General features: G+C 69.6%; 45 protein-coding genes and 2 pseudogenes. 17 read left to right on the top strand and 30 right to left on the bottom strand.

Going from position 1 to position 49,563, the window contains the following annotated elements; all coding sequences use genetic code 11:
* Positions 1 to 47 precede the first annotated feature (47 nt).
* The 3 genes from nusB to ACWFRB_RS17895 are packed head-to-tail and all read right to left on the bottom strand — an operon-like array spanning position 48 to position 2,245.
* Positions 48 to 551 carry a transcription antitermination factor NusB gene (nusB, locus tag ACWFRB_RS17905; protein ID WP_452642444.1) on the bottom strand — a complete coding sequence of 168 codons (504 nt, stop codon included), beginning with the start codon at positions 549 to 551 and terminating at the stop codon, positions 48 to 50.
* A gap of 1 nt (position 552) precedes the next feature.
* The gene (efp, locus tag ACWFRB_RS17900; RefSeq protein WP_136909217.1) at positions 553 to 1,116 is read right to left on the bottom strand and encodes an elongation factor P; all 564 of its coding nucleotides are present in this window, start codon (positions 1,114 to 1,116) and stop codon (positions 553 to 555) included.
* Positions 1,117 to 1,132: 16 nt separating this feature from the next.
* Positions 1,133 to 2,245 (bottom strand): M24 family metallopeptidase, encoded by a 1,113-nt coding sequence (locus tag ACWFRB_RS17895; protein ID WP_452642443.1) that lies wholly within the window; start codon positions 2,243 to 2,245, stop codon positions 1,133 to 1,135.
* Between the two features lie 100 nt (positions 2,246 to 2,345).
* On the opposite strand from ACWFRB_RS17895, the gene ACWFRB_RS17890 reads away from it, so the two are divergent.
* Complete coding sequence (locus tag ACWFRB_RS17890; RefSeq protein ID WP_452642442.1) at positions 2,346 to 3,032, top strand: B-4DMT family transporter; 687 nt, start codon at positions 2,346 to 2,348, stop codon at positions 3,030 to 3,032.
* Between the two features lie 63 nt (positions 3,033 to 3,095).
* On the opposite strand, the gene aroQ is transcribed toward ACWFRB_RS17890, so the two are convergent.
* From aroQ to ACWFRB_RS17865, 5 genes are all read right to left on the bottom strand, one after another.
* Positions 3,096 to 3,521 (bottom strand): type II 3-dehydroquinate dehydratase, encoded by a 426-nt coding sequence (aroQ, locus tag ACWFRB_RS17885; RefSeq protein WP_452642441.1) that lies wholly within the window; start codon positions 3,519 to 3,521, stop codon positions 3,096 to 3,098.
* Positions 3,518 to 4,630, bottom strand: a complete 1,113-nt coding sequence (aroB, locus tag ACWFRB_RS17880; RefSeq protein ID WP_452642440.1) for a 3-dehydroquinate synthase — start codon at positions 4,628 to 4,630, stop codon at positions 3,518 to 3,520. Before aroB ends, aroQ begins: the two co-directional genes overlap by 4 nt.
* A gap of 63 nt (positions 4,631 to 4,693) precedes the next feature.
* On the bottom strand, positions 4,694 to 5,197 hold the full coding sequence (locus ACWFRB_RS17875; RefSeq protein WP_452642439.1) for a shikimate kinase: 504 nt from the start codon (positions 5,195 to 5,197) through the stop codon (positions 4,694 to 4,696).
* Positions 5,194 to 6,393 (bottom strand): chorismate synthase, encoded by a 1,200-nt coding sequence (gene aroC / locus ACWFRB_RS17870; protein ID WP_452642438.1) that lies wholly within the window; start codon positions 6,391 to 6,393, stop codon positions 5,194 to 5,196. Before aroC ends, ACWFRB_RS17875 begins: the two co-directional genes overlap by 4 nt.
* Before the next feature lie 46 nt (positions 6,394 to 6,439).
* Positions 6,440 to 7,024, bottom strand: a complete 585-nt coding sequence (locus ACWFRB_RS17865) for a prepilin peptidase (RefSeq protein ID WP_452642437.1) — start codon at positions 7,022 to 7,024, stop codon at positions 6,440 to 6,442.
* Between the two features lie 192 nt (positions 7,025 to 7,216).
* Between ACWFRB_RS17865 and ACWFRB_RS17860 the strand changes: the two genes are divergently transcribed.
* Positions 7,217 to 7,390, top strand: coding sequence for a hypothetical protein (locus tag ACWFRB_RS17860; protein ID WP_452642436.1), 174 nt, complete (start codon positions 7,217 to 7,219; stop codon positions 7,388 to 7,390).
* Between the two features lie 11 nt (positions 7,391 to 7,401).
* Here ACWFRB_RS17860 and ACWFRB_RS17855 read toward each other — a convergent pair whose 3' ends face one another.
* From ACWFRB_RS17855 to ACWFRB_RS17835, 5 genes and pseudogenes are all read right to left on the bottom strand, one after another.
* Positions 7,402 to 8,226 (bottom strand): shikimate dehydrogenase, encoded by an 825-nt coding sequence (locus ACWFRB_RS17855; protein ID WP_452642435.1) that lies wholly within the window; start codon positions 8,224 to 8,226, stop codon positions 7,402 to 7,404.
* Positions 8,216 to 9,424: pseudogene (locus ACWFRB_RS17850) on the bottom strand (endolytic transglycosylase MltG); the annotation flags it as partial. The gene ACWFRB_RS17855 and the pseudogene ACWFRB_RS17850, both read right to left, overlap by 11 nt.
* 23 nt (positions 9,425 to 9,447) lie before the next feature.
* Positions 9,448 to 9,957 (bottom strand): Holliday junction resolvase RuvX, encoded by a 510-nt coding sequence (ruvX, locus tag ACWFRB_RS17845; protein WP_452642434.1) that lies wholly within the window; start codon positions 9,955 to 9,957, stop codon positions 9,448 to 9,450.
* Positions 9,954 to 12,620 (bottom strand): alanine--tRNA ligase, encoded by a 2,667-nt coding sequence (gene alaS, locus ACWFRB_RS17840; RefSeq protein WP_452642433.1) that lies wholly within the window; start codon positions 12,618 to 12,620, stop codon positions 9,954 to 9,956. The genes ruvX and alaS overlap by 4 nt, the downstream gene beginning before the upstream one ends.
* Before the next feature lie 88 nt (positions 12,621 to 12,708).
* Complete coding sequence (locus tag ACWFRB_RS17835) at positions 12,709 to 14,109, bottom strand: replication-associated recombination protein A (protein ID WP_452642432.1); 1,401 nt, start codon at positions 14,107 to 14,109, stop codon at positions 12,709 to 12,711.
* A gap of 139 nt (positions 14,110 to 14,248) precedes the next feature.
* Between ACWFRB_RS17835 and ACWFRB_RS17830 the strand changes: the two genes are divergently transcribed.
* Both ACWFRB_RS17830 and ACWFRB_RS17825 read left to right on the top strand, forming a co-directional pair.
* Entirely contained in the window at positions 14,249 to 15,967 is a 1,719-nt protein-coding gene (locus tag ACWFRB_RS17830) for an alkaline phosphatase D family protein (RefSeq protein WP_452642431.1), read from the top strand.
* Between the two features lie 143 nt (positions 15,968 to 16,110).
* Positions 16,111 to 17,808 (top strand): alkaline phosphatase D family protein, encoded by a 1,698-nt coding sequence (locus tag ACWFRB_RS17825; protein WP_452642451.1) that lies wholly within the window; start codon positions 16,111 to 16,113, stop codon positions 17,806 to 17,808.
* A gap of 175 nt (positions 17,809 to 17,983) precedes the next feature.
* Here the strand turns inward: ACWFRB_RS17825 and ACWFRB_RS17820 are convergent, their stop codons facing one another.
* Together ACWFRB_RS17820 and aspS are read right to left on the bottom strand one after the other, a co-directional pair.
* On the bottom strand, positions 17,984 to 19,171 hold the full coding sequence (locus tag ACWFRB_RS17820) for a phosphotransferase family protein (RefSeq protein ID WP_452642430.1): 1,188 nt from the start codon (positions 19,169 to 19,171) through the stop codon (positions 17,984 to 17,986).
* Between the two features lie 210 nt (positions 19,172 to 19,381).
* The gene (aspS, locus tag ACWFRB_RS17815; RefSeq protein ID WP_452642429.1) at positions 19,382 to 21,178 is read right to left on the bottom strand and encodes an aspartate--tRNA ligase; all 1,797 of its coding nucleotides are present in this window, start codon (positions 21,176 to 21,178) and stop codon (positions 19,382 to 19,384) included.
* Between the two features lie 152 nt (positions 21,179 to 21,330).
* Here aspS and ypfJ point away from each other — a divergent pair, with 152 nt between their 5' ends.
* Positions 21,331 to 22,272, top strand: coding sequence for a KPN_02809 family neutral zinc metallopeptidase (gene ypfJ, locus ACWFRB_RS17810; RefSeq protein ID WP_452642428.1), 942 nt, complete (start codon positions 21,331 to 21,333; stop codon positions 22,270 to 22,272).
* Between the two features lie 15 nt (positions 22,273 to 22,287).
* Here the strand turns inward: ypfJ and ACWFRB_RS17805 are convergent, their stop codons facing one another.
* The 3 genes from ACWFRB_RS17805 to ACWFRB_RS17795 all read right to left on the bottom strand — a co-directional run bounded on the left by ACWFRB_RS17805 (position 22,288) and on the right by ACWFRB_RS17795 (position 25,511).
* On the bottom strand, positions 22,288 to 23,403 hold the full coding sequence (locus ACWFRB_RS17805) for an AI-2E family transporter (RefSeq protein ID WP_452642427.1): 1,116 nt from the start codon (positions 23,401 to 23,403) through the stop codon (positions 22,288 to 22,290).
* Between the two features lie 83 nt (positions 23,404 to 23,486).
* The gene (locus ACWFRB_RS17800) at positions 23,487 to 24,425 is read right to left on the bottom strand and encodes a hypothetical protein (RefSeq protein ID WP_452642426.1); all 939 of its coding nucleotides are present in this window, start codon (positions 24,423 to 24,425) and stop codon (positions 23,487 to 23,489) included.
* Positions 24,426 to 24,482: 57 nt separating this feature from the next.
* Entirely contained in the window at positions 24,483 to 25,511 is a 1,029-nt protein-coding gene (locus ACWFRB_RS17795; protein WP_452642425.1) for an Rv2578c family radical SAM protein, read from the bottom strand.
* 87 nt (positions 25,512 to 25,598) lie between these two features.
* Between ACWFRB_RS17795 and ACWFRB_RS17790 the strand changes: the two genes are divergently transcribed.
* The 5 genes from ACWFRB_RS17790 (at position 25,599) to ACWFRB_RS17770 (ending at position 31,765) form a co-directional block, all read left to right on the top strand.
* Entirely contained in the window at positions 25,599 to 26,513 is a 915-nt protein-coding gene (locus tag ACWFRB_RS17790; protein WP_452642424.1) for a DUF5995 family protein, read from the top strand.
* 12 nt (positions 26,514 to 26,525) lie between these two features.
* Positions 26,526 to 28,166, top strand: coding sequence for an FAD-dependent monooxygenase (locus tag ACWFRB_RS17785; protein WP_452642423.1), 1,641 nt, complete (start codon positions 26,526 to 26,528; stop codon positions 28,164 to 28,166).
* 155 nt (positions 28,167 to 28,321) lie between these two features.
* On the top strand, positions 28,322 to 29,860 hold the full coding sequence (locus ACWFRB_RS17780; RefSeq protein WP_452642422.1) for an arylsulfatase: 1,539 nt from the start codon (positions 28,322 to 28,324) through the stop codon (positions 29,858 to 29,860).
* Between the two features lie 5 nt (positions 29,861 to 29,865).
* On the top strand, positions 29,866 to 30,807 hold the full coding sequence (locus ACWFRB_RS17775; protein ID WP_452642421.1) for an HAD family hydrolase: 942 nt from the start codon (positions 29,866 to 29,868) through the stop codon (positions 30,805 to 30,807).
* A 22-nt stretch (positions 30,808 to 30,829) separates the two neighbouring features.
* A complete protein-coding gene (locus ACWFRB_RS17770) occupies positions 30,830 to 31,765 on the top strand; it encodes a formylglycine-generating enzyme family protein (protein WP_452642420.1) in 936 nt (311 codons plus the stop codon).
* A gap of 28 nt (positions 31,766 to 31,793) precedes the next feature.
* Here ACWFRB_RS17770 and ACWFRB_RS17765 read toward each other — a convergent pair whose 3' ends face one another.
* The 6 genes from ACWFRB_RS17765 to ACWFRB_RS17740 all read right to left on the bottom strand — a co-directional run bounded on the left by ACWFRB_RS17765 (position 31,794) and on the right by ACWFRB_RS17740 (position 38,840).
* Entirely contained in the window at positions 31,794 to 32,060 is a 267-nt protein-coding gene (locus ACWFRB_RS17765; protein WP_452642450.1) for a DUF1876 domain-containing protein, read from the bottom strand.
* A gap of 78 nt (positions 32,061 to 32,138) precedes the next feature.
* Entirely contained in the window at positions 32,139 to 33,812 is a 1,674-nt protein-coding gene (atzF, locus tag ACWFRB_RS17760) for an allophanate hydrolase (RefSeq protein ID WP_452642449.1), read from the bottom strand.
* A complete protein-coding gene (locus tag ACWFRB_RS17755) occupies positions 33,812 to 35,788 on the bottom strand; it encodes a 5-oxoprolinase/urea amidolyase family protein (protein WP_452642448.1) in 1,977 nt (658 codons plus the stop codon). The genes atzF and ACWFRB_RS17755 overlap by 1 nt, the downstream gene beginning before the upstream one ends.
* Positions 35,789 to 35,814: 26 nt before the next feature.
* Positions 35,815 to 36,471, bottom strand: a complete 657-nt coding sequence (locus ACWFRB_RS17750) for an urea amidolyase associated protein UAAP2 (RefSeq protein WP_452642419.1) — start codon at positions 36,469 to 36,471, stop codon at positions 35,815 to 35,817.
* The gene (locus ACWFRB_RS17745) at positions 36,468 to 37,304 is read right to left on the bottom strand and encodes an urea amidolyase associated protein UAAP1 (RefSeq protein WP_452642447.1); all 837 of its coding nucleotides are present in this window, start codon (positions 37,302 to 37,304) and stop codon (positions 36,468 to 36,470) included. The genes ACWFRB_RS17750 and ACWFRB_RS17745 overlap by 4 nt, the downstream gene beginning before the upstream one ends.
* A gap of 18 nt (positions 37,305 to 37,322) precedes the next feature.
* Complete coding sequence (locus ACWFRB_RS17740; protein ID WP_452642418.1) at positions 37,323 to 38,840, bottom strand: amino acid permease; 1,518 nt, start codon at positions 38,838 to 38,840, stop codon at positions 37,323 to 37,325.
* A 197-nt stretch (positions 38,841 to 39,037) separates the two neighbouring features.
* On the opposite strand from ACWFRB_RS17740, the gene ACWFRB_RS17735 reads away from it, so the two are divergent.
* From ACWFRB_RS17735 to ACWFRB_RS17720, 4 genes are read left to right on the top strand one after another with little or no spacing between them, the layout of a single operon-like run.
* Positions 39,038 to 40,495 (top strand): putative nucleotidyltransferase substrate binding domain-containing protein, encoded by a 1,458-nt coding sequence (locus tag ACWFRB_RS17735; protein WP_452642417.1) that lies wholly within the window; start codon positions 39,038 to 39,040, stop codon positions 40,493 to 40,495.
* On the top strand, positions 40,492 to 41,346 hold the full coding sequence (locus tag ACWFRB_RS17730; protein ID WP_452642416.1) for a Fic/DOC family protein: 855 nt from the start codon (positions 40,492 to 40,494) through the stop codon (positions 41,344 to 41,346). Before ACWFRB_RS17735 ends, ACWFRB_RS17730 begins: the two co-directional genes overlap by 4 nt.
* Positions 41,343 to 42,017 (top strand): TetR/AcrR family transcriptional regulator, encoded by a 675-nt coding sequence (locus tag ACWFRB_RS17725; protein WP_452642415.1) that lies wholly within the window; start codon positions 41,343 to 41,345, stop codon positions 42,015 to 42,017. Before ACWFRB_RS17730 ends, ACWFRB_RS17725 begins: the two co-directional genes overlap by 4 nt.
* Complete coding sequence (locus ACWFRB_RS17720; RefSeq protein ID WP_452642414.1) at positions 42,014 to 42,436, top strand: HIT family protein; 423 nt, start codon at positions 42,014 to 42,016, stop codon at positions 42,434 to 42,436. Before ACWFRB_RS17725 ends, ACWFRB_RS17720 begins: the two co-directional genes overlap by 4 nt.
* Positions 42,437 to 42,865: 429 nt before the next feature.
* Here the strand turns inward: ACWFRB_RS17720 and ACWFRB_RS17715 are convergent, their stop codons facing one another.
* A complete protein-coding gene (locus tag ACWFRB_RS17715) occupies positions 42,866 to 43,141 on the bottom strand; it encodes a hypothetical protein (RefSeq protein ID WP_452642446.1) in 276 nt (91 codons plus the stop codon).
* Between the two features lie 327 nt (positions 43,142 to 43,468).
* Between ACWFRB_RS17715 and ACWFRB_RS17710 the strand changes: the two genes are divergently transcribed.
* Positions 43,469 to 43,819 carry a hypothetical protein gene (locus tag ACWFRB_RS17710; protein WP_452642452.1) on the top strand — a complete coding sequence of 117 codons (351 nt, stop codon included), beginning with the start codon at positions 43,469 to 43,471 and terminating at the stop codon, positions 43,817 to 43,819.
* Between the two features lie 115 nt (positions 43,820 to 43,934).
* On the opposite strand, the pseudogene ACWFRB_RS17705 reads toward ACWFRB_RS17710, so the two are convergent.
* The 5 genes and pseudogenes from ACWFRB_RS17705 to ACWFRB_RS17685 all read right to left on the bottom strand — a co-directional run.
* A pseudogene (locus tag ACWFRB_RS17705) lies at positions 43,935 to 44,320 on the bottom strand (ATP-binding protein); the annotation flags it as partial.
* Between the two features lie 112 nt (positions 44,321 to 44,432).
* Positions 44,433 to 44,993 carry a CHAP domain-containing protein gene (locus ACWFRB_RS17700; RefSeq protein WP_452642445.1) on the bottom strand — a complete coding sequence of 187 codons (561 nt, stop codon included), beginning with the start codon at positions 44,991 to 44,993 and terminating at the stop codon, positions 44,433 to 44,435.
* Positions 44,994 to 45,039: 46 nt separating this feature from the next.
* Complete coding sequence (locus ACWFRB_RS17695) at positions 45,040 to 45,669, bottom strand: hypothetical protein (protein ID WP_452642413.1); 630 nt, start codon at positions 45,667 to 45,669, stop codon at positions 45,040 to 45,042.
* A complete protein-coding gene (hisS, locus tag ACWFRB_RS17690) occupies positions 45,662 to 46,942 on the bottom strand; it encodes a histidine--tRNA ligase (protein WP_452642412.1) in 1,281 nt (426 codons plus the stop codon). Before hisS ends, ACWFRB_RS17695 begins: the two co-directional genes overlap by 8 nt.
* Positions 46,943 to 46,976: 34 nt before the next feature.
* A complete protein-coding gene (locus ACWFRB_RS17685) occupies positions 46,977 to 47,657 on the bottom strand; it encodes an MBL fold metallo-hydrolase (RefSeq protein WP_452642411.1) in 681 nt (226 codons plus the stop codon).
* A gap of 188 nt (positions 47,658 to 47,845) precedes the next feature.
* Between ACWFRB_RS17685 and ACWFRB_RS17680 the strand changes: the two genes are divergently transcribed.
* Positions 47,846 to 48,718 (top strand): peptidylprolyl isomerase, encoded by an 873-nt coding sequence (locus ACWFRB_RS17680; RefSeq protein ID WP_452642410.1) that lies wholly within the window; start codon positions 47,846 to 47,848, stop codon positions 48,716 to 48,718.
* Positions 48,715 to 49,515, top strand: a complete 801-nt coding sequence (locus tag ACWFRB_RS17675; RefSeq protein ID WP_452642409.1) for a peptidylprolyl isomerase — start codon at positions 48,715 to 48,717, stop codon at positions 49,513 to 49,515. Before ACWFRB_RS17680 ends, ACWFRB_RS17675 begins: the two co-directional genes overlap by 4 nt.
* Positions 49,516 to 49,563 lie beyond the last annotated feature (48 nt).

Below are 49,563 nucleotides of genomic sequence, written 5' to 3'. Positions count from 1 at the left end.
GCGGACCGTGATCGGTCCGCGGCGTTCGCGTGTCGTTCTGCTCCGGGTCAGGCGTCGGCGCCCGGCTCTTGCGCGGTCTCCGCGCGCTGCGAGGTGGCGGCCGCGGCGGCCCGCACCTGCGGCGCGACGAGCACCACCTGACCGAGTACCCCGTTGATGAATCCCGGCGACTCGTCGGTGGACAGCTCCTTGGCCAGCTCCACGGCCTCGTCGACCGCAACCACGGGTGGCACGTCGGTGGCATGGAAGAGCTCCCACACGGCGATTCGCAGGATCGCACGGTCCACCGCGGGCAGACGCTCGAGCGTCCAGTCCTGCAGGTGGTCGGTGATGACCCGGTCCAGCCGGTCGAGGTTCTCCGCGACCCCGGTCACCAGGGTGACGGTGTACGGACTCACCGGGGCGACGGCGTCGTCCGTCCCGGCGAGCTCGGCCCGCTCCGTGGCGAGATCGACCGGGTCGAGGTCGCGCGCCTCCGCCTCGAAGAGGAAGTCGACTGCGCGCTTACGGGCCTTGTGCCTGGCCCCGAGCTTCTTCTGACTACCGGACACGCTACGAGTTCACGCGGCCCAGGTAGTTGCCGTCCCGAGAGTCGATCTTGAGCTTGTCGCCGGTGTTGACGAACAGCGGGACCTGCACCTCGGCGTCCGTCTCCAGGATCGCGGGCTTGGTACCACCGGTCGAACGGTCACCCTGCAGGCCCGGATCGGTGTGCTTGACGACGAGCTCGACCGTGACGGGCAGCTCGACGAACAGCGGCGCGTCCTCGTGGGTCGCGACCTGGACCTGCATGTTCTCGAGCAGGAAGCGCGCGCCGTCGCCGACGGTGGCCTCGCTGATCGAGATCTGGTCGTAGGTGTCGCCGTCCATGAAGACGTAGTCGCTACCGTCGTGGTAGAGGTACGTCATGTCGCGACGGTCGACGGTCGCGGTCTCCACCTTGACGCCCGCGTTGAAGGTCTTGTCCACGTTCTTGCCGGAGAGCACGTTCTTGAGCTTGGTCCGCACGAACGCGGGGCCCTTGCCCGGCTTGACGTGCTGGAACTCGATGATCTGCCAGAGCTGGCCCTCGATCTTCAGCACGAGCCCGTTCTTGAAATCACTGGTGTCAGCCACTTACTTCGCGTCTCCTTCAGACGATTACGAGATCTTTGGTGGTGAGGGTGAGGAGCTCGGGCTCCTGCTCGCGAACAACGAGCGTGTCCTCGATCCTGACGCCTCCGCGACCGGAGAAGTACACACCGGGCTCGACCGTCACCGCAGCACCGGCTAGCAGTGTACCGGTGCCGAGCTTGCCGATCCCCGGTGCTTCGTGGATCTCCAACCCGACGCCGTGCCCGAGACCGTGCAGAAACAGTTCCCCGTAGCCCGCGGCCTCGATCACCGAGCGGGCCGCGGCGTCCACCGCGGCGACCTCCGTGCCCGGTGCGAGGGCGGCCCGGCCTGCGGCCTGCGCGGTCGCCACGAGCTCGTACACCTCGCGCTGCCAGTCCGCCGCCGCACCGAGCACGAACGTCCTGGTCATGTCCGAGTGGTACCCCTCGACCGTCGCCCCGAAGTCGAGCTTGACGAAGTCCCCCGCGGCCAGCACGGCGTCCGTCGGGCGGTGGTGCGGGATCGCCGAGTTCGCGCCCGCCGCCACGATCGTCTCGAACGAGATGCCGTCCGCGCCGTGCTCGAGCATCAGGAACTCCAGCTCCCGTCCGACCTCCCGCTCGGTCCGGCCCGGTCGCAATCCCCCGCGCTCGACCAGGACGGCGAGGGCGAGGTCTGCCGCCGCGCACGCTCGCCGCAGCAACCCCACCTCGTGCTCGTCCTTGACCATGCGGAGCCGCTCCACCAGCCGGGGCGCCCTTGTCATCTCCAGTGACGGTGCCAGCTCCTGCCAGGCGGCGAGCTCGTCGACGGTCACCACGTGGCTCTCGAATCCGAGCCGCACCGGGCCGGTATCGGCATCGGCACAGCGGCCGATCAGGTGGCCGGCGCTCGACCGGTCGATCACCGCTTCCAGGTCCGGCACCTGCTCGCCGACCTGGATCAGGTACCGGCCGTCGGTGCAGATGAGGGTCCGCGACTCTGCACCCGGCTCGTCGCGGGCGTCGACGAGCAGCGCCGCATTCGACCCGGTGAACCCCGTGAGGTACCTGATGTTGAGCAGATCGGTCACCAGAAGCGCCTCGACGCCCCAGTCGGTGAGCAGAGTGCGCAGCGCGGCCCGGCGGGACCCGTGATCGACGGTCGACATGAGCTCAACCTACGGCAGCGTCCGGCCCTCGTGAGGGCCATCGCCGCGCCAGGTGTGGGTTAGGCCACAGGTCCCATTGAGCGGTCGTTACGCTGTCGGCATGAACTCGTGGCTTCTTCGTGGTCTGGGTATGGCGTCGGTGCATGTCGTGACGAGGGTGGTGCTCGGACTCGCGGTCACGCAGTGGCCCCTGCACGGATCGTCACTGCGGTGGATCTCGCTCGCGTTCGTGGTGCTGGTCGCACTGTTGTGGGGCGGGCTCGACGGCATCAGGGACGCGCGCTCCGCGGTGGACGAGGAGTCCGGCGCCGATCTGACCATGATGTGGCTCAAGGCCGCCGCCCTCGCTGCCGTGCTGGCAGGCGCGGTGACCTGGCTGGTCGGCGCCATCACCGGCATCGCCGTCGGCGACAACACGCTGTTCTTCGAGCTCACCTCCGGAGCCGCCTTCACCATCCTGCTCGTCTTCCTGCCCGCGATGCTCGCGGTGGCGGTCGGACGCTTCCTGGTGCGGCGCGAGGCCCGCAAGTCCGGGGCGACCGCAGCTCCGGCCGCGGCGGGCGCCGCGGGCGCGTACGCGAGCGAACAGGACTACGACGTGGTCGAGGCCGCGGACGAGAACTACGAGGCCTCCGAATGGGCCTACGAGCACGGCACCGGCCAGGGCTACGACGAGAACGCTCAGGGCTACTACGAGACCGACCAGAACGCGGGCAGCGGCCGCCACTACGTCGACGACGCGCCCACCGAGGTCTTCGAGGCCATCAAGCCCGAGAACGGGAAGTAACAGGCGCTGCGCGAATGTGAGTGGGTTTCACCCCGGCTGGGGTGAAACCCACTCACAGTTCGTCTACCGCTCGGCGAGGAACCTCAGCGCCAGCGGGTATCCCGCGACGCCGCACCCGACGATGACGCCGGTCGCGATCGCGCTCAGGTACGAGTGATGCCGGAAGTCCTCGCGGGCGTGCACATTCGAGATGTGCACCTCGACGAGTCCCGCCTCCAGCTCGACGCAGGCGTCCCGCAGCGCGACCGAGGTGTGGGTGAGGGCTCCCGCGTTGAGCACCACAGGTTCACCCGCGTCGGCGGCGTCGTGGATCCAGCCGAGCAGCTCGGCCTCGCTGTCGGACTGGCGGACCGTCACCTCGATACCCAGCTCCACCGCGGTCGCCTCGCAGAGCGCGACGAGATCTGCGTAGGTGGTGGCGCCGTACACCTCGGGCTGCCGCTTGCCGAGCCGTCCGAGGTTCGGTCCGTTGAGGACCTGCACCCTCACAGCAGCACCGTGCCGCCGGCGCCCGGCTGGTCCTCGCGCGCCACCGCGGAGTAGGCGGCCGCGAGCAGCGTCGGGTCAGGGCCCTCGAGCCGTCCCGGCTTCGCCAGCCCGTCCAGGACGACGAACCGCAGCATGCCCGCCCGGTTCTTCTTGTCCGTCTGCATGCCCTTGACCAGGTCCGCGAAGGCGGACGCGTCGTAGGTGGTGGGCAGGCCGACGCTCTCGAGGATGGTGCGGTGCCGTTCCGCGGTCGCGTCGTCGAGCCGGCCCGCGAGCCGGCCCAGCTCGGCGGCGAACACCAGGCCGACCGACACCGCCGCGCCGTGACGCCAGCGGTACTTCTCGCGGCGCTCGATCGCGTGACCGAGGGTGTGTCCGTAGTTGAGGATCTCGCGCAGGTCCGACTCCTTGAGGTCGGCGGCGACGACCTTCGCCTTCACCTCCACGGACCGGCGGATCAGCTCGGGCAGCACCTCACCGGTCGGGTCGAGGGCCGCCTCGGGGTCCCGCTCGATGAGGTCGAGGATCGTCGGGTCCGCGATGAACCCGGTCTTGATCACCTCGGCCATGCCGGCGACGATCTCGTTGCGCGGCACCGTCTCCAGGGTCGCCAGGTCGATCAGCACCGCGGACGGCTCGTGGAACGAACCGACCAGGTTCTTGCCCGCGTCGGTGTTGATGCCGGTCTTGCCGCCGACGGCCGCGTCCACCATCGCGAGCAGGGTGGTCGGCACGTGCACGATCCGCACACCGCGCATCCAGGTGGCCGCGACGAACCCGGCCAGGTCGGTGGCCGCGCCGCCACCGAGGCTCACCACGGCGTCGCTGCGGGTCAGCCCGATGCGGCCGAGCACCTCCCAGCAGAAGCCCGCGACGGCGAGGTCCTTGCCGTCCTCCGCGTCCGGGATCTCGACGCGATGGGCGTCGATGCCCTTCGCCGCCAGGGCGGCGCGCACCGCCTCCGCGGTCTGGGCGAGCGGCGGCTGGTGGAAGATCGCGACGGTCCTGGTGCCGATCAGTTCGTCCACCAGTTCACCGAGCAGTCCGCGGCCGATGATCACCGGGTAGGGACTGGCGGTCTTGACCTCGACGCGTACGGGTTCGGTCACTGTCTGCTTCTCCGCTTCTGTGCGCTGCTGCTGTGTCGCTTCTGCCTCGGTGCTGCCACCGCTCTACCCCAGTTTGGTGACGAGCTGCTGCACCACCCGGGCCGGACTGCGCCCGTCGGTGCGGACCCGGATGGTGGCCACCTTCCGGTACAGCGGTCGCCGCCGCCGCATCAGGTCCCGGTACTTCTGTCGCGGATCGCCACCGTTGAGGAGGGGTCGTGAGGTGTTGGTACCGGTTCGCTTGAGGCCCTCGGCGACGCTGATCTCCAGGTAGACGACCGTGTGGCCGACCAGCCTGGCGCGAGTGGTGTCGGACAGGATCGCGCCCCCGCCGAGCGAGACGATGCCCGTCTGCTCAATCAGCGCGCGCCGGACCATGTCCTCCTCCAGCGCGCGGAACGCCGGCTCCCCGTCCTGCGCGAAGATCTCCGGGATGGTCTTGCCCGCTTCGCGCTCGATGGCGGCGTCGGTGTCGAAGATGTCGACGTCCAGCGCCCGCGCCAGTCGTTTCCCGATGGTGGACTTACCGGCGCCCGGCGGTCCGATCAGGACTGCCCTTGGAGTCACCTCGACAGGCGTTCCCGGACCGAGGCGAGGTACCCGCCGATGTTGCGCATCGTCTCGTCGACCGAGTCGCCGCCGAACTTCTCGAGCGCGGCCTGCGCGACCACAAGGGCCACCATCGACTCCGCGACGACGCCCGCGGCGGGGACCGCGCACACATCGCTGCGCTGATGGATGGCGACGGCCTCCTCGCCGGTGGACATGTCGACGGTCGCGAGCGCCCGCGGCACGGTGGAGATCGGCTTCATGGCCGCCCGGACCCGCAGCGCCTCGCCGTTGGTCATGCCGCCCTCGAGGCCGCCCGCGCGGTTGGTCGACCGCAGCACGCCGTCCGGGCCGGGCCGCATCTCGTCGTGCGCGGCGCTACCCCGACGACGCGAGGTCTCGAAGCCGTCGCCGACCTCGACACCTTTGATGGCCTGAATGCCCATCAGCGCGGCGGCCAGTCGCGAATCGAGCCGGTTCTCGCCGCTGATGAACGAACCCAGCCCGACGGGCAGACCGTGCACGATCACCTCGACGACACCGCCGAGGGTGTCGCCGTCCCGCTTGGCCGCGTCGATCTCCGCGATCATCGCGGCCTCCGCCTCGGCGCCGAAGGCGCGCACCGGGCTGGCGTCGATGTCCGCGAGGTCGTCGGGACCGGGGACCGGGGAGTCGGCGGGGCCCGAGGCGGTGCCGATGGAGATCACGTGGGAGATCACCTCGACGCCGAAGACCTGACGCAGGAACGCGCGGGCCACGGTTCCTGCGGCGACCCGGGCCGCGGTCTCGCGGGCACTGGCCCGCTCCAGGACGGGACGGGCGTCGTCGAATCCGTACTTGAGCATGCCGGAGTAGTCGGCGTGGCCCGGGCGCGGGCGGGTCAGCGGCGCGTTGCGCGCGAGATCCTTGAGCAGCGCCTCGTCCACCGGGTCGGAGGACATGACCGTCTCCCACTTGGGCCACTCGCTGTTCGCGACCTCGATGGCGACGGGGCCGCCCATCGTGCGGCCGTGCCGGACGCCGCCGACCATCGTCACGACGTCCTTCTCGAAGCTCATGCGGGCACCGCGGCCGTAGCCGAGGCGACGGCGGGCGAGTTGGGAAGCAATGTCCTCGGAGGTCACCTCGACCCCGGCGACCATCCCATCCAGGAGGGCGACGAGGGCGGGACCATGGGATTCTCCGGCAGTTATCCAGCGCAGCACGCCGCCCATCTTTTCACGAAACGTAGTCGTCAACGCACACCGGCCCGGTCCCCGGCTAGCCTCCCCCTGCCAGGCTCAACGCCAGCAGCGTCGACAGGCACATCGACGGCCCGTGCGCGAGCGTGCGGCCACCCCGTCCGAGGGCAAGGGCGCACCCGCCTGCGGCGGCGGTCAGCACCACCGCACCGACCGCCGCCGCCAACCACGCCTGGGCACCGGCCGCACCCGCAGCGGCGCCGAGCCCGAGGGCCAGCTTCACGTCACCGCCGCCCATCGAGGCCGGGGACGCCAGGTGCACGACGAGGTAGAGACCTGCCAGCATTGCCGCCCCCACCAGGGCCGCCATCCCCCGGCCCACCAGCACAGAGGCCAGGAACACCGCACAGGCGCCCGGCAGGGTGAGCTCGTTCGGCAGCCTGCGCTCCCCCAGGTCGACGGCGGAGAGGCAGACGCACCACCAGATCAGCGCACAGCCGGCCGCCGTCACCGCCCAGGACGCCGCCGACGCCCCCGACAGCGCGAACCCCACCCCCAACGCGGCCACGCACCACATCGGCGGGTGCGCGCTGAACCCGGTCAGAAACCGGCGGGTCCACATTCCCACGGCCACGCCTGCGAGCCCCATCACGACCACCACCATGTCCCGAACGGTGCCACCGCCCGCACATCACCGATGCCGTGCCAGCGGCGAAAACGGTTCGCCTGTGGATCGATTCGGGCCTGTGGATCAGGTTCCGGGGTGAGCGGTTTCCTCCCTGCTGGTGATGTCGAGCGCCGCCCGTGGCGAACACACTTGGTTCAGTCGAAAACACACCGACACAAGGAGCACCCGATGCCGTACCTAGACCTCACCTGGCTGACCGAATACCTCGCACTCACCGAACTCGCCTCCTGGCTCGACGACCTGCGGGCACTCTTCGTGGACGACCTGGTTCCGATCGGCCCGATGCCCGATCCGATCCCGCCGCTTCTGGGTCCGGGACTCGAGCCGCCCGGCATCCGGTGATCCAGGCCGCGTCAGCGCGCGACCGCGGCTGCCATCTCCGCGCGCGGCGCCGGACGACCGGTGAACTGCTCGACCTGCCCGAACGCCTGGTTCAGCAGCATCCGCAGGCCGTCGACCACCGTCCCGCCGGCGGCCTGAACCGCGGCGGCGAGCGGAGTAGGCCAGGGATCGTAGATGGCGTCGAACACGACAGGCGCCTTCGCGACCGCGCTCGCGAACGGCGCGATCGCGTCCGCGGGCACGGTGCTGACCACCGTCGCCGCGTCCGCGCACGCCGCGGCCAGCGCGTCGGCATCGAAGTCGAGATGGCGGGCCCGCAGGCCCATCTCCGACGCGCAGGCCAGCGAGGCTGCCGCGCGGTCGGCCGAGCGGGCGACGACAGTCACCGCGTCGACACCGAGGTCCGCCAGCGCCCGCAGCGCAGGCCGCGAGGTCCCGCCCGCTCCGATCACCACCGCGGTCGCGCCGCCCAGATCGGTGACCCCGACCTCGGCAAGGGCGCCGATCACGCCGTCCACGTCGGTGCAGTCCGCCCGCCAGCCGCCCTGCACCCGGACAAGGGTGTTGGCCGAACCGACCTGTACGGCGCGCTCGGTGCGCTCGGTCGCGTACTCGAGGGCGGCGACCTTGCCTGGCATCGTGACCGAGAGCCCGACCCATTCCGGACCGAGCCCGTCGACGAGCCCGGGCAACTGCTCGCCGGTGCACTCGATCCGGTCGTAGGTCCAGTCGGTCAGGCCGAGGGCCCGGTACGCCGCCAGGTGCAGCAGCGGCGACTTGGAGTGGCCGATCGGCTTGCCCAGCACCGCCGCCTTGCGTGGCAGGTCAGCGTCCACTGTCGAGGATCCCGCTCGCCAGCGCCTTCTTGCTGTTCTCGAGGTGCTCGGTGTAGCTCTTGGTGAACAGCGTGGTGCCCTTGCTGTCGATCGTCACGAAGTACAGCCAGTCGCCCGCGGGCGCCTTCTCCACGGCCTCCACGGCGCCGATGCTCGGCGACGAGATCGGGGTCGCGGGCAGTCCGTCCATCGCGTAGGTGTTCCACGGGGTGACCTTCGCGCGGTCGCCGTCGGTGGTCGCGAGCTCGGTGGTGTCGAGGGCGTAGTTGACCGTCGAGTCGAGCTCGAGGCGCTGCGGCGCGGCGAGCCGGTTGACGATCACGCGCGCGACCTTGCCGAAGTCGTCCGGCAGGGACTCCCGTTCCACCAGCGACGCCGCCACGAGCAGGTCGTAGGGGCTCAGGCCGACCGCGTTCCCCGCTCGGTCGATGCCGGTGGCCTCGTACTTGGCCGCGCTCCCGCTGACCAGGGTGGTCAGGATCTCCGCCGCCGACTCCCTCGGGTCGAAATCCCACTTGCCCGCGGCGATCAGGCCCTCGAGCTGACGGGTACGGTCCGGGACCGACTTGACCCGGGCGGCCGCCCAGTCGGGCACCCCGAGCGCGGCGAGGTTCGGGTTGGCGCCCGCCTGCTTGAGGTCCTCGACGCTCACGCACTGCTGCTGACCCGAGGGGGTCGGCAGGCAGCTCGCCTCGGAGATCAGGGTGTAGATGCCGCGCTTGGTGGCACCGGTGTTCACGTCCCTGGTGTCGTGTAGCTGACGGCCCTCGGAGATCACCAGCGCACCGACGCGGGAGTTCGGGTCGACCAGGCCCGCGACGGCCTGCGCGGCCGGGACCTGGGACTTGAGGTTGTAGAAGCCGGGCTGCACCGACGTCATGGCGTCGTTCTGGACGGCCGCGTTGAAGAACGCGGACGCGCTCTTCACGACGTCCTTCTCGGCCATCTCGGTGGCGATCTGGTCGGCGGTGTCCCCTGGGTGCACCTGCACGACGACATCGGCCCCCGACTGACCGGCCGCGTAGTCCTCGGGCGCGTCCACGCCGCCGAGGAGCTTCTTGGCGCCGACGTAGCCGACGCCTGCGATCAGCGCCACGGCGCTCAGTCCGGCGATCGCGACCACGATCTTGCCCCTGCCCTTGCGTCCCGCGGCGGCCTCCCGTGCGCGACGCACTTCCGCGCGAGTCGGCTGCAACTCGGGCCCTCTCGACCGGGTATCGGTCACTCGCCGTCCTCCATCTCTGAGGGCAGGGACTGCTCCGAGTGCAGTTCCCTGCTGCGCTGGTCCAACCATCCTTGCAAGATCGCCACGGCCGCGGCCTGGTCGATCACCGACCGCTGCCCCTTCGCCTTGACCCCGCTCTCACGCAGGGCCCTCGACGCGGTGACCGTCGTGAAGCGTTCATCGGTCATGCGAACCGGGATGGGCGCCAACCGATCCCGGAGCTGGGCAGCGAACTTCGAGGCGAGTCCGGCCGCGGTTCCGCTCTCCCCTCGCAGGGTTCGCGGCAAACCGACGATAACCTCGACGGCCTCGTATTCCGCGACAATCGCGGCGAGTCGCTCGATGTCGGACCTGTCGGCGCGGGACTTGGCCCTCGCCACGGTCTCCACCGGGGTGGCCAGGATCCCGTCCGGATCGCTGGCCGCGACGCCGATCCGGACGCTGCCCACATCGACCCCGATCCGGCGACCCCGCCCCTGGTCGCCGGGCTGATCGGCCTCGCTCACCCGGCCATCTCGGCGACGCGGGCGCGCACCGCCGAGAGCGCGGCGGGGATGCCTGCCGCGTCGGTGCCCGAGCCCTGGGCCATCTCCGGCTTGCCGCCGCCGCGGCCACCGATGCTGGGACCGAACGCGGCGACCAGGTCGCCCGCCTTCACGCCGAGGTCCTGGGCCGCCTTGTTGGCGGTGACCACGAACGGCACCTTGCCGTCGGCATCACCAAGGAGCACGACGACGGCGGGTTCGGTGCCGAACCGTCCGCGGATGTCGGTGACCAGGGTGCGCAGGTCGTTGCCCGCGACACCGGCAGGGGCCGCTTCGGCCACCAGCAGCAGACCACCGATTCGCTCGGCCTTGTCGACGAACGTCCCGGCCGACGCCAGCACGGCCGCAGCCTTGGTCGCCTCGAGTTCCTTCTCCGCGACCTTGAGCCGCTCGACGAGCTGCTCGACGCGCCCGGGCACCTCGTCGGACGGCACCTTCAGCGCGGTCGCGACACCGGCGAGCAGCGCGCGCTCCTTCGCGAGGTAGCGGTAGGAGTCGAGCCCGACGAATGCCTCGACGCGGCGCGCCCCGGAGCCGACCGACGACTCGCCGAGAATGGTGATCTGACCGATCTGTGCCGACGACTGCACGTGGGTGCCGCCGCAGAGCTCCATCGAGAACGGTCCGCCGATCTCGACGACCCGGACCTCGTCGCCGTAGTTCTCGCCGAACAGGGCCATCGCGCCCATCTGCTTGGCCTTGGTCAGGTCGGTGACGAACGTGTTGACGGCGTGGTTGGCGGCGACGGCCTCGTTGGCGACGGCCTCGATGTCGGCGAGCTGATGCGCCGACAGCTGGTTCTGCCACGCGAAGTCGAACCGCAGGTAACCGGGCTTGTTCAGCGAACCCTTCTGAGTGGTGTTCGGGCCGAGCACCTGCCGCAGCGCCGCGTGCACCATGTGCGTGCCGGAGTGGCCCTGGGTGGCGCCCGACCGCCAGTTCGCGTCGACCTGCGCGAGGATCGCGTCACCCTCGGTGAGCTGCCCCTCCTCGACGGTGACCTTGTGCACCCACAGCTTCTTGGCGATCTTCTGCACGTCGCGGACCCGGACCTTCAGGCCCGGTCCGGTGATGGTGCCGATGTCGGCGATCTGACCGCCGGACTCGGCGTACAGCGGGGTGCGGTCGAGGATCACCTCGACCTCCTGACCCGCGGTCGCCGTCGGCACCCGGACACCGCCGGAGATCAGTGCGAGAACCGTTGCCTCGGTGGTCAGTTCGGCGAAGCCGGTGAACTCGGTCTCGCCGCGATCGACGAACTCCTTGTAGATGCTCAGGTCGGCGTGCGCGTGCTTGCGGGACTGGGCGTCCTCCTTGGCGCGCTTGCGCTGCTCGGCCATCAGCGAGCGGAAGCCGTCCTCGTCGACGGACAGGCCGGCCTCGGCTGCCATCTCGAGGGTCAGGTCGATCGGGAAACCGTAGGTGTCGTGCAGGACGAACGCCTCGCTGCCGCCGAAGACCTTCTTGCCCGCGGCCTTGACCTCGTCCGCCTCGGACTCGAACATCTTCGATCCGGACGCGAGGGTGCGCAGGAACGCGGTCTCCTCACCGACCGCGACGCCGAGGATCCGGTCGAAGTCGGTGTCGAGGACCCGGTAGGACGGCGACATGGTGTCGCGGACGACGGTGACGAACTCGCTCATGCTGGGCTTGTCGGCGCCGAGCAGCTTCGCGGAGCGCACGATGCGGCGCAGCAGCCGCCGCAGCACGTAGCCGCGGCCCTCGTTGCCGGGGTTGACGCCGTCCGCGATGAGCATCACGGCGGTGCGGGCGTGGTCGGCGATGACGCGGAACCGGACGTCGGACTCGAGGTCGGTGCCGTAGGCGCGGCCGGTCAGCTCCTCGGCCTTGGTGATCACGGGGCGCACCAGGTCGGTCTCGTACACGTTGTCGACGTCCTGCAGCAGGAACGCGACGCGCTCGACACCCATGCCGGTGTCGATGTTCTGCTTGGGCAGCGGGCCGAGGATCTCGAAGCTGTCCTTACCGGTGCCGTCACCGCGCTCGTTCTGCATGAACACGAGGTTCCAGATCTCGAGGTAGCGGTCCTCGTCGGCCTCCGGGCCGCCCGGGACGCCGTACTCGGGACCGCGGTCGTAGTAGATCTCCGAGCAGGGACCGCACGGGCCGGGCACACCCATCGACCAGTAGTTGTCGGCCATGCCACGGCGCTGGATGCGCTCGTCCGGGATGCCGGCCTCTTCCTTCCAGATGTCGCGGGCCTCGTCGTCGTCGAGGTAGACGGTGACCCACAGGCGCTCGGGATCGAAGCCGTAGCCGCCGTCCTCGACACTGTTCGTCAGCAGCGCCCACGCGTGCTTGATCGCGCCGCGCTTGAAGTAGTCGCCGAAGCTGAAGTTGCCCGCCATCTGGAAGAAGGTGTTGTGCCGGGTGGTGACGCCCACGTTCTCGATGTCGCCGGTGCGCACGCACTTCTGCACGCTGGTCGCGGTGTCGTACGGCGGGGTCTGCTGGCCGAGGAAGTACGGCTTGAACTGCACCATGCCCGCGTTGACGAACAGCAGGTTCGGGTCGTCGAAGATCAGCGAGGCACTGGCCACCTCGGTGTGACCCGCCTTGACGAAGTGGTCGAGGAATCGCCTGCGGATCTCGTGGGTCTGCACTAACCGGTCCTTACTTCATGGGCGTCGCGGATGAATATCCAGCTTAACGTGCCGAGGATGCCGGGGTGCGCAGCGCTCGGGGGCCGCGTCAGCCCCGCACGATCCGCCGCAACTTGCCCACCCGCGCGGCGATCTCGCGCTCGGCGCCGTGCCCGGTCGGCTCGTAGTAGTCGACGCCGACCAACTCGTCCGGCGGGTACTGCTGCGGTAAGACGCCGTCCGTGGCGTTGTGCGGGTAGCGGTACCCGACGGCGTTGCCCAGCTTCTCGGCGCCCGCGTAGTGCCCGTCCCGCAGGTGCGGCGGCACCAGCCCCGACTTCCCAGCGGACACGTCGGCCATGGCCGCGCCGAGGGCGGCGATCACCGCGCCCGACTTCGGCGCGGTCGCCAGGTGGATCGTGGCCTGCGCCAATGCGAGCCGGGCCTCCGGCATGCCGATGAGCTGGACGGCCTGCGCGGCCGCGGTCGCGGTCTGCAGCGCGGTCGGATCGGCCATGCCGATGTCCTCGCTCGCGTGCACCACCAACCGGCGGGCGATGAAGCGCGGGTCCTCGCCCGCGGTGATCATCCTGGCCAGGTAGTGCAGCGCGGCGTCCACGTCCGAGCCGCGGATCGACTTGATGAACGCGCTGATCACGTCGTAGTGCTGGTCGCCGTCCCGGTCGTAGCGCACGGCCGCCTTGTCGACGCTCGCCTCGACGGTCTCGAGGTCGACCACGGCGGAGCCGTCCTCGGCAGGCGAATCGAGCGCCGCACCCGCGGCCGCCTCCAGCGCGGTCAGGGCACGCCTGGCATCGCCCGAGGCCAGCCGCACGAGATGGTCGCGCGCCTCGTCCGTCAGGCTGACCGAACCGCCCAGCCCACGCGGATCCGCGACGGCCCGGTCGAGGAGCGCGCGGATGTCGGCCTCGGTGAGCGAGTGCAACTGCAGGACCAGCGACCGGGACAGCAGCGGCGACACGACCGAGAACGAGGGGTTCTCGGTGGTGGCCGCGACCAACAGCACGATCCGGTTCTCCACCGCGGCGAGCAGCGCGTCCTGCTGGGTCTTGGAGAATCGGTGCACCTCGTCGATGAAGAGCACGGTCTGCTCCCCCGCGGTGAGTCGCCTCCGAGCCAGGTCGATCACCGCACGGACGTCCTTCACACCCGCCGACAGCGCGGACAACGCCTCGAACCGACGGCCGGTCGCCCGCGAGATCAGGGAGGCGAGGGTGGTCTTGCCGGTGCCGGGCGGGCCGTAGAGCATCACCGACGCCGCGCCCGAGCCGTCCACGAGCCTGCGCAGCGGGGCGCCGGGCCCGAGCAGGTGTCCCTGCCCCACCACCTCGTCGAGGCTCACCGGGCGCATCCGAACCGCGAGCGGCGCGTCCGGGCGCACCGGCGGCATTCCCGCGGTCACCGGCCCCGCGTGATCCGCGGGCTCCCCTGGGGCCGCGAACAGCCCCGCGTCCGCGCCACCGTCGGTTGATCCCAGCCAATCGCTCACGGGTCGACGCTACTAAAGGGCACCGACGCGACCACTCTCGACCGCACCAGGACGACGAGGCAGCAAACGTCAGATGAACATCCGGCCGCCCGGGCCGCCACGTGTTGAACGGACGTCCAAGTTCGGCTGTGATCTTCGGGTGTCTGACAACTGGCTTCCCGACCGCACCACCCTGCCGAGCCTGAGCAGGCGGACCCTACTGAAGAGCTCCGCCGTGCTCGCGGGCGCAGGCATCACCGTCGCGGCCGCAGGCACCGCAGGCGCCGCGCCCAACGCGGGCACCATCGGCTTCGCGCACGGCGTCGCCTCCGGCGACCCGCTCCCCGACCGCGTGATCATCTGGACCCGCGTCACCCCCTCCGCCCATGCGCAGCCCGGATCGGGTGTCGGCGAGCAGGTCCCGCTGTCCTGGGAGGTGGCGACCGACCCCGGCTTCACATCCATCGTGCGCAGCGGCAGTATCACCGTCGGCCCCGAGACGGACCACACCGCCAAGGTCGACGTCACCGGGCTGAGCCCCGCGACCGCCTACCACTACCGCTTCACCGCCCGCGGCGGCGCGGTCGCCGGTCAGGTGTCCCCGGTCGGGCGCACCCTCAGCGCACCCGCGAACGACGCGGACATCCAGCGGCTGCGGTTCGGCGTGGTGTCCTGCTCGAACTGGGAGGCCGGTTATTTCTCCGCGTACCGCCACCTGGCGCAGCGCGAAGACCTGGACGCGATCCTGCACCTCGGCGACTACATCTACGAGTACGGCCGCGGTGAGTACGGAGGGCGCAACGGTGCGGTCCGCCCGACCGACCCGGCGCACGAGATCGTCTCCCTCGCCGACTACCGGATCCGGCACGCCCAGTACAAGACCGACCCGGACCTGATGGCCCTGCACGCCCGACTGCCGTTCATCGCGACCTGGGACGACCACGAGTCCGCCGACAACGCCCACAAGGGCGGTGCCGAGAACCACAACCCCGCCACCGAGGGCGACTGGGCCGCCCGCAAGGCCAACTCCACCCGCGCCTACTTCGAGTGGATGCCCGTGCGGGCCACCGGGTCCGGCACCGAGGTGACGCTGTACCGGCGCTTCCGGTTCGGCAACCTCGCGGAGATCTCCATGCTCGACCTGCGCACCTACCGCGACGAGCAGACCACCGCCAGCGACGGGCGCAAGGTGGACTCGCCCGACCGGACCATCACCGGCCGCGCCCAGATGGACTGGCTCACCAAGGGAATCGTGTCCTCACCGACCCGATGGAAGGTGGTCGGCAACCCCGTCATGATCGCGCCCACCCTGGTGCCGCCCCTGGACACCAGGACCACCAAGGCGCTCACCGACCTGATCGGAGTGCCCCAGGCAGGCATTCCGTTCGGCACCGACGCGTGGGACGGCTACGCCGCCGACCGCAGGCGGCTGTACGACGCGATCGCCGCGGCGGGAGTCGACAACACGGTCTTCCTGACCGGCGACGTCCACACCTCCTGGGCTTGCGACCTTCCCCTTGACGCCGCGAACTACCCGGCGGGCCCCACGATCGGCACAGAATTGGTGGTTCCGTCGGTGACCTCCCCGAACATGGACGACTCACTGGGGGTACCGCCCCGCACCGCCAGCCTCGCGGCGGAGGAGGCGTACAAGGCGGTCAACCGGCACGTCCGGTACCTCGACTTCGACTCGCACGGGTACGGAGTGTTCGAGGTCGCGACCTCAGGGGCGCAGATGGACTGGTTCTACATCAGTGACCCGCTCGACCCCAATGCGACCGTGCGCCATGGGGCGAGCTACCGGGTCGCGGACCGCGCCCAACGCACGCTCCCGGTCGGTGCACCTCTCGACCCCACCACCCACCGGACGGGCGCGTGAGCTCCCTGCCGCCCGCACCAGGACGACATGACGGCGAACGTCAGATGAACATCAGGCGATCGGGCCCGTTATCGATTGAACACACGTCCATGTTCGGCTGTGATCCTCGGGTGTCTGACAACTGCCTTCCCGACCACACCACGATGCCGAGCGTGAGCAGGCGCACCCTGCTGAAGAGCTCCGCCGTTCTTGCCGGCGCGGGCCTCACCGTCGCCGCCGCGGGCGCTGCCGCCGCCGCACCCGCCGCACCCGGCGCGCCCGCCGTCGGCTTCGCGCACGGCATCGCCTCCGGAGACCCGCTCCCCGACCGGGTCATCATCTGGACGCGAGTCACCCCGACCGCCGACGCGCTACCCGGATCCGGTGCGGGACCGTCGATCTCGCTGGAATGGCAGGTCGCCACCGACCCCGGCTTCACCTCCGTCGTGCGCAGTGGCACCGTGACCACGGACGCCGATACGGACCACACCGCCAAGGTCGACGTCACCGGACTGAAGCCCTCGACCGCCTACCACTACCGCTTCACCGCCCGCGGCGGCGCGGTCTCCGGCCAGGTCTCCCCCGTCGGCCGCACCCGCACCGCACCGGCCGACGACGCGGACCTGGACCGGCTGCGGTTCGGCGTGGTGTCCTGTTCCAATTGGGAGGCAGGCTATTTCGGGGCCTACCGTCACCTCGCCCAGCGCGAGGACCTGGACGCGATCCTGCACCTCGGCGACTACATCTACGAGTACGGCCGTGGTGAGTACGGAGGGCGCAACGGTGCGGTCCGGCCGCACGAACCGGCACACGAGATCGTCTCCCTCGCCGATTACCGGATCCGGCACGCCCAGTACAAGACCGATCCGGACCTGATGGCCCTGCACGCCCGGATCCCGTTCATCGCGACCTGGGACGACCACGAGTCCGCGGACAACTCCTTCGACGGCGGCGCGGAAAACCACGACCCCGCCACCGAGGGCAACTGGGCCACCCGCAAGGCCGGTTCCGCGCGCGCCTATTTCGAGTGGATGCCGGTGCGGGTCACCGGGTCCGGTACCGAGGTGACGCTGTACCGGCGATTCCGGTTCGGCAATCTGGCGGAGATCTCGATGCTCGACCTGCGCACCTACCGCGACGAGCCTGCCGCGTCGGGGGCCGGTTGGCGCAAGGTGGACTCCCCAGACCGGACCATCACCGGCCGTGCCCAGATGGACTGGCTCACCAAGGGCATCGTGTCCTCACCCACGCAGTGGAAGGTGGTCGGCAACCCGGTGATGATCGCGCCCTGCCTGTTCCCGCCGCTGGACGCCAAGACCACGGCGGCGCTCACCGACATGGTCGGGCTGCCCGATGCGGGTGTTCCGTACAACACCGACCAGTGGGACGGCTACTCCGCCGACCGTCGCCGGCTGTTCGACTCGATCACCAACGCGGGTGTCGACAACACGGTCTTCCTGACCGGTGACATCCACACCTCCTGGGCCTGCGACCTGCCGATCGACGCCGCGAACTACCCGGGCGGCGCCACGGTGGGCACCGAGTTCGTGGTGCCGTCCGTGACCTCCCCGAACATCGACGAGACGCTGGGTGTGCCTGCGCGGACCGTCAGCGTCGCGGCGGAGGAGGGTTTCAAGGCGGTCAACCGGCACGTCCGGTACGTCGAACTCGACTCCCACGGTTACGGCGTGTTCGAGATCGCCACCGCAGGCTCGCAGATGGACTGGTTCTACGTCAGCGACCCGATCGACCCCAACGCGACCGTGCGCCATGCGGCGAGCTACCGGGTCGAGGACGGTGCCCAGCGCACGCTCCCGGTCGGCGCACCGCTCGACCCCGCCTCCTACCGACCGGGCGCATGAGCAACCCGGTCCGCCCCGCGCAGATGACGCAGGGCGGACCGGGCCGCGTTGTACCCGGACATCCCGTGCGGGACATGGGCGTACGCGTACAGGGGATGCACATCGCCCAGTGAGCCGGTCCCCGAGGATCCGGCCAGGTCGCCGAGCTCATGGACCCTCCTCGCGACGGACGTCCTTACGTCCAGTACGTCGCGAGCCGCTCCGCCACCTCGCGGGCATGCGCGGCCACGTCGGGGGCCCCGGCATGGTCGGCGCAGGACGCGAGCGTGTTCCACCGCGCGATCAGCGCCTTCGAACGCGGTAGCGACAGGTGGTGCTCCCTCGCGGCCGCGATCCGCTCGTGGTCGTCGGGCAGGAACCAGTAGGTCGAGAGCCAGACCCAGATCAGCTGGGCCTCGAGCATCCTGGCGCAGAGCACCTCGTCGTCGGCGAGCTGCGGCCACATCCCGACCACCTCGGCGCGCCAGGCCTCGGCCATCGCAGCCGAACGTTCCGGCGACAGTTCGACCCCGCACAGGCAGCCGGGGAACGACACCAGGGCGTAGGCGATGTCGAGCGTCGCATCGCGGAACCCGCCCCACTCGTAGTCCAGGAAGCGCACCCCGGCATCGTTGACGATGATGTTGTCCGGGCAGAGGTCGGACGGGCTGAAGGCGCGGTAGCGGCCGCCGTCGAAGAGACGCGCGGCCTTCCCGACGCGATCGACGATGTCCTGGCCGACCTCGATGCCGAGCTCGCGGCGCAGCAACGCCGGCACCTTCGGGGCCGAGGCGACCACCTGCTCGGAGATGCTGTTGCCGAAGTGCGGCACGTCGGCGCGGCGCAGCAGCGCGGTGAAGTCCTCCTCGCGCCCCACGGTCGCGGCGTGCATCCGGCCGATCGCCTGAGCCAGCGCCATCAGCGAGTTGGTGACCGACGCCTCGTCGGCCTGCTGGAGCAGTTCGGCGATGGGGGTGGCGTCACCGAGGTCGGTGAGCACCAGGAGTCGAGCGTCGAGGTCGTAGGCGATCAGTTCCGGGCCCGGCCTGCTGTCGGTCGCCAGCGCGGTCGCGAACTGGTACGACACGGCCTCGCGGAGGAAGGCGGTGTCCATCACGCGCGGCTCGTCGGCGGGCAGCGCCGCGTAGGCGGCGATGCGCCTGGCCTCGGCCTCCGGGGACAGCTCGCGGACCTGCTTGATCACCAATGTGCGTGGCAGCGAGAAGGGATTCTCGGCGCAGCGGACGCGCAGCACGACCGTGCGGCCGCTGCCGCCCAGATCGATGGGGTCAACGAGGGTGACCGGAGCTCCGGTACGTCGCTCCAGCAGCTGCTCGGCTGCTGCGACTACCTCTGAAACGGGGTCGGCCAATAGTGCGGTCATCGCCGTCCAACCTACCCGTCCCGGGCCCGCAGCGGGCCCCCTCGGTCGCCCGTCCGGTCGGTTACCACTGGACCCGCCATCCGGACCTGCAGAAACAGACCGATCCGTACGAAGAATTGTGGTGGGTGGCGAGCCGACACCCGCCACCACCGACTCCAGCGGTCCGAGGGTGATCGCCCACGAACCGCTGGAGTCCTCAGCGTTGTCCGGTCAGGAAGCCGGCGTATCCGTCTCCGGCTTACCCTTCGGCTCCGGCTTGGCGTCGATGCCCGACTCCTTACGCTGCAGCGGGGTGATCGGCGCAGGCGCGTCGGTGAGCGGGTCGACTCCGCCGCCCGACTTCGGGAAGGCGATGACCTCGCGGATCGAGTCCATCCCGGCGAGCAGCGCGGTGATGCGGTCCCAGCCGAACGCGATGCCGCCATGCGGGGGCGCGCCGTACGAGAAGGCGTCGATGAGGAAGCCGAACTTGTCCTCCGCCTCCTCGTGGTCGATCCCCATCACCTTGAAGACACGTTCCTGAATGTCCTTGCGGTGGATACGAATACTGCCGCCACCGATCTCGTTGCCGTTGCAGACGATGTCGTACGCGTAGGCCAGCGCCGTACCGGGATCGGTGTCGAAGGTGTCCATCGACTCGGGCTTGGGCGAGGTGAAGGCGTGGTGCACCGCAGTCCACGCGCTGTAGCCGAGGGCGACGTCACCGCTGGCGGTGGCGTCGGCGGTCGGCTCGAACATCGGCGCGTCGACGACCCACACGAAGGCCCACGCGTTCGGGTCGATGAGGTCCTGCTTGCGCGCGATCTCGCCGCGGGCGGCACCCAGCAGGGCGCGCATCTGCTTCGTCGGGCCCGCCGCGAAGAAGATGCAGTCGCCCGGCTTGGCACCGACGTGCGCGGCGAGACCCTCGCGCTCCGCGTCGGTCAGGTTCTTGGCGACCGGACCGGTAAGTTCCCCGTCCTCACCGATGAGGACGTACGCCAGGCCCTTGGCGCCGCGCTGCTTCGCCCACTCCTGCCAGCCGTCGAGCTGACGCCTCGGCTGGCTGGCGCCTCCCGGCATCACGACGGCGCCGACGTACTCGGCCTGGAACACCCGGAACGTGGTGTCCTTGAAGAACTCCATGCACTCCACGAGCTCGAGCCCGAAACGCAGGTCCGGCTTGTCGGAACCGAAGCGGCGCATCGCCTCCGCGTAGGTCATCCGCTGGATCGGGGTGCTGATCTGGTGGCCGATCAGCTTCCACACGTTGGTGAGGATCTCTTCGGCGAGGTGGATGACGTCGTCCTGCTCGACGAAGCTCATCTCGATGTCGAGCTGGGTGAACTCCGGCTGCCGGTCGGCACGGAAATCCTCGTCCCGGTAGCAGCGCGCGATCTGGTAGTAGCGCTCGATGCCGCCGACCATCAGGAGCTGCTTGAACAGCTGCGGGCTCTGCGGCAGCGCGTAGAAGCTGCCGGGCTGCAGTCGCGCGGGAACCAGGAAGTCGCGGGCACCCTCGGGGGTGGACCGGGTCAGGGTGGGGGTCTCGACCTCGACGAACTCGTGGTGCGCCAGCACCTCGCGGGCCGCCGCGTTCACCTTCGAGCGAAGCCGGATCGCCTGACCCGGACCCTCGCGACGCAGGTCGAGGTAGCGGTGCTTGAGGCGCGCCTCCTCGCCGACCTGGTCGTCGAGCTGGAACGGCAACGGGGCGCTCTCGTTCAGCACCTCGAGCGCGGTCGCGTTGACCTCGATCGCACCGGTCGGGATCTCGAAGTTCTGATTGCCCTCCGGCCGGACCTCGACGCTGCCGGTGATCTTGACGCAGTACTCGGCGCGCAGGCGATGGGCCTGCTCGGCGACCTCGCCCTCACGGAAGACCACCTGGGAGACCCCGGAGGCGTCGCGCAGATCGATGAAGATCACTCCGCCGTGATCGCGACGCCTGGCAACCCATCCGGTGAGGGTGACGGTTTGATCGGCGTGCTCGGCTCGCAGCGAGCCGGCGAGGTGGGTGCGCAGCACGGGGTTCCTTCCACAGTTATCCAGCGACTTCTCAGTTGGTGCGATCCTACGGAGAGACATGCAGAAGACATAACCGCGCAGTCGGAACTTTGCGCGCGATCGCGTGTAAAGCTGTATCCGCAGTTCCTCGACTTCGAACGAAAGCGATGACGATGACCTTCAACGAGGGTGCGCGGATGGACTCGGGGCGCGTGACGGTCGGCGGCGGCCACCGCGGCGGAGGCGGTCGGGGCGGCAAGGCTGCGCTCGGTGGCGGCCTCGGCGGACTGGTGGTGCTCGTGTTGGCCCTGCTGCTCGGCGGCAACCCGGGTTCGCTGCTCGGCGGACTGACCGGCGCCTCCGATTCCGCCCAACTGGGTACCGGCTCACTGTCGGAAGTACAGAACTGCGAGACCGGAGCGGACGCCAACCGGGACGTGAACTGCCGAGTCAAGTTCACTGTCGGCAGCCTCGACTCGGTATGGGGCGAGGAACTGCGGAAGCAGACGGGTGTCCGCTACGCCGAGCCCGGCGTCATGCTCTTCTCCGGCGCGGTGAACACCGGCTGCGGCAACGCCACCAGCGACGTCGGCCCGTTCTACTGCCCGGCCGATTCCACCGCCTACTTCGACACGAGCTTCTTCCAGCTGCTGGTGGACCAGTTCGGTTCGAGCGCGGGCCCGCTCGCGCAGGAGTACGTCGTCGCGCACGAGATCGGCCACCACATCCAGAATCAGCTCGGCGACATCGGCCGTGCGCAGGCAGACCCGAAGGGCGCCGAGTCCGGGGCGGTGCGAACCGAGCTGCAGGCCGACTGCTACGCGGGAGTCTGGGCGCACTACGCGGACACCAAGCCGGCCCCCGGCGGCGGTGCACCGTTCCTCAACAAGCTGAGCGAGAACGACATCAAGGACGCCCTGTCCGCCGCCTCCTCGGTGGGCGACGACCGGATCCAGCAGGCCTCCAGCGGCCGGGTGAACCCGGAGGGCTGGACGCACGGCTCCTCGCAGCAGCGGATGAAATGGTTCGCCACCGGCTACAAGACCGGGCAGGTCAGCGCCTGCAACACCTACGCGGCCCGCGACCTGAACAACCCCGCCGCGCTGACCCCGTAGTCAGCCCCGACCCGGCTACTCGGCGGGCGGGACGGGTTCGGTCTGCAGATCGTGGATGAGTTCGTAACGGCGACCATAGGTTTCGACCAACGACTGGATCACCGCGACGACAGGGACGGACACCAGCGCGCCGATCGCCCCGAACAGCGACGCCCCGACGATCACCGAACCGAAGGCGACGGCCGGGTGGATCGACACCGTCTTGGACGTGATGCGCGGATGCAGCAGGTAGTTCTCGACCTGCTGGTACGCCGTCCCGAAGACCACCACCCACACGCCGTCCATCGGCTGGGCCGCGGCGGCGATGATCGCGGGCAGCGCGATCGCCAGGTAGGTGCCGAGGGTCGGGATGAACTGCGAGACCACGCCGGTCCAGATGGCCAGCGGGAGCCAGTACGGCACACCGATCGCCATCAGGAAGATGCCGGTGGCGACGGCGCTCACCGCCGCCAGGATCAATCGGGACACCACGTAGCCGCCTGCCTTTTCTACGGAGATCTCCCACACGGTGGAGATGACCTGCTGCTGCCGGGCAGGGAACCAACTCGAGATCGTCCGGCGCAGCGCCGGACCCTGGGCGGACATGTAGAACACGAACAGCAGCAGCGTCATCGCCTGGAACACGACCCCGAGCAATGACGACACCACCCCGAGCACACCAGGCGTGAAGCGTTGCGCGAGTTCGCGAATGGTGTCCGGGGTGAGCTTGATCAGGTCCTCGCCGGTCGAGAAGTTGGTGTCGAAGGTCCGGTTGGCCCACTCCGTCAGCCGCGAGACGGCGCCGGGCAACGCGGTGAGCAACTGGGCGAGCTGCTCCGCCAGCAGCGTGCCGAACACCGCAAGGAACGCGATCGAGAACAGCAGCATGCTGACCAGCACCAGCCCGGTACCCGCGCCGCGGCGCCAGCCACGACGTTCGAACCAGTCGACCACCGGTTCGATGGTGACACTGAACAGCCATGCCAGGAAGAGCATGCCGAGGAACCCCCGCAGGTTGTGCAGCAGCCAGCCGAGCACCTGGTAGCCCGCGACGGCGAGGAGAACGTAGAGGATTGCGGTCCGCAGCCATCGGCGATAGGTGGCCGCGGGTTCGGGCGCCCGCCGTGCGTTCGGTTCGCTGTCGTCGGTCATCGCACACTCCGTGGTCGGATGGTCGTGCCGCTACAGCGGAAATGTACTCGCCGACCATCCACGCGCGGGCACCAAACAGGTCGTCACGGCGCGCTGACGCAGGCGGTGGCCTCGGTGAGGTCCGCGGGCATCGCGGCCTCGACTATCGCGGTGGCCCTGGCACTCGCGTCGGCGTTGACGATGTCGTCCGCGATGGACGGCGACGCGGAGTCGAGGTCCGCGAGCTCCACCAGGACGTACCGGTGGTCACGTCCCCCGAACCCCGTCGAATGTCGGATGGTCCTGTCCCCCGTCGTCATCCAGCCCTGCTTGATCCCGGGTCCACCCCACCGCTCCAGCGTTGCCCAGACCCCGAATTCCTGGTCGAATCCGTCGGCGGCCACGGGCGCGACCGCCTGGAGCCCGGCGATCATGATCTGCCGCGCGGGCTCTTCGAGGCCGCCGCGCCCGGAGAGCAGACCGTCGTAATAGCGGGCGATATCGGCGGCCGTGACGGTGGTGTCCCACCAGGCGCCGTCCGCCGAGGTCGCGGACAACGCGTAGCGCTCGGCTACGCGTTCGACCACCGCGGGGCCGCCGCCGAGCGTCCACAACAGCTCGGCCGCGCCGTCATCGGAGGTGGCGAGCATGGACACGACCCCGGCCAGCATCTCGCCGTCGATCGCCGCCCACCTTGCCGCGCTGCGATGGAGGTAGTCGTCGGCGATGAACAGCTTTGCCAGCGACGCGGCCGGGAAACTCACGGCCCTGTCGCCCGCGCCCAGGTAGACGCCGGTCTCTCGGTCCACGTAGGCGATCCCGACGACGTCACCGTCCGCCGCTGCCGCCTCGACCGTGGTCGCGAGCGCATCGGGGAACGGTTCGCACGGGCCCTCGCCCTCGGATCGCGACGACTGGACCGCAGGCGCGGACGACCATCCGGTCGCTGCTGTCTCACCGGAGGTCAGGCCCGCGCAGATCGCTACCGCGAGAGCGCCGCCCATCGCCCCGCGAACCAATCCCGAGCGGGAGCACCCGGACATATCGCGACCTTTGATGCAAAGTATTTCCCTGCTACCACTATAGGATTCGGCGTTGCCTCAGAACAGCGTCAGCGCAGGCGCAGTACCCGCCCCGACCAGCTCGCGAGCGCGCGGGGGCTCGGACTCCTGGCGTCGCTCCGAGCGACCGCCCAGCCCGTACTTCTCGACGATGGGTCCCACCCGCTCCCGGAGCCACGCCTGATACTCCGGGGTCACGTACGCGCCACGGCCGTAGAGCTGGCGGTACCTACGGATCAGCGCGGGGTGTTCCTCGGCCAGCCAGTTCAGGAACCAGCCCCTGGTACTGCCCCGAAGGTGCATCGGGAACACCGTCACCCCGGTCGCGCCCGCCTCGGCGATCGCGCCGAGCAGCGCATCGAGCTGTCGCGAGGTGTCGGTGAGGTACGGGATCACCGGGGCCACCATCACGTTGCAGTCGAAGCCCGCGTCGGTGATCGCCCTGATCAGTTCCAGCCGGGCCTTCGGCGACGGCGTGCCCGGTTCGATCGCCTTCTGCAGGTCCGGGTCCCCGATCGCGAGCGAGACCCCGATCCCCACCGGAACCTGCCGCGCCGCCAGCGTGAGCAGGGGCAGGTCCCGGCGCAGGAGGGTGCCCTTGGTGAGGATCGAGAACGGCGTGCCCGACTCCGCGAGCGCCCCGATGATCCCCGGCATGAGCCGGTAGCGCCCCTCCGCCCGCTGGTACGGATCCGTGTTGGTGCCGAGCGCGACATGCTCGTGCTTCCACGACCGACGGGCCAGCTCGCGCCTCAGCACGGCGGCCACGTTGGTCTTCACCACGACCTGGCTGTCGAAGTCCTGGCCCGCGTCCAGGTCGAGATACTCGTGGGTCGGCCTGGCGAAGCAGTATCGGCACGCGTGGGAGCAGCCGCGAAACGCATTGACGGTGAAGCGGAATGGCAGCGTGGACTCGTCGGGCATCTTGTTCAGCGCGGACTTGCAAAGCACCTCGTGGAAGGTGATGCCCTCGAACTCGGGCGTCTGTACAGTGCGGACGAGCCCGGCACGGGCGAGTCCGGGAAGGGCGCCGTCGTCGGCGTCGAGAGCCTGCCCCTGCCATCGCATATACAGAGTCGAACATGTGTTCTAGGTGCTGTCAAGTGCGCTCGCGGGCAACCGACATCACCGCACCGCGGTCGTTACACTCCGGCGATGAGCCCGCGCCGGACCACCTCCCGCACGTCCGTCTCCCGCCTCGCCACTCTCACCTCGATCGCGCTCCTCGCCTCGCTCACCCTCACCCAGCCCGCGGCCGCCGATCCCGCCACCGCCGCGGCCTGCGGCGCCCCACTGTCCGCCGCCGAGGCGGGCACCGTCGCCGCGCTGTCCGACACCACCACGATCACCGCGACCGCGTCGATGGACCGACTCGAGGAGGAGGTGGTCCGCCAGCAACGGATCTCCGACATCCTGGTCTCGCACGGCGACCGGCGCGGACTGTTCGGCATCGGACTCGACGCCGTTGTGCAACGGGCCGTCATGCCGTTGCAACGCGACCCGGCCGCCTTCGTCACCCCCGAGTGGGCCCATGCGATCAGCATCGATCTGCTGCGCCGCTACCTGGACAACGTCCACGCCGAGTTCACCGGCGCCCCAACCGAACCCGCCTGGCAGCGCTACTTCGCGCTGAGCAGGGACTGCACCCTGTCCCCCGCCCGAGTCGCCATGATCGGCTACAACGCGCACCTGACGGTCGACCTCGCGCGGGCCGTCGCCGCAACAGGCACCACCGAGCGGAACGTGGCCGACTACTACAAGATCGTCGACTCCATCGCCACCGACGGCGACGCGATCGTCACCAGGACGAAGGCCGTGTACGGCGCCGATCTGGGCCCCCTGTGGCGGTTCTACTTCCTCGGCGAGGGTCTCGATCGGATCGCGGGCGAGGGCGTGGCCTCCGAACTGTTGCTGCGCGCCGCCGACAGCGGCTACAACACCCTCACCCTCGCCAACGGTTTCGCGCTGCAGAATCCGCAGACGGCACCCGCCGCGACCGCGGAGATGGAGGCGCTCTGGGCCACCGCCGACGGCGCGATCGAATTGCTCACCCGACTCGGCGGCCTCTGACAGAATCCAGGGATGACCTCGGCAGTCGAACCGCAGGTGGCGCCCGTGACGACCGATGTACTGATCGTGGGGGCAGGCCCGGTCGGGTTGACGCTGGCGGTGGAGCTGCGCAGGCGCGGCGTCGACGTGATCGTCGTCGACCGCCTCACCGAGCGTGCGCCCTACGCGAAGGCGGTCGGCATCCAGCCGCGCACCGTCGAGGTCTGGGACGCGATGGGGGTGGTCCGGCCCGCACTCGACGCGGCGACCACGATGCGCGGTCAGCTCGTGTACGTCAACGGCGTCAATGTCGCCCAGCTCGACCCCACCCTGCCCGAGGAGATCCCGTACGGGTTCCTCGCGCTCCCGCAGTGCGAGACCGAAAGGGTCCTCGGCGAGGCACTGGAGGGTCTCGGCGGCCAGGTCACCAGGGGCACCGAACTCACCGGGTTCGAACAGGATCCGTCCGGGGTCCACGCGACCGTCAGGGACGGATTCGGGGAGTTCACCGTCGAGTCGCAATACCTGGTCGGCTGCGACGGTGCGCACAGCCTGGTCCGCAAGGGGTTGGGAATCTCCTTCGAGGGCGGCGCCTTCGCCGAGGAGTACATGCTCGCGGACGTCGAGGTGGACTGGACGATGCCCGCCGGGTATGGCGTCCGGGCTACGCATCAGACCGACGGCGTCACCGACGACCTGATGGTCTGCATCCCCCTGCCCGGACACAAGCGCTACCGGATCTCGATGCTCGTCCCCGACGAACTCGCCACTGCGCCTCCTGGTTCCGGCGAGGTCGCACACGGCCTCGAGGGTGGTCGTCGACCCGAGCTGCGGCACGTGCAGGCCGTGCTCGACCGGCTCTCACCCCAGCCGACGACCGCGAGCAGCCTGCGGTGGTCCTCCGTCTTCCGGATCAGCCACCGGCTGGCGGGCCGGTACGGCATCGGCCGGGTGTTCCTGGCGGGCGACGCCGCGCACATCCACCCGCCCACCGGCGCGCAGGGCATGAACACCGGCGTCCAGGACGCGTACAACCTCGGCTGGAAGCTGGCGCTGGCCGTCACCGGTTCGGCGGCGCCATCGCTCCTCGACAGCTATCACGAGGAGCGGCACCCGGTCGGCGAGGAGGTGGTGGGGCGCACCGTCAAGAGCGCGAGGGAGGGCATCGGCGCGGACATGGCCGACCCCGCCGAGGTGATCGTGCGGGAGGCCCAACTCCTCGTCGGATATCCCTCGAGCCCGCTGGTCGGCACCGGGTCGGGAGCGACCGACGTGGTCCCCCGCCCTGGTGACCGCGCACCAGATGCCGCCGGCCTGCGCCAGGACAGCGTCGCGTTCCCGATCCGCCTGCACGAACTGTTCCGTCACCCCGGCCACACGCTGCTGCTGTGGGCATCCGACGCCAGGGACGCCGAGACGCAGCACGCTCTCGCCGCCGAGGTGACCGGCCGTTTCGGCCTGGCGGTGCGCAGCCACGTCATCGTCGCCGGGGATGTCGACCTGCCCACCGTCTCGGGGATCATCCTGCGCGACGCCGACGGCAGGTTCGCCGACGGCTACGGCGCCGGCGACCGAACCGGGTACCTCGTCCGCCCGGACGGCTATATCGGGTACCGCTCGGACGAGATCACCCTCGCCGTTCTCGCCGACAATCTCTCCCGCACGCTGCGCTGACCTTTCGCGCGCGAAGAGGTGCCGCCGACTCTCACCCGATACGGGTGATGCACATCACGGGCACCCCTAGCAGCGTCGGAACCGCGACATTTCCGACGCCGGACTCATATCGGCACCGGGCGAACGCATCCGACCGCACACGCGAGGAGCGAACGATGGCGGACAGCAAACCAAACATCCTGGTGATCTGGGGCGATGACATCGGCATCACCAATCTCAGCTGCTACAGCGACGGGCTGATGGGATACCGGACACCGAACATCGACCGCCTCGCCGACGAGGGCATGAAGTTCACCGACTCCTACGGCGAGCAGAGCTGCACGGCGGGTCGCGCCTCGTTCATCACGGGTCAGAGCGTGTACCGCACCGGCATGAGCAAGGTCGGTATCCCGGGTGTCGACATCGGGCTGTCAGGCGAGGACCCCACCATCGCGGAGCTGCTCAAGCCGCTCGGGTACGCCACCGGGCAGTTCGGGAAGAACCATCTCGGCGACCTCAACAAGTACCTCCCGACCGTGCACGGGTTCGACGAGTTCTTCGGCAACCTCTACCACCTCAACGCCGAGGAGGAACCCGAGCTGCCCGACTTCCCCAGCGCGCTCGACTATCCCAAACTCCACGAGCTCGTCGCCCCGCGCGGTGTCCTGCACTGCTGGGCCACCGAGGAGGACGCAGGCGAGGTCGATCCGCGCTACGGACCGCTCGGGAAGCAACGCATCGAGGACACGGGGCCGCTGAGCAAGAAGCGGATGGAGACCATCGACGACGAGACGGTCTCCGCGGCAATCGACTTCATCACGCGGCAGAAGGAATCGGAGACACCGTTCTTCGTGTGGATGAACACCACGCACATGCACCTGCGGACCCACACGAAACCGGAGAGCGTGGGCCAGGCCGGGCACTGGCAGTCGCCGTACCACGACACCATGATCGACCACGACAAGCATGTCGGCAGGCTGCTCGACGCGGTCGACGAGCTGGGCCTCACCGAGGACACGATCGTCATCTACAGCACCGACAACGGACCACACGCCAATACCTGGCCGGACGGCGCGACCACGCCGTTCCGCAGCGAGAAGGACACCAACTGGGAGGGCGCCTTCCGCATTCCCGAGGTGATCCGCTGGCCGGGCAAGATCCCCGCGGGCAGCGTGTCCAACGAGATCGTCCAGCACCACGACTGGCTGCCGACCTTCCTGGCCGCCGCGGGCGCGCCCGGGGTCGTCGAGCAACTGAAGACCGGGCACACCGCAGGCGAGAAGACGTTCCAGGTGCACATCGACGGCTACAACCTGCTGCCGTATCTCACCGGCGAGGTCGAGACGTCCCCACGCCGGGGGCTGATCTACTTCTCCGACGACTGCGACGTGCTCGGTATTCGTTTCGACAACTGGAAGATCGTGTTCATGGAGCAGCGGGCGCAGGGCACTCTCGGGCTGTGGGCGGAGCCGTTCACTGCGCTGCGGGTACCCAAGGTGTTCAACCTGCGCACCGACCCATTCGAGCGGGCCGACATCACCTCGAACACCTACTGGGACTGGTTCCTCGACCACGACTACATCACCATCTACGGCACCTTCATCACCAGTCAGTTCCTCGAGACCTTCAAGGAGTTCCCCCCGAGGCAGGAACCGGCCAGCTTCACCATCGACCACGCGGTGGCGAAGCTGCACGCCTTCCTGGCGAGGGACTGACCGGCGTGGGGGCAGATCTGAGTTCATGGGCGGACGGATCGACCCGGTCAGCGATCGTCGACTTCGTCGAGCGGGTCACCACCGTTGGCGGCCCCGACTTCGTCGAACCAACGGACCGGGTGGCCGTCTTCGACAACGACGGCACGCTCTGGTGCGAGAAGCCGATGCCCATCCAGCTCGATTTCACCGTCCGGCGCTTCGCCGAGATGGCCGCGGCTGATCCGGCGCTCCAGCAGAAGCAACCCTGGAAGGCGGCCAACGAGCACGACCTCCGGTGGCTCGGCGCGGCGATGGTCAAGCACTACAACGGTGACGACGGCGATCTGAAGCTGCTGATGGGCGCGGTCACCGAGGCCTTCGATTCCGTCACGGTGGAGAACTACGACGCTCGGGTCCGCGCCTTTTTCGCCGGTGCCGACCACCCGACGCTCGGCCGCCCCTACCGGGGCTGCGGATACGCGCCGATGGTCGAGCTCCTGCGCTACCTGGAGGCGAACGGCTTCGTGAACTACATCGCGTCCGGCGGTGATCGGGACTTCATGCGCCCGGTTGCGGGCGAGCTCTACGGGGTGCCGCCGGAACGCATCATCGGCAGCGCCCTCGGCCTCTCGTACCGGGAGGGGGCGGAGGCAACGGACCTGCTCTACAAGGCCGCGATGGACTTCTTCGACGACGGACCGGAGAAACCGATCCGGATCTGGAGCCGGATCGGGCGTCGGCCGATCCTGTCGGTCGGCAACTCCAACGGCGACCTGCCCATGCTCGCCTTCTCGGGGCAGCCCGACCGCCCGTCCCTGCGGGCCCTGATCCTGCACGACGACGCCGAACGCGAATTCGACTACGTCGCAGGAGCCGAGCAGGCCCTCGATCACGCACGAGAGAAGAACTGGACCGTGGTGAGCATGAAGAACGACTGGACGGACGTCTTCTCGTCGGCCGTCACCTGATCAGGCAGTAGGAAAGGCTTCGTTGGAAACCCAGATCGTCTCCGAGGTCCGGCGCGTCCCCGCCCAGACCTTCTCGATGGGCTCGGATCGGCACTACCGGGAAGAAGGCCCGGCGCATCGCGTCGCGGTCGACGCCTTCGCCATCGAGACCCACCAGGTCACCAACGCGCAGTTCGCGCGATTCACGCGGGACACCGGCTACGTCACGGTCGCCGAACGCCCGCTCGATCCCGCCGAGTTCCCAGGGGCTCCCGCCACGAACCTGCAACCGGGCTCGATGGTGTTCACGCCGACGCCGGGTCCCGTCGACCTCCGTCACCTCAGCCAGTGGTGGACCTGGACCGTCGGTGCGTCGTGGCAGCACCCGACCGGCCCCTGCTCGTCGACGGCAGGCCTGGAGCAGCATCCCGTCGTCCATGTCGCGCACGAGGACGCGGAATCGTATGCACGGTGGGCGGGCCGGTCGCTGCCCACCGAGGCGCAATGGGAGGCGGCGGCGCGGGGCGGCCTCGACGGCACCGATTTCACCTGGGGCGACGACCCCGAAACCGGATCCAGTCCGCTGGCGAACTACTGGCACGGGGATTTCCCGTGGCGCGCCGAGCCGGGATACGGCACCACCACCGCCGTCGGCAGCTACCCACCGAACGAGTACGGCCTCTGTGACATGGCGGGCAATGTGTGGGAATGGACCGCGGACTGGTACTCGGACCGGCACCCCGACACGACGGAGTCGTGCTGCGCCCCCCGCAACCCGCGCGGTCCCGGCCGGTCGGAGAGCTTCGACCCCCGCCAGCCACAGTTCCTGGTTCCCCGCAAGGTGATCAAGGGCGGCTCGTTCCTGTGCGCGGACAGCTACTGCCGACGGTATCGGCCCGCGGCCAGGAGGCCGCAGATGATCGACACCGGGATGAGTCACATCGGGTTCCGCTGCGTCGCGGCCGTTCCCGGTTCGTAGCAGGACCGCCACGGCGAGCGGCGCGGGCCTAGCTGTAGAGATTCGACGGCTGCTTGGTGACCTCCTCGATATCGGCCGCGGTGGCCTCGATCAATTGGTGGGACAGGTCCGCCAGTGCACGTGCGGTCGCCAGTTCGTCGCCGATCGCCGGGACATCGGCGTCCTCCGGGTTGAGCCTGGCCAACCCGACGCCGACCATCTCGGGCTTGTCGCCCGCGCCCAGCCGTGCCTTGGCCCGCGTTCGGCCGTCGTGCTCGTCGATGACGACGCTCACCGACCACTGCTTCACGTCCATCATGCTCACCTCCTCGAGTCACACCTCAACCATTGCAGGCGCGCGGCCACCCGTCGAGGGCGCGAGACCAGCGGCCCCTCAGCCGAGCGCCCCCGCAGCCAGCGCCGCCTTCCAACCGCCGTACTCACTGATGTCGCGGCCGCCTGACGCCGCGGCGTGATCGCAACCGAACCCGGTCCCCCAGCTCCCGTCGTCGAACTCGACGGCGCCGAGTTGCATCGGTGTCGGCAGCGCGGCGAGGAAGCGCCCGAGGGCTGCCGGGGAGAGCAGCCACTTCTCCCCCGCGATCGACACCCCGCCGTCGGCCACCCGGATCAGTCCGGGCTTGCGGGGCACGGTGTCCAGGGCCGTGAGCCGGTAGTTCGGCGCTGTCCACACCGGTCCGAGCCAGCGGGCGCCCAGCGCGGTGAGCTGATGCTCGAGCGGCTGGCCGAGCAGGTGGGCGCCGAACACCGCCAGTTCGACCGTCGGCGCGGCCGCCGCCGACCATCCCTCGACCACCGAACCGCTCACCATCCCCGCGATGTCCGCCGCGACCGCGTCCTCGAAGGCCCGCGCCAGCACGGTCACCCCGAAGTGCGCGGGTCCCGCGCTCCCGGCGGGCACCGCCACCGCGCACAGGTCGAAGAGATTGCAGAAGTTGGTGTAGGTCCCCATCCGAGAGTTCACCCCGATCGGGTCGGCCGCGACCTCGGCGATGGTCGGATGCTCCGGCGCGGTGGGGATCATCAGGGCGTCTATGCCCTCCAACCGCGCCATCGCCGTGGCGCGCAGCCGCGTCAGACGGTTTCGATCGGCGATCAGCCGATGCGCCTCGATCTCGCCTGCAGGCGAGACGATCGCCCGCACGGTCGGGTCGACGGCGTCGGGCCGCGAGTCCACGAACTCCCCGACGGCCGCATACCTCTCCGCCACCAGCGCCCCGTCGTAGAGGAGCCTGGCCGCCGCCAGGAACGGGTCGAGGTCGATCTCCACGATCTCGGTGCCGGATTCGGCCAGCGCGCGGACCGCCACGCCGAACGCCGCCGCCCAGTCGGCATCGAGGCCGGGTAGCTCGCGCGGCACGGCCACCCGCGGCCGCGGCGGCGCGGCCAGCCGAACGTCCGCGGGCCAGGCTCGGCCCGGCGCACCCGCGGCGAGCACGGCCATTGCCCGGGTGGCGTCGTGGAGGTCGGGCGCGAAGATCGTCACGCAGTCGTAGGACGCGCACGCCGGCACGACTCCCTCGGCGGAGACGACCCCGTAGGTCGGTTTGATCCCGACGATCCCCTGCAGGGCGGCGGGCACCCGCCCCGATCCGGCGGTGTCGGTGCCGACCGCGAGGTCGACGAGACCGAGCGCGACCGCCACCGCGGAGCCCGAGCTGGAGCCGCCCGAGATGTACTCGGGGCGAAGGGAATCGCGCACCGCGCCGTACGGGCTCCTGGTACCGACGAGACCGGTCGCGAACTGGTCGAGGTTCGTCTTCCCGATCACCACCGCGCCCGCGGCCCGCAGGGCGGCAACCGACTCGGCGTCCGATCCCGGCAAGAAGGCGAACTCCTGGCAGGCGGCGGTGGTCGGCATCCCCGCCACGTCGACGTTGTCCTTGACAGCCAGCACCGTGCCGCGCAAGGGCGGAGCGTCGGCGCGCCGGTCCACCGCCTCCGCCTCCGCCACCGCCTCCTGCTCGGGGCGCAGGTGAATCCAGATCTCCGGCCGGTCGGCCGCCTCGATCGCGCGATACGCCGCCACGACCCGTTCCACCGCCATCATGCGGCCACCTCCTTTGCCTCGGTCTTGGCGAACTCCCCCGCCACGGACCAGGCCTCGCGTTCGGCCCCGAACGCCCTGGCCTGGGTGGCCCGGAACGCGTCGATCGACTCGGCGTTGTCCGCGAGGAAGCTGTCGTGTTCGGCGAGCGAGAAGCTGCCGTCGACGATCTGGACCCCGCCCGCTCCGCCCGCGGCCGTCTCGGCGCGCAACTCCAGCAGCTCATCGGGTTCGACGGGATACCAACTGATCCGGTCGAAGAACCGCAGCAGCCACGGGGTGCCTTCCTCGAACGGTCCCGACCGCTGGGGGTGCCGGTGGTTCCACACCTGGGTGGTGCGGCCGACGAACTGGTAGCCGCCGGGACCCTCCATCCCGTAGATGCAGAGGTAGGCGCCGCCGATCCCGACCGCGTTCTCCGGCGTCCAGGTCCTTGCCGGGTTGTACTTGGTGGTGACCAGCCGGTGCCTCGGGTCGAGCGGGGTGGCCACCGGCGCGCCGAGGTAGACGTCGCCGAGCCCGAGGACCAGGTACTGCGCGCCGAAGACGGTCTCGAAGACGTCGTTCACCGACTCCAGACCGTTCATCCGCCGGATGAACTCGATGTTCCAGGGGCACCAGGGCGCGTCGGCCCGGACGCCGTGCATGTACCGCTTGATCGCCTCGCGGGTGGACGGGTCGTCCCAGGACAGCGGCATCCGGACCTCGCGGCTGGGCACCACCAGTTCGGAGGCCTCGGGGAGCTGGTCCTCGGCCTCGGCGAGCAGGCCCATCAGTTTCGGGACCGGCAGCACGTCGGGGTCGACGCGAACCTGCAGCGACCGGATTCCGGGGGTCAGGTCGAGCAGGCCCGCCGGCTTCTCCGCCTCGAGCCGCTGGTGCAGGGCGTGTGCCCGCGCACGCAGGGCCAGGTCCAGGCTCATGTCGCCGTACTCGACGAGCACGTTGTCGTTACCGGAGCGCCGGTAGGTCACCGGGGTCGCCCCGTCCCGCCTGGCGATCACCCCGTCGTCACCGTCGCCGCCCCGTCCGAAGACAGTCGACAGGCTGGCCCGGCGACCCAGTCCCAGTTCGCCTCTCGACGCGGCGTGGGCCGCGCGGATGGGGACGAACCGGATGGTGTCCCCCGGGCTGAGCTGGCCGAGCTTCCATCGTTCCGCGGCCACCACGGTCACCGGGCAGACGAAACCGCCGAGGCTGGGGCCGTCGGGCCCGAGCAGGATCGGGGTGTCGCCGGTGAAATCGAGCGCGCCGACCGAGTAGGCGTTGTCGTGGATGTTGGACGGGTGCAGTCCCGCCTCGCCGCCGTCGGTGCGTGCCCAGTCCGGCTTCGGCCCGATCAGCCGGACGCCGGTGCGGTCCGAGTTGAAGTGCACCTCGTAGTCGGTGGCCAGCAGGGTGTCGATGTCCTCCCTGGTGAAGAACTCCGGCGCCCCGTGCGGACCCTCGGTGACCGCGATCTCCCAGTGGCCCCCGATCACCGGCCGGTGTTCCATCGGAACGGGTTGGGCGGCAGCCGGGTTCGATGCTCCGCCGCCTGCGACGAGCGCGTCGCCCTCGCGCAGGGTCCTGCCCTCGTGGCCGCCGAACCGCCCCAGGGTGAAGGTCGCGGCGCTGCCCAGGTAGTCCGGCACGGTCAGTCCACCCCGGACCAGGACGTAGATCCGCAGGCCGGGACCGCTGACCGCGCCGACGTCGAGGACGCCGCCCGCGGGCACGGCGACCGCCTGCCAGGACGGGACGGGCCTGCCGTCGACCGTGACGGCCGTCGGCGCGCCGGTCACGCAGACCGTCGTCGCCTCCGCGAACCGCAGGGCTGGGCCTGCCATGGTGCACTCGAGGCCGGGGGCGCCCTCGTCGTTGCCGAGCGCGACGTTGCCGAGCCGGAAGGACAGGTCGTCCATCGGCCCCGACGGCGGCACCCCGATCTGCCAGTACCCCACCCGACCGGGCCAGTCCTGCACTGCCGTCAGCATTCCCGGCCGCTGCACGGTGACGGCGTTCACCGGTTCACCCCAGCAGGCCGGGTGACGATCATCCGGACCTCGGTCGGGTCGAAGCCGTTGCACGGGTTGTTGATCTGCGGGCAGTTCGAGACAAGCACCAGGGTGTCCACCTCGGCCCGCAGGGCGAGCCGCTTGCCGGGCGCGGACAGCCCGTCGACGATCCCGAGGGTGCCGTCGGCGTCGACAGGCACGTTCATGAAGAAATTGATGTTGGAGACCAGATCACGCTTCCCCAGGCCCCATTTCGCGCCCTCGGCCAGGAAGTTCTCCACGCAGGCATGCTGGTGCTTGGTGTGGTGGCCATAGCGCAGCGTGTTCGATTCCTGCGAGCAGGCGCCGCCGACGGTGTCGTGGTTGCCGACCTCGTCCGCGACGATCGTCATGAGCGCGCTCGAATCGTCGGCCCGCAGCACGCTTCCCGTGGTGAGGAAGAGGTTGCGTTGCGCGGCAACGGTCGCGGCGGCCGAGTAGCGGACGGCGTGGTCGGCGGCGGCGTAGAAGAGGCTGTCGACGGCCTGGTTTCCGTGCAGGTCGACGATGGTCAGAACGTCGCCCGCGCGAACGATCGCCGACCACGGTCCGCGGGCGCCGACGGTCTCGTCGAGAACGACGGTGCCAGGGACGAGGGCGGGGATGTCGAGGGTGGAGGTCATGATGCGTCCTTTCCGAACTGTCCGGCGGCCCAGGCGTCTTCGCTGTTGAGAACCGCCCGCCGGTACTCGGGGTCCTCGTTGGTCAGGGCGCCGAGATCGGCCACCGCCTCCCATGCGAGCACCTCGAGGGAGGTGGTCGGGTACGTCGGCGCCGGGTCGAGCGGGTGCGCGGTGTTCGCGATGAGCACGATCACCGGCAGGTGGATCAGCAGCTCGAGTCCCGCTCCGGCCCCTGCATTCCCGGTGCTGGTGAGGGCACCGTCCGCCTCGACCCGGACGCCGTGGAAGAAGCTCAGCGCCGGTGGCAGGTCGCGAGGGGCGAGGCCGTGCTTCGCGGCGGCGAGCGTCAGCAGCTCCCGGCCCGCGGGGGCGCCCGAGTGCGCGGCGCCCTCTCCGTACCGGGCGAGGTTGTCGGCCAGGCTGCTGGTGCCGCAGAAGGCGTCGTGCCGTCCGGAGGTGTCGGCGACGATCGTGGCCAGGACCCGCCCCTGATCGGAGAGCAGCGGGTGCCCGGTACCGAGGTAGGCCTGCCAGGGCACCTTCACCGTGTCGGCCGCGTTGAGCCGTTCCCACGGCGCGTCAGCGCGGTAGAGCAGCAGGTTCGCGCACGCGGACCCGGCGAGGTCACGCAGCCGCAGCCGGGTGCCGCGGGCCAGCACCTTCGAGGTGTAGCGGCCACCCGGTACGGTCTCCGCCCAGGTCAGGTGTTCGGCGGGAACACCATCCGGTGGGCTGGGCCACCGGGATGCAGGCAGCACCGGCATCGAATCGGTGATCTCGCCCGCCTGTGCGCGGGCGTGCGCACGGGCAGCGGTCGTGGTGTTCGTGTTCATGTCAGTGCTGGTCACTGCCTAGGCTCCGATCGTGACGGGGTTCGGTACGGCCTTGCCGCGCGGGTAGCAGAGGGCTCCGATGAGCACCACCGCCGCGACGGTGAGCGGCGCGGCCCATTGCAGGAGGGGGAATTCGCCTGTCGGGTTGAAGATCTCGGCGCGCGGCCAGGACAGGTTGACGACCATGAGCGCGCCGTAGAGGACCGCCGCGATGTTGACGGGGATCCCGAACTTCCCGAGCGAGAACAGCAGGCGTCCCTCGGCGTCCACCTGCGGCCCGCCGCTCGGCCAGCCGCTGAGCCTGCGCACCAGCAACGGCACGGTCACCATGAGGTAGGCCAGATAGATCAGCACGATGCACACGCTCGAGAGGGTGGTGAAGATCGCGGAGTTGCCGACGTTGACGGCCAGCACCGCCACGCACAGCAGGCCGATCAGGACGGAGGGCGCGATCGGGGTCCCGGTGCGGGGGTTGACCCGGGCCAGCACCGTGGAGGCGGGCAGTCGACCGTCGCGGGCCATCGAGAACATCAGCCGCGAGGCCGCGGTCTGGATGGCGAGGGTGCACACGAACACCGCGATGGCGACGTCGATCAGCAGCAGCGTCCCCCACGGCGAGGAGAGGATCGAGGTCAGCACGTACGGCAGGCCCTCGGTGGCGAGTCGGCCGTCGGTGAGGCTCGGCGCGGCCATCAGCGCGCCGACGATCATCAGGCCGCCGCCGATGGCGGAGACCGAGAGCGCGAGCCGGATGGTGCGGGGCGCGACCCGGCGCGGATTGCGGGTCTCCTCCGCGAGCTCGCCCGCGGAGCCGAATCCGACCATCACGTAGGCGGCCATCAGCCCGGAGACGATCCAGGCCCAGATGTACCCCGGCTGGGTGCCTGCCTCGCCCGTGTCGAACACGACGTCGGGCCCGCGCTGGGCGTGGGTGAAGAACATCCCGACCACGGCGATGACGCCGATGATCTCGCAGGTGACGCCGATGTTGTTGATTCGCGACATCCAGTTGACGCCGATGCAGTTGATGGTGGTCGTCAGCACCAGCAGCACCGACCCCAGCAGCACCGCGTTCGCGGCGCCGCTCAGCGAGGTCAGCACGCTGTCCTCGCCGACGATCTGGAATCCGCTCCACACCGTCGGCAACACGACCTGGAGCGCGATGGCCGCGGCGGAGGCCGTGACGATCTGGGCCAGGATCATGAACCAGCCGGCAAACCACCCGACGAGCTCGCCGCCCATTCGCCTCGACCACTGGTAGATCGCGCCGGAGATCGGGTAGCGGGCGGCGAGTTCGGCGAAACAGAGGGCCACCATGAACTGGCCGATGAACACGCACGGCCAGGTCCAGAAGAACGCGGGTCCGGCGAAGCTGAAACCGAGACCGAACAGCTGAAAGATCGTGGTCAGGATCGAGACGAAGGAGAAGCCGGCCGCGAACGAGGCGAATTTGCCCAGCGACCGGTGCAGCTGTTGTTCGTACCCGAATTCCGCCAGGTCGTCGTGGTCCTGGGACTGAGATGCGACGGTCGTCATGGGCTCTCCTGCGAGGCGGGCGGCGGAGTATCTGTCAGTTGATAGTTTTCCGTTCGACCAGCTCGCATGGGTGTCCCGCACGTTTCGAGGTTCGGGCTTTCCGTTGCGTCTCAATGTCATTCGTTACGCCGATATTGCGAACTGCTCACCTCCGCCGCCTGCGGCATCGGAACACCGAGTCCTGGAAGGATGTGGCCATGAAGGCCGTACAGAGCAAGGACGGTGGTGGCGGACCCGCCCCGCTGGTCGTTCGCGATCCGGCGATGCGCCGGGCGGGCGAGCTGCTGCGCGGACCCGCCCTGACCTGTCCCCCGGACAGCACCGCCCGCGAGGCGGCCGAGCTGATGACCAGGGAGAGCAGGCGCTACGTCGTCGTCCCGCTGGCCGGGGGCTCATACGGGATCTTCACCGACGGCGACCTGCGCAGGCGTGTGGTGGCCGCCGGGCTCGGCACCCACACACCGGTTTCGGCCGTGATGACAGCACCCGCACGCACCGTTCCCGCGGACCGTCTCGGCGCGGATGTCCTGATGGACATGCTCGAACGCGGGGTGCGGCATGTGCCGGTGCTGTCCGAGACGGGTGCACTGCTCGGCGTCCTCGAGGACGGTGACCTGCTGGCCACCGCGACCCGCAGCGGGTTCCTGCTCCGGGCCGCCGTGGCCAGGGCCGCCACCCCGGATGCGCTGGTCGCGGCCACCGCGCAGGTACCCGAGCTGGTGCTCGGTCTCTGGCGGGCGAGGGTCGCACCGCTTGACGTCTCCGCGATCCTCTCTGTGATCGTGGACGCCACCGCCGCGCGGGCCCTGCACCTGGAGACCGGGTCCGCGAGGTCCGGCCGGACACCGTTCACGTGGCTCTCGCTCGGCAGCGTCGCCCGCCGCGAGGCGATGCCCGGCTCCGATGTCGACAGTGCCCTGGTGTGGGCGGACGACGACCAGCGGCCGGACACCGAGACGGAACTGATGGCCACCGCCGCGCGGGTGCACCGCCTGCTCGACCGGTGCGGCTTCCCGTCCGACGAGAAGGGGGCCACCGCCGCGCGACCGCGTTTCGCGCGGTCCGCCGGGACCTGGATGCACGCCGCGGACCAGTGGATCGCGGACCCGTACGAGGACAAGGGAGTCCTGATGATCTCCCTGCTCACCGACAGCCGGGTCACCTGGGGAAGCGACGCCCTCGACCTGTCCGCGCAGGTCTCGGCCAGGACGGGGGCGACCGCCTCGGCGATGAAGCTCCTGCTCCGCGAGGCAGTCGAGGACAAGGTCCGCATCCACTCGCTGCGCCAGGTCCTCACCCGACGGACCGATTCGGTGAACCTGAAGTCGCAGGGTGTGATGCCGATCGTCAACATCGCGCGCTGGGCGGGCCTGTCCGCCGGTCTGGGCGCCGGATCGACCCCCGCGCGCCTGCAGGCCGCGGCGGACACCGGGCTCCTACCGGACGACGACGCCCGGATCCTGGCGGAATCCTTCGACGTCCTGCAACAGATCCGGCTGCGCCATCAGTGCGAGCAGCTCGAACAGGGTCTGCCGGTCACCGACGACCTCACCATCGCCTCGCTTACCCCGCTCTACCGCAGTCTGCTCGCGAACGCCGTTCGCGAGATCGCGGGTGTGCAACGCAAACTCGCCTACGCGGGCCCGGGCGCGTGAACCCCTCCGAACGCTGGCCTGCACTGTTCACCCGGCTCGACGAACGGCAGACACGCGCAGTGGACCAGACCGTCGCCGCCGAGTGCCTCGAAGGCTGGGAGCCGCGCCCGGACCAGATCGCTGATCTCGTCGCCGTGTTGCTCAGCGAGCTCACCGTCGGCAGCTACCTGGTGAACTGCCGCGCCGAGGCCGACACCTTTCGCCTCGCCGTGCCGCCACGTCGACGGCTGTTCCTGCGGCGTCACCCGTACCTGGTCCCGGGAACCCGGGTGCTGCGGAACAACTTCGACTACCGAGACGGCGCCGCGCTGCGTTCGATCGAGTTCACCGCGACCGCCGTTCGCATCCTCCAGGTGCACGACGGCCGGCCGGATGTCGGTTCCGGCTTCGACGGCACCCACCTGTGCGAGCTCCACCAGCACGTGTTCGGCGACGTATTCGCGTGGGCTGGTCAGACCCGGATCGTCGACATCACCAAGCGTGGCAACGAGTTCGCACCGGTCCCCGCGATCGACGACTATCTCGGCCTCGTCGCCGGGTATGTCGCCGACGCCGACTGGGCGACACCCGACAGGGGCGCGCTCGCCTTCACGCTCGCGCGGATCTACGCCACCCTCAATCACGCCCACCCGTTCCGCGAGGGCAACGGCCGGACCGCGACGCTGTTCCTGCACCAGTTGGCGGCGCTGACCCCGTTCCGTCTCGATCTGTCCGCTGTGAGCGTCCGCGACTGGACAGATGCCTCGAGCGACTCGGCGCCGTTCCGTCGCTCCGGTGAACCGTCACCCCGGCCCCTGATGCCGATCTTCCACCGCGCGCTCGCCCCGCGAACTGACAGGATGGAGGCGTGACCAACGCAGGCCCAGGACGACCCCGCCTGACGAAACAGCGCAGGCCCGGTCCCACCGCACAGGCCGAGATCCTCGACGCCGCGGCGGAACTGTTCACCACCAAGGGATTCGCGTCGACGTCGACTCGGCAGATCGCCGAGATGGTCGGGATGCGGCAGGCGTCGCTGTACCACCACTTCGCCACCAAGGACGACATCCTGGCGGCCCTCCTCGAGCAGACGGTCACCGCCCCGCTGGAGCTCGCCAACCGGCTCGCGGCGACGTCAGAGCCCGCTGCGGTGCGGTTGTACGCGTTGCTCCTCTTCGACAGCGGCCAGTTGATGGCGGGCAGGTGGAACCTCGGCGCCCTGTACCTGCTGCCCGAGCTGCGCACCGAGCGCTTCTCCCGATTCCGGGAGGAACGCCGGCAGCTGCGCCGCCGATACCGTGACCTCGCGGCCGGAGTCCTCGCGGAGCTCGGTGCCGACGACGAGTCCCGCGCGGGCCTGCCCTTCCGGATCGTGGAAACGGTGATCAACGAGCGCAGCGACACCGAGGGCGGCGGCACCGGCACGGGCGAGCAGTCGCCTGTGCTGCTGGCCGAGGCAGGCCTGCGGGTGCTGGGCTGGCACGATGCCGAATCCCTTCGGGCCCAGGCCGAGCGACTACTGGCCGCGACCAGGTCCGCATGAGCACCGATTGCGCCTTCTGCGACGTGGTCGCCGCCCCGGCCGGGTCCCACGTCGTGTTCGAGAACGCCGACACCGTCGCTTTCCTCGACCACCGCCCGGTGTTCAAGGGTCATGTGCTGCTGGTGCCGCGGCTCCACGTCCCCACCCTGCCCGAGCTCCCCGCCGGGCTGGTCTCCCCACTGTTCACGGTCGCGCAACGTCTTTCGGAGGCCGTGGTCACCGGGCTGGGCGCGCAGGGCTCATTCGTCGCGATGAACAACGTGGTCTCGCAGAGCGTTCCACACCTACACGTGCACATCGTGCCACGCACCAAGGGCGACGGGTTACGCGGCTTCTTCTGGCCCCGCACCAGGTACACCGACGACAGCGAGGCCGTCGACCATGCCACCCGAATTCGTGCCGCGTTGCGATTCCCCTAATCGCGGCCTTCCCCCTAGTTGTTCCCCCCTTTTCGAGAGAATCACTTCCAATCGGCGCGGCGCTGCAGTACCAATGACGTGTGGCGCCGCCGTGACCCCCGACCCCGGCGGCGCCACACTCACGACAAGGTGCGTGGGCTGATCCCGACGATCCCGATCGAGGCCATAAGCTTGGCCGCCTTCTTCTCTGTGACCGTCTCGCCGGGCGCCCGCAGGTCCACGGTGATCTACGGCGAGCCGTAGACGCCCGTAGACGCCACCGGATGCCCGGTGGTGATCGACAATCGTGATCGTCAGCTCCACCCTCCTCCTGTATTGAGAACTCAGTTCTCTTGCAGTGGAACACTTCACGTGCCTGCAGTACCCGGGGTCGATACCTTCATAAGTTGGTCCATCCGATGATCTCAGTGGTCGCACACTCTGCAGCCATCAGCTCGAAACGCTCCACATCTGCTGATTCGCGGCAAAGTTCTCCCAAGGACTTCGTCCAGGGAGATACCCCCAGCCGACGCCCTTTTTCAGAAACGCGATGTCCTTCTCCTGCTCGGCGACCTGCTTGCGCATTCGGGCGAGTTCGGTGCGTTCTGCTGGGCTTAGGGGCTGGTCGTCGTGGGCGGCAGCGGACTGGTTGCGGCGGCGTTCGTCGGCGATCCACCGTCCGAGCATGCCATCGTTGACCCCGAGGTCGCGGGCGACGTCGGCGATCGTGCGACATCGATCACCCGATGGGCCGCGTCAACCTTGCACTCGATCGTCAATGACCCACGGGTACAAGACATCTGAACATCCTTCCAGCGGGATCATCGATCCCGCTATCTCGGTGTCCAACATCCGAAGGAACCTCACGGCACCTGGGCGGCACCCAACTAGGAGCGCTAGCAGTGTCTTTCGCCTTGGACGCTCAGCTCGGAATCGAATCTGGCGATCCGAGGCAATCTGGACTACCGTCCTTACGGTCTGGACGGACGTCCAGGTTGCGTCCCGACTATAGGACGTAGAGGGTTTCACATTCTGACAGTGGGGGTTTAGTTGATGTCGGTATTGAAGTCTCGCTCGCTCACGCGTGCCGCGATGATGGCGTTTGCGGCAGCGAGCATTGGCGGTGGCCTTGCGGTCGCGACACCGAGCGTTGCCGCGGCCCAGGGGAGCAGCGCCACCCCCGCCGTTGCCGTCCGGTGCGGCTACTACACGCAGCTGGATGGGCTGGGCGTCACCTTCGCCTACTATCGCACGTGTGATTTGCTCGCTCACAGGATCAACATCAACACCCTGTTCGCCCCGGACCACCAAATCTGCGTACCGGCAGGCCAGGTTGCAACTATTGGCAACGTGTCAGGACACGCCGGAGCCATCCGAAATGCGGTGAAGATCGGCTACTGCTGATCACATCTCGTAGCTGAAGACTGACCCGCGGCCTATGTTGCCAATTGGTGGCGTAGGTCGCGGGTCCGCCCCCAGTTGGCCAAGGGTTCACATCACATCCACCTGAGTCTCTCGCATGAGCCTTGAGTTGCACCCCATCGAGCTGAGGGAAGTGGGCGCGATGGCCGGCATGCGCGGCATCGCGGGCCAACCCAATTGACAGGTGGGTCTTGCCGACCCCGGGCGGGCCCCGATGAGCAGCACGTTGATCGCGGCCTTGAGGAACCAGCAGGTGCAGAACTCGGTGATCAGCTTGCGGTCGACACCCAGGGCGGCCTCGTGGTCGAAGTCGGCGAGCGACACCAGGGTCGGCAAGCACGCGAACCGCAACCGGCCGGCCAGACGCCGGGCTGCGGTGGTGTCGACCTCGATCGACGGCAACTCCTCGAGGGTGGCGGTCATCGACAGACCCTTCTTCCTGTGCACGTCGAGGACCGACGGCAGCGACCCTGCGGCGTCGTAGGAAAGCACTCTCGATCGGCGCGGCGCTGCAGTACCAATGACGTGTGGCGCCGCCGTGACCCCCGACCCCGGCGGCGCCACACTCACGACTTTCCCCGATGACGTGACGCGGTCAGGAAGCGAGCCGGCCGAACCCGACCACCGCGGAGTCGCCCGACCAGTCGAGCGTGTGCACCCGGATCCGGCCGAACTCGTTGCCGCCCACAGTCGTTGCGGTGTCCCCTTCGACCGCAACCACGATGTTGGTGTGCTGGCCGACCCAGCTGCGGTTGTTGTAGAGCACCACGTCACCGACCGCCGGGCGATAGCCGCCGTCGACCGGCTCGAACCGCCCCTGCGATTCGTAGTAGGCCTGCAGCGTGTAGACCCCGGGAATCCGCCAGTGACCGGAGTTCGGGTTCGACAGCGGCTGCTGGGCCTCCCGCATGATCCAGCTCACGAAATCCGCGCACCAGGGTTCCTCCACGCCCTCGGCGTAGAAGGTCCCCGGCCGCTGGCTCCGGTGCTCGGCCTCGAGGAGGGTGACGACCCGCGCCTGCTCCGGCGACAACGCCGCCAGGTCGACCGCCGGGAATTCGGTGGTGTCCCAGGGCAGATAGCGGGTCGGTGCCGCCCACAACACCCCGACCACGACGACGGCGATTGCCGCGAGGGCGGAAACGACCCAGACCATCGGGCGGCGACGGCGGCGGGTCGACTCGGGAGCGGAGGTCACCGCATCAGTCTGCCAGCCCGGCGACTTCGTGGTCGGTGAGAACGGTCTGCGGAACGCGGCCGGCCTCGCGCGCGGTCTGCACCGCCCGGTAGAGCGGCCGCTCCTCCAGCCCGGCACCGCGCGCCTCGGCGCGCAGCTGCCCGATCAGGACGGAGGCGACGGCCACCGCTGGGGCCAGTTCGCCCGCATCCAGCGCATCGGCCAGCGAGCGCAGCCCGAGCAGGTCGAGTTCGCGACCGCCGTCGTCGGTGTACAGCGCCAGCGGGATCGAGATCAGTGCGTTGCCGTCACTGATCCGGACGCCGACCTGACTGACCCGTGCCGCCCGCACCACCACCTCGGTGCTCACCGCCCGGCTTGCGTCCACCGACCTGGTGCGCACGCCGTGGCGCGCGTGGATCGTGGTGCCCGTCAACCAGATCCGCCGACGCAGGGTCAGCAGCGCCGACAGTGCGGTCGGCACCGCGATGATCGCGCCGACGAGCACCGCGATCCCGACCGAGGCGAAGAGGCCGACGATGACCGCGATGACGACGCCCAGCAGGACGGCGCCGAGCGCGAGCTTGCGCAGCCGGGGCGCGATCAGCGACGACGGAATGAGGTCGAGGGGCACCGACCCGGCGGGGTCACCCATCGGTGAGGATCGCCCCGACCTCGGTGACCACCTCGCCGAGCTGGACCTGGCGCTGGTCGCCCGTCGCGAGGTCCTTGACGCCGATCACGCCGTCCGCGATGTCCCGCTCGCCGAGCACGAGAGCGAGCCTGGCCCCCGAACGATCCGCGGCCTTCATCGCGCCCTTGACGCCGCGACCGCCGTAGGCCATGTCGACCCGGATCCCGGCCGCGCGCAGCCGCGCCGCGATCACGACCATCTGTGCCTTCGCCTCGTCGCCGAGGGGAACCCCGAACACCTCGCAGCGCGCCGGGCTGCCGACGGTCTTACCCTCGGCCGCCAGGGCCAGCACGGTGCGGTCGACGCCGAGCCCGAAACCGATGCCCGACAGCGGCTGCCCGCCGAGCTGCTCCATCAGGCCGTCGTAGCGACCGCCACCGCCGATGCCGGACTGGGCGCCGAGGCCGTCGTGGACGAACTCGAAGGTGGTCTTTGTGTAGTAGTCCAGGCCGCGCACCATCCGCGGGTTCACCACGTATGGCACCCCGAGCGCGTCCAGGTGCGCGAGCACCTCGTCGAAGTGCGCCTTGGCCTCCTCCGAGAGGTGGTCGAGCATCAGCGGGGCGCCCGCGGTCATCTCCTTGATGTGCGGACGCTTGTCGTCGAGCACGCGGAGCGGGTTGATCTCCGCGCGCCGCCGGGTGTCCTCGTCCAGGTCGAGGCCGAACAGGAACTCCTGCAACAGCTCCCGGTACTGGGGGCGGCAGCTGTCGTCGCCGAGGGAGGTGATCTCCAGCCGGAAGCCCTCGAGACCGAGGCTGCGGAAGCCGGCGTCGGCGATGGCGATCACCTCGGCGTCCAGCGCCGGGTCGTCGACACCGATCGCCTCGACGCCCACCTGCTGCAGCTGCCGGTACCGGCCCGCCTGCGGTCGCTCGTAGCGGAAGAACGGCCCGGAGTAGCTGAGCTTGACCGGGAGCTGACCGCGGTCGAGCGCGTGCTCGATCACCGCGCGCATCACGCCCGCGGTGCCCTCCGGTCGCAGCGTCACCGACCGGTCGCCGCGATCGGCGAAGGTGTACATCTCCTTGCTGACCACATCGGTCGACTCGCCGACTCCGCGAGCGAACAGACCGGTGTCCTCGAAGATCGGCAGCTCGATGTGGCCGTAGCCCGCGAGCCGAGCGGCGCGGGTCAGGCCGTCACGGACGGCGACGAACTCCGCGGACGCGGGCGGCACGTAGTCGGGAACGCCCTTGGGGGCGGAAAATGCGGTGTTACTGGGCTTGCTCACGGGTCTAGTTTCTCCTATCAGACAACACGAGCCCCTAATTGGATCCGGCCAGTCCGACCAGGAACGGGTTGGACGCCCGTTCCTGTCCGATCGAGGTCGACCCGCCGTGACCCGGCAGCACCGCCGTCTCGTCGGCGAGCACCAGCAGCTTCGCCGCGATCGACCGCAGCAACTGCTCGTGATCGCCACCCGGCAGGTCACTGCGGCCGATGGACCCGGCGAACAGGGTGTCACCGGTCAGCGCGATCTGCACAGGTCCGTCGTCAGTGTCCGCGACCGTCCTGAGCACCACCGAACCCTGGGTGTGGCCAGGGGTGTGATCGACGGTCAGCGACATTCCTGCCAGCTCGAGGACGTCGCCGTCGGCCAGCTCGATCACCTCCCGCGGCTCGTGGAACTCCGCGTCCCCCAGCATCGCGGCCAGCGCGGGTCCGGTCCCCCGCAGCGGGTCGCTGAGCATGTAGCGGTCCTCCGGGTGGATGTAGGCGGGGATGCCGAACTTCTCGCAGACCGGTTCGACCGACCAGGTGTGGTCGAGGTGGCCGTGGGTGAGCAGCACCGCCGCCGGCGTCAGCGACGACTGCGCGAGGAACTCGATGAGCGGCTCGGCCGCGTTCTGACCTGGATCGACGACGATGCACTCGCTCGCGCCGTCCTGGGCGAGGATGTAACAGTTCGTCTGAAACGCTCCGGCCGGGAATCCGGTGACGAGCACGGCGATCGCTCCTAATGACGTGGGTGTCGGTCCGGGGTGAGGACCGGATACAGCCTATGCGGCCTCTTCTCAGGATCAGATGGCAGACTCACTCAGCGACCAGTCGAAGCCATGTCGCGAGCGAAGAGGCTTCGCCCGAGACCGCGACAATGCCCGAGGCTTCGCCCGAGGAGAAGAGGTATGCAGCAGTGCCGACCAATGAGCAGCGACGCCAAGCCGCCAAGCGAAAGCTGGAACGGCAACTCGAGCACCGAGCCGAGCGGGCCCGCAAGCGCAAGCAGATGACCATCGGGGCCTCCGCCCTCGGGGTCGTACTCGTGGTCGCCGCAGGCGCCTTCATCTACTCCCTGACCAGTGACGAGGATGCGTCCGAGGCGTCGGACACCTCGACGTCCGCCGCGGATTCACCGACTCCCGGTGTGATGCCCGCCGGCCGGTCCCAGGCGCTGCCCGCGACGGTCGACTGCGGCTACACGCCGGACGGCACGCCGCCCGCCAAGCCCGCGAACCTCCCCACCAGGACCGGGGTGCCCGCGGAGGGCACCGTCACGGTGAACCTCGACAGCGACCAGGGCCCGATCCCCCTCACGCTCGACCGCGCGAAGTCGCCCTGCACCGTCAACAGCATGGTCAGCCTCGTGCAGCAGGGCTACCTCAACGACACCCCGTGCCACCGCCTGAGCACCAGCGGGCTGAAGATCCTGCAGTGCGGCGACCCGACCGGAATGGGTACCGGCGGCCCGGGCTACGGCTACGAGAACGAGTTCCCGACCGATCAGTACAACCCCGACGACCCGAACCTCGGCGAGTCCGTCACCTACCCGCGCGGCACCATCGCGATGGCGAACACCGGCCAGCCCGGCAGCAACGGCAGCCAGTTCTTCCTGGTCTACGACGACTCGCCGCTGCCCCCGATGTACACGGTGTTCGGCACCATCTCCGACGAGGGCCTGGCGACGATCGAGAAGGTCGCGTCGGCAGGCGACGACGGTTCGATGCCCGCGGGTGGCGGCAAGCCGAACCTCCCGATCAAGATCACGACCGCGAGCGTGGCGGCATGAGGGCCCCGGTGAGCGTCCGGCGGGGCGTGCTGGCCGCGGCGGGCATCGGCCTGCTGCTGGCGTCGAGCGCCTGCTCGAGCGACGACAGCTCCTCGACCCCACCGACGACGCGCACGTTGGCCAGCCAGCAGAGCAAGGCTCCGGACCTGTCCGGATACCCGCCGTTGCCTGCCCCGGCCGCTCCTGCCTCGGCGACGGTGTCCTGTTCGTACCCGCCTGCGGGCCAGTCGTCCAAGGAGGTCCAACCGCCGAGCACCGAGGGCGTCTCCACCGCGGGCACCGTCTCCCTCGCGATGGCGACCACGCAGGGCCCGATCGGCCTCACCCTGGACCGCGCCGAGGCGCCGTGCACGGTCAACAGCTTCGTCGGCCTGGCCGAGCAGGGCTATTTCGACGACACCCCCTGCCATCGGCTGGTGACCGGCCAGGGCCTGCAGGTGCTGCAGTGCGGCGATCCCTCGGGCGTCGGAAACGGCGGCCCCGGCTACCGCTTCGCGAACGAGTACCCGACCACGGCCTTCGCCGAGGGTGACCCGGCCGCCAAGCGCGGCATGCTCTACCCGCGCGGGACGATCGCGATGGCCAACTCGGGTCCCGGTGGTACCAACGGCAGCCAGTTCTTCCTGGTCTACGCGGACTCGGTGCTGCCCCCGCAGTACACCGTGTTCGGCACCATCTCCGACGAGGGCCTGGCCACCATCGAGAAGATCGCCGCCGAGGGCGACGACGGCTCCATGTCCGCGGGCGGCGGCAAGCCGAACACCCCGGTGCAGATCGAGACCGTCAAGGTCAGCTAGGCGCTCCGCGCCCGTGCGCGGTTGACGAGTCCTCGGACTCGTCAACCG

Source organism: Rhodococcus sp. NPDC055112, from assembly GCF_053607505.1.
The sequence above is the reverse complement of the archived record's forward strand: the minus strand, read 5'-3'. Positions and strand labels throughout refer to the sequence as shown.

What these genes read in the sequence shown, in the direction of transcription:
- ACWFRB_RS17895 (WP_452642443.1), bottom strand. Translation starts at nt 2,245, where the DNA reads ATGTCGACCGTCGATCACGGGTCCCGCCGGGCCGCGCTGCGCACTCTG.
- ACWFRB_RS17890 (WP_452642442.1), top strand. Translation starts at nt 2,346, where the DNA reads ATGAACTCGTGGCTTCTTCGTGGTCTGGGTATGGCGTCGGTGCATGTC.
- aroC (WP_452642438.1), bottom strand. Translation starts at nt 6,393, where the DNA reads ATGGGCGGCGTGCTGCGCTGGATAACTGCCGGAGAATCCCATGGTCCC.
- ACWFRB_RS17865 (WP_452642437.1), bottom strand. Translation starts at nt 7,024, where the DNA reads ATGGTGGTGGTCGTGATGGGGCTCGCAGGCGTGGCCGTGGGAATGTGG.
- ACWFRB_RS17860 (WP_452642436.1), top strand. Translation starts at nt 7,217, where the DNA reads ATGCCGTACCTAGACCTCACCTGGCTGACCGAATACCTCGCACTCACC.
- ACWFRB_RS17825 (WP_452642451.1), top strand. Translation starts at nt 16,111, where the DNA reads ATGCCGAGCGTGAGCAGGCGCACCCTGCTGAAGAGCTCCGCCGTTCTT.
- ACWFRB_RS17820 (WP_452642430.1), bottom strand. Translation starts at nt 19,171, where the DNA reads ATGACCGCACTATTGGCCGACCCCGTTTCAGAGGTAGTCGCAGCAGCC.
- ypfJ (WP_452642428.1), top strand. Translation starts at nt 21,331, where the DNA reads ATGACCTTCAACGAGGGTGCGCGGATGGACTCGGGGCGCGTGACGGTC.
- ACWFRB_RS17805 (WP_452642427.1), bottom strand. Translation starts at nt 23,403, where the DNA reads ATGACCGACGACAGCGAACCGAACGCACGGCGGGCGCCCGAACCCGCG.
- ACWFRB_RS17800 (WP_452642426.1), bottom strand. Translation starts at nt 24,425, where the DNA reads ATGTCCGGGTGCTCCCGCTCGGGATTGGTTCGCGGGGCGATGGGCGGC.
- ACWFRB_RS17795 (WP_452642425.1), bottom strand. Translation starts at nt 25,511, where the DNA reads ATGCGATGGCAGGGGCAGGCTCTCGACGCCGACGACGGCGCCCTTCCC.
- ACWFRB_RS17790 (WP_452642424.1), top strand. Translation starts at nt 25,599, where the DNA reads ATGAGCCCGCGCCGGACCACCTCCCGCACGTCCGTCTCCCGCCTCGCC.
- ACWFRB_RS17785 (WP_452642423.1), top strand. Translation starts at nt 26,526, where the DNA reads ATGACCTCGGCAGTCGAACCGCAGGTGGCGCCCGTGACGACCGATGTA.
- ACWFRB_RS17780 (WP_452642422.1), top strand. Translation starts at nt 28,322, where the DNA reads ATGGCGGACAGCAAACCAAACATCCTGGTGATCTGGGGCGATGACATC.
- ACWFRB_RS17765 (WP_452642450.1), bottom strand. Translation starts at nt 32,060, where the DNA reads ATGGACGTGAAGCAGTGGTCGGTGAGCGTCGTCATCGACGAGCACGAC.
- atzF (WP_452642449.1), bottom strand. Translation starts at nt 33,812, where the DNA reads ATGGCGGTGGAACGGGTCGTGGCGGCGTATCGCGCGATCGAGGCGGCC.
- ACWFRB_RS17755 (WP_452642448.1), bottom strand. Translation starts at nt 35,788, where the DNA reads ATGCTGACGGCAGTGCAGGACTGGCCCGGTCGGGTGGGGTACTGGCAG.
- ACWFRB_RS17750 (WP_452642419.1), bottom strand. Translation starts at nt 36,471, where the DNA reads ATGACCTCCACCCTCGACATCCCCGCCCTCGTCCCTGGCACCGTCGTT.
- ACWFRB_RS17745 (WP_452642447.1), bottom strand. Translation starts at nt 37,304, where the DNA reads ATGAACACGAACACCACGACCGCTGCCCGTGCGCACGCCCGCGCACAG.
- ACWFRB_RS17740 (WP_452642418.1), bottom strand. Translation starts at nt 38,840, where the DNA reads ATGACGACCGTCGCATCTCAGTCCCAGGACCACGACGACCTGGCGGAA.
- ACWFRB_RS17735 (WP_452642417.1), top strand. Translation starts at nt 39,038, where the DNA reads ATGAAGGCCGTACAGAGCAAGGACGGTGGTGGCGGACCCGCCCCGCTG.
- ACWFRB_RS17720 (WP_452642414.1), top strand. Translation starts at nt 42,014, where the DNA reads ATGAGCACCGATTGCGCCTTCTGCGACGTGGTCGCCGCCCCGGCCGGG.
- ACWFRB_RS17710 (WP_452642452.1), top strand. Translation starts at nt 43,469, where the DNA reads ATGTCGGTATTGAAGTCTCGCTCGCTCACGCGTGCCGCGATGATGGCG.
- ACWFRB_RS17700 (WP_452642445.1), bottom strand. Translation starts at nt 44,993, where the DNA reads ATGGTCTGGGTCGTTTCCGCCCTCGCGGCAATCGCCGTCGTCGTGGTC.
- ACWFRB_RS17695 (WP_452642413.1), bottom strand. Translation starts at nt 45,669, where the DNA reads ATGGGTGACCCCGCCGGGTCGGTGCCCCTCGACCTCATTCCGTCGTCG.
- ACWFRB_RS17675 (WP_452642409.1), top strand. Translation starts at nt 48,715, where the DNA reads ATGAGGGCCCCGGTGAGCGTCCGGCGGGGCGTGCTGGCCGCGGCGGGC.